At 68.6% G+C, this 48,020-nt stretch carries 42 protein-coding genes and 6 pseudogenes (1 of these 48 only partly in view); 23 read left to right on the forward strand and 25 right to left on the reverse strand.

Features of this window, described 5'->3' with window-relative positions; all coding sequences use genetic code 11:
- On the forward strand, positions 1-587 hold the 3' portion of the coding sequence (locus AB0D04_RS06075; RefSeq protein ID WP_362699841.1) for a cytochrome d ubiquinol oxidase subunit II. Its footprint begins 469 nt before the window's first position; 587 of the gene's 1,056 nt are visible here — the last part of the coding sequence; its start codon lies beyond the left edge, outside the window; the stop codon is at positions 585-587.
- A 90-nt stretch (positions 588-677) separates the two neighbouring features.
- On the opposite strand, the gene AB0D04_RS06080 is transcribed toward AB0D04_RS06075, so the two are convergent.
- The 3 genes from AB0D04_RS06080 to AB0D04_RS06090 are packed head-to-tail and all read right to left on the reverse strand — an operon-like array spanning position 678 to position 4,123.
- Positions 678-1,709 carry an NAD(P)-dependent alcohol dehydrogenase gene (locus AB0D04_RS06080; RefSeq protein WP_362699842.1) on the reverse strand — a complete coding sequence of 344 codons (1,032 nt, stop codon included), beginning with the start codon at positions 1,707-1,709 and terminating at the stop codon, positions 678-680.
- Positions 1,710-1,751: 42 nt separating this feature from the next.
- Positions 1,752-3,119 (reverse strand): MFS transporter, encoded by a 1,368-nt coding sequence (locus AB0D04_RS06085; RefSeq protein WP_362699844.1) that lies wholly within the window; start codon positions 3,117-3,119, stop codon positions 1,752-1,754.
- Positions 3,116-4,123 (reverse strand): zinc-dependent alcohol dehydrogenase family protein, encoded by a 1,008-nt coding sequence (locus tag AB0D04_RS06090; RefSeq protein ID WP_362699846.1) that lies wholly within the window; start codon positions 4,121-4,123, stop codon positions 3,116-3,118. The genes AB0D04_RS06085 and AB0D04_RS06090 overlap by 4 nt, the downstream gene beginning before the upstream one ends.
- Before the next feature lie 156 nt (positions 4,124-4,279).
- Between AB0D04_RS06090 and AB0D04_RS06095 the strand changes: the two genes are divergently transcribed.
- The 3 genes from AB0D04_RS06095 (at position 4,280) to AB0D04_RS06105 (ending at position 9,047) form a co-directional block, all read left to right on the forward strand.
- Positions 4,280-5,290, forward strand: coding sequence for a LacI family DNA-binding transcriptional regulator (locus tag AB0D04_RS06095; protein ID WP_362699848.1), 1,011 nt, complete (start codon positions 4,280-4,282; stop codon positions 5,288-5,290).
- Between the two features lie 79 nt (positions 5,291-5,369).
- Positions 5,370-6,311, forward strand: coding sequence for a carbohydrate kinase (locus AB0D04_RS06100; RefSeq protein ID WP_362699850.1), 942 nt, complete (start codon positions 5,370-5,372; stop codon positions 6,309-6,311).
- Between the two features lie 549 nt (positions 6,312-6,860).
- The gene (locus tag AB0D04_RS06105; protein WP_362699852.1) at positions 6,861-9,047 is read left to right on the forward strand and encodes a SpoIIE family protein phosphatase; all 2,187 of its coding nucleotides are present in this window, start codon (positions 6,861-6,863) and stop codon (positions 9,045-9,047) included.
- A 203-nt stretch (positions 9,048-9,250) separates the two neighbouring features.
- Here the strand turns inward: AB0D04_RS06105 and AB0D04_RS06110 are convergent, their stop codons facing one another.
- Complete coding sequence (locus AB0D04_RS06110) at positions 9,251-9,544, reverse strand: transposase (RefSeq protein WP_362699926.1); 294 nt, start codon at positions 9,542-9,544, stop codon at positions 9,251-9,253.
- Between AB0D04_RS06110 and AB0D04_RS06115 the strand changes: the two are divergent.
- Positions 9,522-9,635 (forward strand): annotated as a pseudogene (locus tag AB0D04_RS06115) (IS5/IS1182 family transposase); the annotation flags it as partial. The gene AB0D04_RS06110 and the pseudogene AB0D04_RS06115 overlap by 23 nt on opposite strands.
- A 43-nt stretch (positions 9,636-9,678) precedes the next feature.
- Here AB0D04_RS06115 and AB0D04_RS06120 read toward each other — a convergent pair.
- Positions 9,679-10,188, reverse strand: a complete 510-nt coding sequence (locus AB0D04_RS06120; protein WP_362699854.1) for a hypothetical protein — start codon at positions 10,186-10,188, stop codon at positions 9,679-9,681.
- A gap of 113 nt (positions 10,189-10,301) precedes the next feature.
- Positions 10,302-10,691 carry a VOC family protein gene (locus AB0D04_RS06125; protein WP_362699856.1) on the reverse strand — a complete coding sequence of 130 codons (390 nt, stop codon included), beginning with the start codon at positions 10,689-10,691 and terminating at the stop codon, positions 10,302-10,304.
- 104 nt (positions 10,692-10,795) lie between these two features.
- Here AB0D04_RS06125 and AB0D04_RS06130 point away from each other — a divergent pair, with 104 nt between their 5' ends.
- Both AB0D04_RS06130 and AB0D04_RS06135 read left to right on the forward strand, forming a co-directional pair.
- Positions 10,796-11,857: an AsnC family transcriptional regulator gene (locus AB0D04_RS06130; RefSeq protein ID WP_362699858.1), complete on the forward strand. Its 1,062-nt coding sequence runs from the start codon at positions 10,796-10,798 to the stop codon at positions 11,855-11,857.
- A 340-nt stretch (positions 11,858-12,197) separates the two neighbouring features.
- Positions 12,198-13,052 carry an arylamine N-acetyltransferase gene (locus AB0D04_RS06135; protein ID WP_362699860.1) on the forward strand — a complete coding sequence of 285 codons (855 nt, stop codon included), beginning with the start codon at positions 12,198-12,200 and terminating at the stop codon, positions 13,050-13,052.
- Positions 13,053-13,299: 247 nt separating this feature from the next.
- Here AB0D04_RS06135 and AB0D04_RS06140 read toward each other — a convergent pair whose 3' ends face one another.
- The gene (locus tag AB0D04_RS06140) at positions 13,300-13,917 is read right to left on the reverse strand and encodes a TetR-like C-terminal domain-containing protein (protein ID WP_362699862.1); all 618 of its coding nucleotides are present in this window, start codon (positions 13,915-13,917) and stop codon (positions 13,300-13,302) included.
- A 70-nt stretch (positions 13,918-13,987) separates the two neighbouring features.
- Between AB0D04_RS06140 and AB0D04_RS06145 the strand changes: the two genes are divergently transcribed.
- Positions 13,988-15,328, forward strand: a complete 1,341-nt coding sequence (locus AB0D04_RS06145) for an alpha/beta fold hydrolase (RefSeq protein WP_362699864.1) — start codon at positions 13,988-13,990, stop codon at positions 15,326-15,328.
- Between the two features lie 152 nt (positions 15,329-15,480).
- On the opposite strand, the gene AB0D04_RS06150 is transcribed toward AB0D04_RS06145, so the two are convergent.
- From AB0D04_RS06150 to AB0D04_RS06160, 3 genes are read right to left on the reverse strand one after another with little or no spacing between them, the layout of a single operon-like run.
- A complete protein-coding gene (locus AB0D04_RS06150) occupies positions 15,481-16,425 on the reverse strand; it encodes a DMT family transporter (protein ID WP_362699866.1) in 945 nt (314 codons plus the stop codon).
- The gene (locus tag AB0D04_RS06155) at positions 16,425-17,957 is read right to left on the reverse strand and encodes an acyl-CoA dehydrogenase family protein (protein WP_362699868.1); all 1,533 of its coding nucleotides are present in this window, start codon (positions 17,955-17,957) and stop codon (positions 16,425-16,427) included. Before AB0D04_RS06155 ends, AB0D04_RS06150 begins: the two co-directional genes overlap by 1 nt.
- Positions 17,958-17,997: 40 nt before the next feature.
- Positions 17,998-18,378: a thioesterase family protein gene (locus tag AB0D04_RS06160; RefSeq protein WP_362699869.1), complete on the reverse strand. Its 381-nt coding sequence runs from the start codon at positions 18,376-18,378 to the stop codon at positions 17,998-18,000.
- A gap of 645 nt (positions 18,379-19,023) precedes the next feature.
- On the opposite strand from AB0D04_RS06160, the gene AB0D04_RS06165 reads away from it, so the two are divergent.
- Entirely contained in the window at positions 19,024-19,398 is a 375-nt protein-coding gene (locus AB0D04_RS06165) for a VOC family protein (protein WP_362699916.1), read from the forward strand.
- Positions 19,399-19,555: 157 nt separating this feature from the next.
- Here AB0D04_RS06165 and AB0D04_RS06170 read toward each other — a convergent pair whose 3' ends face one another.
- Positions 19,556-19,855 (reverse strand): transcriptional regulator, encoded by a 300-nt coding sequence (locus tag AB0D04_RS06170; protein WP_362699918.1) that lies wholly within the window; start codon positions 19,853-19,855, stop codon positions 19,556-19,558.
- Entirely contained in the window at positions 19,852-20,121 is a 270-nt protein-coding gene (locus AB0D04_RS06175) for a hypothetical protein (protein WP_362699871.1), read from the reverse strand. The genes AB0D04_RS06170 and AB0D04_RS06175 overlap by 4 nt, the downstream gene beginning before the upstream one ends.
- Positions 20,122-20,592: 471 nt before the next feature.
- Between AB0D04_RS06175 and AB0D04_RS06180 the strand changes: the two genes are divergently transcribed.
- Positions 20,593-20,907 carry a hypothetical protein gene (locus AB0D04_RS06180; RefSeq protein ID WP_362699873.1) on the forward strand — a complete coding sequence of 105 codons (315 nt, stop codon included), beginning with the start codon at positions 20,593-20,595 and terminating at the stop codon, positions 20,905-20,907.
- A gap of 56 nt (positions 20,908-20,963) precedes the next feature.
- Positions 20,964-21,828 (forward strand): IS5 family transposase gene (locus tag AB0D04_RS06185; protein ID WP_362699875.1). Its coding sequence is split into 2 segments (ribosomal slippage): positions 20,964-21,299 and positions 21,301-21,828, totalling 864 coding nucleotides; the frame shifts between segments, so codons are not numbered across the junction.
- 16 nt (positions 21,829-21,844) lie between these two features.
- Here AB0D04_RS06185 and AB0D04_RS06190 read toward each other — a convergent pair.
- Positions 21,845-22,306, reverse strand: coding sequence for a nuclear transport factor 2 family protein (locus AB0D04_RS06190; protein ID WP_362699877.1), 462 nt, complete (start codon positions 22,304-22,306; stop codon positions 21,845-21,847).
- A 109-nt stretch (positions 22,307-22,415) separates the two neighbouring features.
- Between AB0D04_RS06190 and AB0D04_RS06195 the strand changes: the two genes are divergently transcribed.
- The 4 genes from AB0D04_RS06195 (at position 22,416) to AB0D04_RS06210 (ending at position 26,253) form a co-directional block, all read left to right on the forward strand.
- Entirely contained in the window at positions 22,416-23,312 is an 897-nt protein-coding gene (locus AB0D04_RS06195; RefSeq protein ID WP_362699878.1) for an IS982 family transposase, read from the forward strand.
- Positions 23,309-24,448 carry a hypothetical protein gene (locus AB0D04_RS06200; protein ID WP_362699880.1) on the forward strand — a complete coding sequence of 380 codons (1,140 nt, stop codon included), beginning with the start codon at positions 23,309-23,311 and terminating at the stop codon, positions 24,446-24,448. Before AB0D04_RS06195 ends, AB0D04_RS06200 begins: the two co-directional genes overlap by 4 nt.
- Complete coding sequence (locus AB0D04_RS06205; protein WP_362699882.1) at positions 24,397-25,323, forward strand: SDR family oxidoreductase; 927 nt, start codon at positions 24,397-24,399, stop codon at positions 25,321-25,323. The genes AB0D04_RS06200 and AB0D04_RS06205 overlap by 52 nt, the downstream gene beginning before the upstream one ends.
- 630 nt (positions 25,324-25,953) lie before the next feature.
- On the forward strand, positions 25,954-26,253 hold the full coding sequence (locus AB0D04_RS06210; protein ID WP_362699884.1) for a hypothetical protein: 300 nt from the start codon (positions 25,954-25,956) through the stop codon (positions 26,251-26,253).
- A gap of 389 nt (positions 26,254-26,642) precedes the next feature.
- Here the strand turns inward: AB0D04_RS06210 and AB0D04_RS06215 are convergent, their stop codons facing one another.
- A complete protein-coding gene (locus tag AB0D04_RS06215) occupies positions 26,643-27,548 on the reverse strand; it encodes an alpha/beta hydrolase (protein ID WP_362699886.1) in 906 nt (301 codons plus the stop codon).
- 1,099 nt (positions 27,549-28,647) lie between these two features.
- Positions 28,648-29,202: a hypothetical protein gene (locus AB0D04_RS06220; RefSeq protein WP_362699888.1), complete on the reverse strand. Its 555-nt coding sequence runs from the start codon at positions 29,200-29,202 to the stop codon at positions 28,648-28,650.
- Between the two features lie 299 nt (positions 29,203-29,501).
- On the opposite strand from AB0D04_RS06220, the pseudogene AB0D04_RS06225 reads away from it, so the two are divergent.
- Positions 29,502-29,835: pseudogene (locus AB0D04_RS06225) on the forward strand (DDE-type integrase/transposase/recombinase); the annotation flags it as partial.
- Between the two features lie 401 nt (positions 29,836-30,236).
- Here AB0D04_RS06225 and AB0D04_RS06230 read toward each other — a convergent pair.
- From AB0D04_RS06230 to AB0D04_RS06250, 5 genes are all read right to left on the reverse strand, one after another.
- A complete protein-coding gene (locus AB0D04_RS06230; RefSeq protein WP_362699889.1) occupies positions 30,237-30,695 on the reverse strand; it encodes a hypothetical protein in 459 nt (152 codons plus the stop codon).
- Between the two features lie 66 nt (positions 30,696-30,761).
- Positions 30,762-31,046 (reverse strand): aldehyde dehydrogenase family protein, encoded by a 285-nt coding sequence (locus AB0D04_RS06235; protein ID WP_362699920.1) that lies wholly within the window; start codon positions 31,044-31,046, stop codon positions 30,762-30,764.
- Positions 31,047-31,052: 6 nt separating this feature from the next.
- Positions 31,053-31,226, reverse strand: coding sequence for a hypothetical protein (locus AB0D04_RS06240; protein ID WP_362699891.1), 174 nt, complete (start codon positions 31,224-31,226; stop codon positions 31,053-31,055).
- Positions 31,227-31,433: 207 nt separating this feature from the next.
- Entirely contained in the window at positions 31,434-33,623 is a 2,190-nt protein-coding gene (gene katG, locus AB0D04_RS06245) for a catalase/peroxidase HPI (protein ID WP_362699893.1), read from the reverse strand.
- A 285-nt stretch (positions 33,624-33,908) separates the two neighbouring features.
- Positions 33,909-34,364: a LysR substrate-binding domain-containing protein gene (locus AB0D04_RS06250; protein ID WP_362699928.1), complete on the reverse strand. Its 456-nt coding sequence runs from the start codon at positions 34,362-34,364 to the stop codon at positions 33,909-33,911.
- A gap of 147 nt (positions 34,365-34,511) precedes the next feature.
- Here AB0D04_RS06250 and AB0D04_RS06255 point away from each other — a divergent pair.
- Both AB0D04_RS06255 and AB0D04_RS06260 read left to right on the forward strand, forming a co-directional pair.
- Positions 34,512-34,666 (forward strand): annotated as a pseudogene (locus AB0D04_RS06255) (IS5/IS1182 family transposase); the annotation flags it as partial.
- Positions 34,667-35,030: 364 nt separating this feature from the next.
- Positions 35,031-36,749, forward strand: coding sequence for a PKD domain-containing protein (locus AB0D04_RS06260; protein WP_362699895.1), 1,719 nt, complete (start codon positions 35,031-35,033; stop codon positions 36,747-36,749).
- A gap of 81 nt (positions 36,750-36,830) precedes the next feature.
- On the opposite strand, the pseudogene AB0D04_RS06265 reads toward AB0D04_RS06260, so the two are convergent.
- Positions 36,831-36,999, reverse strand: a pseudogene (locus AB0D04_RS06265) (cysteine hydrolase); the annotation flags it as partial.
- Positions 37,000-37,344: 345 nt separating this feature from the next.
- Between AB0D04_RS06265 and AB0D04_RS06270 the strand changes: the two are divergent.
- Both AB0D04_RS06270 and AB0D04_RS06275 read left to right on the forward strand, forming a co-directional pair.
- Positions 37,345-40,185 (forward strand): SpoIIE family protein phosphatase, encoded by a 2,841-nt coding sequence (locus tag AB0D04_RS06270; protein ID WP_362699897.1) that lies wholly within the window; start codon positions 37,345-37,347, stop codon positions 40,183-40,185.
- A gap of 582 nt (positions 40,186-40,767) precedes the next feature.
- Positions 40,768-41,757, forward strand: a complete 990-nt coding sequence (locus tag AB0D04_RS06275) for an extracellular solute-binding protein (RefSeq protein WP_362699922.1) — start codon at positions 40,768-40,770, stop codon at positions 41,755-41,757.
- 196 nt (positions 41,758-41,953) lie between these two features.
- Here the strand turns inward: AB0D04_RS06275 and AB0D04_RS06280 are convergent, their stop codons facing one another.
- The gene (locus AB0D04_RS06280; RefSeq protein WP_362699899.1) at positions 41,954-42,898 is read right to left on the reverse strand and encodes an AraC family transcriptional regulator; all 945 of its coding nucleotides are present in this window, start codon (positions 42,896-42,898) and stop codon (positions 41,954-41,956) included.
- Between the two features lie 45 nt (positions 42,899-42,943).
- On the opposite strand from AB0D04_RS06280, the gene AB0D04_RS06285 reads away from it, so the two are divergent.
- Entirely contained in the window at positions 42,944-43,816 is an 873-nt protein-coding gene (locus AB0D04_RS06285; protein ID WP_362699901.1) for an SDR family oxidoreductase, read from the forward strand.
- Between the two features lie 339 nt (positions 43,817-44,155).
- Here the strand turns inward: AB0D04_RS06285 and AB0D04_RS06290 are convergent, their stop codons facing one another.
- Positions 44,156-45,358 (reverse strand): epoxide hydrolase family protein, encoded by a 1,203-nt coding sequence (locus AB0D04_RS06290; RefSeq protein WP_362699902.1) that lies wholly within the window; start codon positions 45,356-45,358, stop codon positions 44,156-44,158.
- A gap of 589 nt (positions 45,359-45,947) precedes the next feature.
- On the opposite strand from AB0D04_RS06290, the pseudogene AB0D04_RS06295 reads away from it, so the two are divergent.
- Positions 45,948-46,333, forward strand: a pseudogene (locus AB0D04_RS06295) (alpha-amylase family glycosyl hydrolase); the annotation flags it as partial.
- Between the two features lie 3 nt (positions 46,334-46,336).
- On the opposite strand, the pseudogene AB0D04_RS06300 reads toward AB0D04_RS06295, so the two are convergent.
- Positions 46,337-46,519, reverse strand: a pseudogene (locus tag AB0D04_RS06300) (hypothetical protein); the annotation flags it as partial.
- 296 nt (positions 46,520-46,815) lie between these two features.
- Between AB0D04_RS06300 and AB0D04_RS06305 the strand changes: the two are divergent.
- Entirely contained in the window at positions 46,816-47,634 is an 819-nt protein-coding gene (locus tag AB0D04_RS06305) for a hypothetical protein (protein ID WP_362699904.1), read from the forward strand.
- 160 nt (positions 47,635-47,794) lie between these two features.
- Here AB0D04_RS06305 and AB0D04_RS06310 read toward each other — a convergent pair whose 3' ends face one another.
- Positions 47,795-47,932: a hypothetical protein gene (locus AB0D04_RS06310; protein WP_362699906.1), complete on the reverse strand. Its 138-nt coding sequence runs from the start codon at positions 47,930-47,932 to the stop codon at positions 47,795-47,797.
- Positions 47,933-48,020: the final 88 nt, after the last annotated feature.

Consider the following 48,020-nt stretch of genomic DNA (forward strand, 5'->3'; position numbering starts at 1 on the left):
ACCCGACCTCCCTCCTCTTCGGACTGATCGCCATCGTGATGACGGCATTCCTGGGCGCCGTGTTCCTGGCCGCCGACGCCGTCCGCTTCGACGCCCCCGACCTGGTCGGCTACTTCCGGCGGCGGGCCCTGGCGGCCGTCGTCGCGCTCACCGTGCTGGCGGCGGTCATGCTGACCGCCACCCGGAGCGACGCGCCACACGTCTGGCACGGACTCACCCATGGCGCCGGCCTTGGCCTCGTCATCCTGGCCGGGGTCTGTTCCGTCGCCACCGCCTGGCTGCTGCTGCGCCGGTCCGGTGCCTGGGCCCGGGTCACCGCCGTCGGCGTGGTCGCGGCGGCCGTCATCGCCTGGGGAACTGCCCAACGCCCCTATCTCATCCCCACGTCCCTGACCGTGGCCGAGGGCGCCGCCGCCCCCGGCAGCCTGCGGTGGCTCGGCCTGGTCACCCTCGTCGCCGTGGTGCTCATCTGCCCGGCGGTGGTGTTCCTGTACTGGCTGGACACCCACGGCGAACTCGAACCGCTCTCCGACGCCGACCTGCACGGCACCGAACCGGCCGACGACAACCCGACCGGTCACCACTGACCGCGAGCACCACCGGGCATCGGTCACAGGTCACAGGTCAGGGATCAGGGATCACCGACCCGCACGAGCCGCACCGGCCTCCCCCTGCCGTTACTTCTGGGGGTGGACGACGCTCTTGATCGCGGTGCGGTCGCGGGCGCCCGCGGTGAGGGCCTGTTCGGCGTCGGCGAGGCCGTAGCCGTGGGTGACCAGGGGGTCGAGCCGGACGCGGCCGGAGGCGGCCAGGGCGATGGCGGTGGGCCAGGTGTTGGCGTAACGGAAGGTGCCGGTGACCTCCAGCTCGTAGTTCTGGACCTTGGCAAGCGGCAGCGGTACCTCATCGCCGCCCATGCCGACCAGGACGACGCGGCCTGCCCTGGCCATGGTCCGGATCGCCTCATTGATGACGGCCGGGACGCCGCTGCACTCGAGGAGGACGGTCGGGGCGTGGCCGAGGTCCGCCAGCGGGGTACGGGAGACATCGACGGCGGTGGCGCCGAGTTCCCGTGCGAGTTCCAGGCGGTGCGGGACGATGTCGGTGACCAGCACCTCGGAGGCGCCGAAGGCCCGGGCCGTCTGGGCGGCGACCAGGCCGATGGGACCCGCGCCGGTGATCAGGACCCGGTCACCCGGGACGACGCGGGCCTTGCGGCAGGACCACACGCCCACGGAGAGGGGTTCGAGCAGCGCGGCGGCCTCGTCGCTGAGCGTGTCGGGAACCGCGTGCGCGAACTCCTCGTGTACCGCCGCGTATTCGCAGAAGACGCCGTCCACCGGCGGGGTGGCGTAGAAGACCATGTCGGGGCAGAGGTTGTAGCGGCCCAGGCGGCATTCGATGCACGTACCGCAGGGGGTGCCGGGCTCGATGGAGACCCGCCGGCCGACCTGGTGGCGGGTGGCGCCGGGTCCGCGGGCGACCACGGTGCCGGACGGCTCGTGCCCGAGAATCATCGGTTCCTTGACGACGAAGTCCCCGATGCGGCCGTGCCGGTAGTAGTGCACGTCGGAGCCGCAGGTACCGACCGCGTCGATACGGACCAGGACCTGGCGCCCGCCGGGGACCGGCACCGGACGCTCCTCGATCACAAGCCGCTCGGGGCCGTGCAGGACGGCGGCACGCATGGTGGCGGGAATCCGGTTCATGAGGGGCTTCGGCCTTTCGGTCGGTGGCGGCGGGGCAGAGGTTCAGGCGGAGGGTTGCACGGCGGGCTGCTCAGCGGTGTGCAGCGCCTCGGCTGCGGCGTTTTCCTTCGGCATGCCGTCCCCGGGGGAGGTGACGAACATGCAGAGCACTGCGTTGAGCAGGAGCAGCCCGGCATAGATCCACATCAGGCCCTGGAAGCCCCAGGCGCCGTAGGAGAGGGTGCCGATCAGCGGGCCGACGGCGACGCTCAGGCCGGCGCCCAGGGTGTACACGCCCATGACCTGTCCCCGGCGTTCGGGGGCCTGGGCGACCATCATCGCCGGGAGCGGCACATAGCCCGCCAGGCCGGCTCCGTAGACGGCGACCGCGAGTGCGGCGACCAGGAAGTTGTAGCCGGCTGCCGCGGGCAGGTAGTAGCAGACCAGGCAGCCGACGGCACCGAGCACACCACCGAAGACCGCGCAGGTTTTGCGGCCGCTCCAGTTGTCACCGAGCACGCCGAAGACGAGGAGGGCACCCAGGTTCGTGACCATCATGATCACGAGCAGGGTGTTCCATTCGCCGTCGCTGAAGCCGAGGTCCCGTACGAAGAACGGCATGAAGACCCACATGCCGAACGAGGGCGTGGTGTTGATCAGCCGGATGATCAGGCTGATGCCGAGCTTCGGTTTCTCGAAGAGGATCTTGAAGGTGCCCGCCAGCTCCGAGCGGGAGTCGCGGCCGGGCGCCAGGCCCGTGAAACCTGTTCGCTCGCGTACCAGGAGCAGGACGATGAGGGAGCCCGCCGTGATCACGACCACCGAAAGCCACAGCGTGGAGTAGAAGCCGATCACCGGCATGGCCGCGGCGAACAGGAACGAGCCGACGATGGGGTAGCCCGAGCTGTAGAAGAACCAGAACCAGCCGACGGCCTTGCTCTGATGGTCCTTGGGCGCCACCGCCATGATCCACGACAGGAATCCGTACGCGAACATCGGATAGCCGAAGCCGCGGATCCCGTAGGTGGTCATGACGAGTGCATAGTTGTGCGACGGGATGGCCACCGCAAGCATCAGGATGTGGAAGACGACCCATATCCCCGCGCCCATCGCCATCACCCGGCGCGGGCCCCAGCGGTCCGACAGCACGCCGGCGCCCAGGAACGAGGCGATCGCGGCGGTGACGCCGTAGACGGTGATGATCGTGCCCGCGCCGGTCTCGCCGAAGCCCAGGCCGCTCGCGAAGTACTTCGAGAGATAGCTGGTCTCGATGCCGTCGCCGATCATGAAGAACAGCAGGCCGGCATAGCCCCAGAAGAGCGGCCTGGGGATGCCGATCTTGTCCAGCGGATGCCGGCGGGGCTCCGGAGCCGGACCACCGGAAGCCTGTGGTTCCTGCGGTGCCTGTGAGGTCTGCGTGAACGGGCTCATGCCGATGCCCCCTCTGTCGGCGCGACATGGATCTTGCGACCGGTGCCGGCCTTGAAGGCGGCCACGGCCTCGTCGAAACCGTCGAGCGGGAAGACGTCGCTGACCAGCGGGTCCAGGTCGAGGCCCGAGGCGAGCAGGTCGATGGCGGGCTGAAAGCTGTTGTGCACGGCCATCGAGCCGATGATGTCGATCTCGCTGTTGTATACGGCGAACGGCGAGAAGGAAGCCCTGCGGGCCGGGTCACTCACGCCGAACTGCAGGAAGGTGCCGCCCTTACGGGTCCGGCCGAGCCCGTCCTCGATCGCGGCGATCACCCCGGTCGCGTCGATGACGACCTCGAAGCCCTGCGGACGGTCGAAGGCATCGGCGTCCGCCGCCACCGCATCGGCCCCGAAGGACTTGGCGAAGGTGAGCCGGTCCTCGTTGAGGTCGACGACGGACACGGAGGCCGCGCCCGCGGTCCGTACCAGGGCGGACATCATCAGGCCCATCGTGCCCGCGCCGTAGATCAGGTAGTGCTCGCCGGGCCGGCGCGACAGCCGGTTCAGACCGTGCACCGCGCAGGAGAGCGGCTCCACCAGGCCCGCGGCCGCGTCGGTCAGCGCATCGGGCAGTACGTAGGCGCAGCGCGCGGGCACCGCGACCAGTTCGGCGAAGCCGCCTGCCTGGGTGACGCCGACCGCGCGGTAGTCCGCGCAGAGGTTGCCGCGCCCGATGCGGCAGTAATGGCAGGCGCCGCACGGCATGTTGGGGTCGACGGCGACACGGGTTCCGACCCGCGGTCCGGTCACTCCCGGGCCCAGTGCGACGACCCGGCCGGTCAGCTCGTGCCCGGGGATCAACGGGTATGTCGCCGAGGGAAGTTCGCCGCCGAGGAGGTGCATATCCGTGCCGCACAGGCCGCACGAGGACACTTCGACGATCAGCTCACCCGGTTCCGGTGTGGGATCGGGCATATCGGCCACCGTGACCTGACCGGGACCGCTCACTACGACTGCACGCATCGGCTCACTTCCTCGTGGACTGCCGGGACACTAACCACGACGTAAACGGTTGCGCAAGCGTTTACGTCGTATGAACATTGCGATAGGTTCGCCATCGGAACGTGCGCGGCAGCGACCGGCGCACACGTCAGAGCAGGCACGGGAGGCGCGGCAACGATGGCGACGATGACCGATGTGGCCCGGCGCGCGGGCGTCTCCGTGGCCACCGTCTCGCACGTCCTCAACGGCACCCGCCCGGTGCGTCCCGCCACGCGCGACGCCGTCCGCGCCGCCATCGAGGAGCTCGACTACACGCACAACACCCTGGCCCGCTCCCTGGTGACCTCGCGCACGAAGTCGATAGGGCTGGCGGTCTCCGCGATCAGCAATCCGTACTTCACGGAGATCTTCCAGGGCGTCGAGGCGGGCACGCTCGACAACGGCTACAGCCTGCTGATCGCCGATCCGCACGACACGCCCGAGCATGAGCTCCGGGCGGTCAAGCTGCTGCACGAGCGGCGCGTCGACGGCATGATCATCGCCCCCTCCGCGGAGCCGGGCGCGATGCTCGACTACCTCCGGCGCACCGAGGCGCCCGCCGTCTTCCTGGACCGTCTTGTCAGCGACGCGTACGACCACCCGTACGACCAGGTCAGCGCGGAGAACGAGACATCCATGGCGCAACTCGTCACCCATCTCGCGGAGTTGGGCCATACCCGGATCGCCCTGATCGCGGGTCTGTCCGGGCTCAGCACCACCACCGAGCGGATCGCCGGCTACCGCGAAGGCCTTGAGCAGGCAGGACTCCCCTACGCTCCCCCACTCGTCGTCGGCGGCAGCTCGCAGGCCGAGGGCGCCGAGCAGGCCACCCGGCGCCTGCTGGCCCTCGACGGGCGGCCCACCGCCCTGGTCACCGCGAACAACGCGATGACCATCGGCGCCCTCCAGGCACTGCGCACCGCGCGTCTGGCCGTACCGGACGACATGGCACTCGCCTGTTTCGACGACTTTTCCTGGGCGGACCTCTTCGAGCCACGACTGACGGCGATCGCCCAGCCGAGCCGTGACATCGGCGCGGCCGCCGTGCGGTTGCTGCTCGACCGGCTCGCCGATCCGGACCGTGCGCCACGCACCCTCCGCCTGCCCTGCGCCTTCGTGCACCGCGGCTCCTGCGGCTGCACCACCTGACCCTTCCGCCTGCCCTTCCGCATCAGAACAAGGCACCAGCGCCGTGCCGTGATGGACACGTCCCGAAAGGCCCGGATTCATGATCGTCATCGCCGGCGAAGCCCTGATCGACCTCGTCCCCGCGGGGCCCACCGTCGGCGACGAGCTGCCGGCGCTGCTGCCCAAGCGAGGCGGCGGCCCCTACAACACAGCCATCGCACTGGGCCGCCTCGGCTCCCCCGCCGCCTTCTGCTCCCGCCTGTCCACGGACCACTTCGGCGCGGCACTGCTGCGCGGCCTGACGGCGGACGGCGTGGACACCTCCCTCGTCCAGCGGGGCCCGGAGCCGACCACGCTTGCGGTCGCCCACGTCGGCACCGACGGCTCCGCGGCATACAGCTTCCATGCCGAGGGCGCCGCGGACCGTCTCTTCCAGCTCCCGGACGCACTCCCCGAGCCGACCCGGGCGGTCTCCTTCGGCACCTGCTCGCTCGTACTGGAACCCGGAGCCAGTACCTACGAAACGCTGCTGCGCCGCGAATCCGCGCGCGGCGTCTTCACCGCCCTCGACCCGAACATCAGGGCAGGACTGATCACCGACCCACACGCCTACCGGGCCCGCTTCCGCTCCTGGCTCCCGTACGTCTCCCTGCTCAAACTGTCCGAGGAGGACGCGGCCTGGCTCGCGCAGTCGGACGACCTCGTAGCTGCCGCCAGGGAGTGGCTCGCGGCCGGCCCCTACGCCGTGGTACTCACCCGGGGCGGCGCGGGACTGACCGTACTGACCCGGGACGGCCTCGAACTCTCCGTCCCCGGCCAACGCGTGGAGGTCGTGGACACCATCGGCGCGGGCGACACCGTGAACGCGGCACTCTTGCACCGGCTCGATGCCCACGGTGCGCTCACCGCGGCACCCGACGTCGACGCGGAGCAATGGCGCGACATCCTCACCTACGCGACGCATGCGGCCGCGATCACCTGCGCGCGGCCAGGGGCACAGCCGCCGTACGCATCGGAACTCACCCTCTGGGCGGCTGCCTGACAGCCACGCGTGCGACACGAGGTGGGTTCCTCGGCACCTCGCAACGGCCGCGCTGTTGTATCGGAAACCCACGGCGGTGACCGTCATGACCTGCACGACGGGACAACGCTCGTCGTCGCCGGAGTGGCTCCAGGCGTGCAGAACGGTCACAGGTTTCTTCCGGCAAGCGACCGGCGTAGCGGGGAGTGCGTCCAGGCGCCGGTGGCCGTGCCTCGTCGGCCGTACCAGAGAACTGGTGAACGGTCAGGCGGCCACGGTGGCGGGGAGGAGCCTGTGACTGTGGCCTGCGGGAAGCCTTCACTGCTCTGGAGGCGGAGGCGGAGGCGGCTGCCGGCGCGAGCCGGCCTGAGCCACATCGCCCAGTTGCGAACCCGGAACGAGCAGCCACACGGGATAACAGCTGTTCACCAGGCTTGGCAGCACCTCGGCCTTCCCGCCGCAATATGGCCGGTGGGCGAATGCCGCGGCACCCGGCCGCTTCACCGTCGTACCGTGCCTGACATCGCGTAGGCCGTCACCTCACACGGGCGTATTGTGCGGATATGAGCGATGTTCGGGGAGGGTGAGAGTGTGCAGGGCGCCGCCGGGTTCGGGCCTGCCGCGGGCTGTGGCCCGGAGCTGCTGGACCCCGCCCTGGCCCAGACCGTACGGGAGACCGGGGCCTCTGTGGGCTCGGTGTATCTGCTGTCGCCGGACACACCGGTACTGCGGCTGGCGGTACTGGCCGGGCTTCCCCGGGAGATCGCCGCACCCTGGGCCCGAGTGCCGCTGGGGGATGCCATTCCGGTGGCCGAAGCCGTGCGTGAGCGGCGCCTGGTGTGGGTCGGCAGTCAGGCAGAGTTGACCCGCCGCTACCCGAGGGCCGCGCTCGTGTTGCCCTACCACTTGGCGCTGGCTGCCGCACCGATCACGACCGGCGCCACTGCGTGGGGCGCGCTGGTGCTGCTGTGGCCCGGTTCACGACCGGCGCAGCTCAGCGCGCACGAGCGCGACGTGGTCGCCACCGCCTGCGACCGCATGGGTGCCCTCCTCCAGCATGCCCCCGACAGCGGCAACCCCGTACCGCCCGGGAGCGAGCCGCACGTGCCGGCCCCGCCGCGTACCCCTGCGATTGAGCCGGTCGAGGCGCTGGCCGCGGTGAACTTCGTCGACCGCCTCCCGGAGGGCTGTTGCGCGCTGGACCTGGAGGGCCGGATCACCTTCCTCAGCGCCACCGCAGCCGACCTGGTCGGTGGCAGCGTCCCGGACCTGCTCGGAGCACTGCTGTGGGAGGCGCTGCCCTGGCTGGACGAGCCGGTCTTCGAAGACCGGTACCGGGCCGCGGTGATCAGCCGCCAGGCCACATCCTTCACCACCCTGCGTCCACCGGACCGAGGGCTGGACTTCCGGCTCTACCCGGACGCCTCCGGCATCAGCGTCCGCATCACCCCCGCTGACCACACCATGTCTGCGGAGGGGCCAGGGCCGGGACGCAGGGAAAGCACCACCATGCCGACTCGGGCAGGCTCGCTGTACGACCTGATGCACCTGGCCGCCACGCTCACCGAGGCTGTCAGCGTGCGGGACGTGGTCGAACTGGCCGCCGACCAGATCATGCCTTCCTTCGGCGCCCAGGGCTTCGTCGTATCCGTGACCGAGGCCGATCGGCTGCGTGTCGTCGGCTACCGCGGCTACCGGCCCGAGGTCATCAACCGTCTCGACCTCCCGCCCTTCAGGGACCCAGGAGCGCCTACCGTGCGCGCTCTGACCACCGGAGTCCCCCTCTTCTTCGCCTCCCCCCACGAAATGGCACAGCTCAACCCCGACATCCCGCGGCTGACCAACAGGGCGGCCTGGGCCTTCCTGCCACTGATCGTCTCCGGCCGCCCGGTCGGCTGCTGCGTGCTCTCGTACGACCGGCCCCACCCCTTCACCCCCGACGAACGCGCCATCCTGACTTCTCTTGCCGGACTGATCGCCCAGGCCCTCGACCGCGCCCGCCTGTACGACGCCAAACACCAGCTTGCCCACGGCCTGCAGACCGGCCTGCTCCCCGCCACCCTCCCGACCATGCCCGGACTGGAGGTGGCCGCCCGCTACCTGCCCGCGGCACACGGCATGGACATCGGCGGCGACTTCTACGACCTCATCCGCCTCGACGACACCACCGTCGCCGCCGCCATCGGCGACGTCCAGGGCCACAACGTGAAGGCCGCCGCGCTCATGGGACAGGTACGCACCGCCGTCCACGCCACCGCCGGTGCACCCCCCGGCGAAGTCCTTGCCCGCACCAACCGCCTGCTCACCGACCTCGACACCGGGCTGTTCACGAGCTGCCTCTACGCCCACCTCGACCTCGCGCACCACCGCGTCCGCCTGGCCACCGCAGGCCACCCACCTCCGCTCCTGCGCCACCCCGACGGACACACCGAGATCCTTCGCGTCCTGCCCGGGCTCCTGCTCGGCATCGACCCCGACGCCGAGTACCCCACCACCGAGATCCCCCTGCCGCCGGGCGCCGTGCTGGCCCTGTACACCGACGGGCTCGTCGAGGCACCCGGTGTCGACCTCGATGACGCCACCGCCGACCTCGCCGATCGCCTCGCACGCGCGCCACACCAGCCCATGGACACCCTCGCCGACGCCCTCGTCAGCCACGACCCTCAAACCGATCCCCGCAGCGACGACATCGCCCTGTTCCTGCTCCACCCGCAACCAGTCGGCTCTTCCTGCACTCCGGTCATCGACCAGGCATAACACGCTGCGTCGTGGTCTCGGTTCTGGTCAAGGTCCACCTCGCCGGCGACGCCTGCGCCCGGCCCTTGGCGATCACAGTCACCGCTGGACAGGCCGGCGAGGCGCCCGCGTTCACCGCCGTAACGGCCGCACTCCGAGTGCCTCACACCCCGCCCGGCTCCCCTAACACCAGGCCCGAGACAGCGATCCCGGATCGGACGCGCTCATCGCGCGCGATCCGCTTCCATCTGCCCGAACGGCACATCCACTGGGTCGTCCCCCTCGATGCGACGCACCCCGTCGACCCAACGCCGCCGCGGGTCAACCGGCGGCCGGCCCGGCCCCGCCCCGACCGGCAGCAGCGGTTCGAGCACCGCCCACTGAGCGTCGGTCAGACCAAAGCGGGCGCCGTCCTGGCAGCTGGCCGGGGTGTGGGCGAAGCTGGTCACCGCGCTGCAGGCACGGGCGGATGCCCGCGGGGCGATCACATGGGAGGTCTCGGTCGACTCCACGGTCACCCAGGCGCACGACAACGCCGCCGGCGCCCGGCGGGATCGCCCCGCCCAGGGCGAGCCAGACGATCACGCGCCCGGGCGCTCGCGCGGCGGATGGAGCCCGGTCTCACTCGGGTCCGGATCACGGATCGCCGAGGTCATCGGCCTTGCCCCGACGACGGTCGCGGCGGCAGGGAACTGAGCGACGGCTCCGCAGAGGTCCCCGCAACCGCCCGGCCGTGGCGGACCAGCACGGTGACGGTGGCCGCGAGGAAGACGCACTGCATGGCCGTCCGGGGGCCGAGCTGGTCCCACCAGGGCACATCGCCGCCGGCGGCGTACACGTTTGCGGGGTACATCACGACCAGCATCGCGCTGAGCACGGCGGCCGAGCCCCGGGCGGTCCGCGACCACAGCAGCCCGAGCGCACAGGCGAGTTCGGCGATGCCGGTCAGTGTGACGAGCAGGCCCGGGGCCGGCAGGGCGGGCGGCACCATGGCGACGAGCTCCTCGCGCATCCCGACGAAGTGCGCGCCCGCAGTGAGCGTGAACATGGCCGCCAGGCCGCCCCGCAGGGCGGCGGTCGGCCGACGGAGCCGTACGGCCCCGAGCGCCCCGGCGAGCAGCAGCAGGCCTGTGACGGCGACGAGTGCGACGAGCGGTTCCATGTTCGGATCTTCCTGCCGTGACGGATGTGGTGAGGGATGTTGTGAGGGATGTTGTGAGGGATCTCTTGGGAATGCGGGGACGGGCGGGCCGGGTGCTTCTCCGCGCCTGCCGGTCAGGCGGAGTCGCCGGCCACGGCCGCGGCCGACCTGCGGACGGTGTCCGGGTCGATGCGCTGGATCTGCACGACGACCCCGTCCGGGTCGGTGACCCGGATGCTGCGGCCGAAGTTCTCCTCGACGAGCTCGTACGGATAGCCGTTGCGTTCGAGCCGCTGCGCGACCTCCTCCAGCGGCTTGTCCGTCGCGAAGCCCAGTTCGGTGGTGCCGGGTGGCCGACCCTGCGAGACGGCGGCGGCGTGGACGCCGACGGCGCCCGCGGCGGCAGTCAGCCGGACCCAGACGGCCGCGCCGGGCTCCTGCCGGACGGCGAGCCCCAGCCCGGCGTAGAAGTCCCGGGACGCCTCGACGTCGGCCACGTACCTGATGGGAAGGACGGTCAACATGGTCTGCCTTTCTGTGGTGGTCGCCGCCAGCGTCCTGCCCGGCGCTCCCGTGCGCGCTGTAAAGTCGCCGGGATGGACACGATCAGACATTGGGAGGGGATCTGGTGACGCAATCCGTCACGCTCGACGCGCTGGACCGTCGTCTGATCCATGCCCTCCAGATCGACGGGCGCGCCTCGTTCAGCAGGATCGCCACCGTGCTCGGGGCCCCGGAGCGCACCGTCGCGCGCCGCTACCACCGGCTGCGGTCGGCCCTGGTGGTCCGGGTGGTCGGGCTCGTCGACAGTCGGCGGATCGGCATGCTCGACTGGTTCGTCCGCATCGACTGCACGCCGGACGCCACCGACGCGCTGACCGCCGCCCTCGCTCAGCGGGACGACACCTCGTGGATCGCCCCGCTGGCCGGCGGGACGCGGCTGACCTGCATGGTCCGCACCCCTGGCGCGGGATCGGACGGCGGACGACCGCTCTTCGACCACCTGCTCCGGACCCCGGGCATGCGAGACGTCGAGGCGGGCTGCGTGCTGCGCCCGGTCGCCGGGGTCGGTGGCTGGGCAGGCCGGACGAGCGCACTGGACGCGTCCGAGCAGGCGGCCCTCCTCGGCCCCACGCCGGAGTCACCGGACGGCCCGGAAGTCCTTGCCGAGGCATCGGGCTGGGGCGAGGCGGAGGCGCGACTGGCGGGCGAACTTGCCCTGGACGGCCGGGCGGACGTGGCGCAGCTGGCGGCCGTCACCGGGTGGTCGGCCTCGACCGTGCGCCGACGCGTCGCCGGGCTGCGGGCCGCCGGCGTGCTGCACTTCGAGGTGGACGTGAGCCCGTCCCACTTCGGCTTCCCGGTGGAGGCGCTGCTGTGGCTGGAGGTGGCGCCGGCCGCGCTGGGCGAGGTAACGGAGGCGCTGTCACGGCACGCCGCGGTCGCCTTCGCCGCCGTCACGACAGGCCGGGCGTCGGTCTTCGCCATGGTCCAGTGCCGTGACACCGGCGCCCTGTACGACTACCTGGCCGGCGAGTTGGCCGCCCTGCCGGGCATCGGTCGGGTGGAGACCGCCCTCGTCCAGCGCCGCACCAAGCGAGCGGGGCCGCTCCTGCTGCCGACGATGGCGGAACGCGCTCAACGATTCCCACCACGACCGCCGGCCTACCGAGTCAGCCACATGAGATGACGTCCAAGAACATCGGACTCACTCATCCAGGCCTGTTGCGAAAGTGGAGCTCTGCTGGCCTGTAGGCAACGTGACTGTCACGCCGCTTCATCGTGAAGGAGCGTATGTGGCCAACGAAGGCCCCGGCCGGGGATGGTCGGGCCCTCGTTCCGGCGGCAGTTCATCGGCTGGTGCCGGCAGCCGCTACTCGTCATCGATCCTGAGTGACGAGGCACGGCTTAGGACCGGAGTCCGAGGACCAAAGGCCGAGTGCCGGGACGGAATAGCGCCGCGGGAAAGATCGCTCCAAACGTCGTACGTTTTCCGACAATTGACGTGATGACACGAGGAGACCTTCCGCATGTGGAACGGCGACGCACTCGACCTCGACGCCTATCTGGCGCACCTCGGATATGAGGGGGACCACTCCCCCTCCCTTGCGACGCTGCGTGCGCTGCACCGGGCGCATGTGCTCTCCGTGCGCTGGGAGAATCTGGAGGCGGTGCTGCGCAAGAACCGCCCGCTCGACCTCGCGTCACTCCGGTCCAAGCTGATCGACAACCCGCGCGGCGGGACCTGCTACGAACACGTCACCCTCTACGCGGCGGCCCTGGAACGCCTCGGCTTCCGCTTCTTCGTGATCCAGGGCCGGGTGCAGATGGGCGAGACCAAGGTCAGGGCCGAGTCGCACGCCATGGTGGTCGTGGAGCTGGAAGGGAGGCGCTGGCTGAGCGACATCGGGTTCGGGGCCGGCCCGCTGGAGCCCATCGAATTGACCGAGGCGACGGACGCGACGGACGGCGTGTGGGCGTACCGGCTGCGGCGCGAGGACGTCACGCCCGGCGTCGATGGCTGGGCGCTCTACCAGCCCACGCGAGAGGGCGCCGGCCAGGTCGACAACACCGGCGACGGCTGGATGATCCGGTACACCTTCACGCTCAACCCGCAGTACCCCGCCGACCTCCGGGTGTCGAACCACTTCGGTGCCAGCAGCCCGCACTCGCCCTTCAGCGACCGCGTCTTCGTGCAGCGCGTGCACGCGGACCGGTTGCACCTCCTGGACAACCGTCTGCTCACCACCGTCAGGCCGGGGGAGCCGGGACCGCCGGAGACCCGTGAGCTGGAGCCGAACGAGGTGCCGAAGGTACTGGCCGACGTCTTCGGGATCGAGCTGTCGGCGGAGGATGTCGAGCTGTTGCTGCCCAAGCTGGTCTGAGCAGGTCCGGGTCCGCTCCGGGAGCGAGCCGGACGCGTTCATGCGGCCTCGACGGCAGTTGGGGAACGACCACTCACCACACAGGGAAGGATCTCCACATCGCCCAGGCCCTCCGCACCGGCCGTCCCTGCCGCCAGGGTGCTCCGCACTGCCGGGGCCGAGCGGGCGCGGAAACTCGGCGCCGGGCACGGCCGCCGGGGCTCCGCTCCGCAGGACGGCAGGGAGCGGAAGTTGGTCGCGGCCGCCGTCACGGCGCGGAGTCGGTATGCCGAAGGCTGCGGAACACCGCGGGGGTCGCCCAGCCGCGCAGCGCGGCGTGAATCGTCGAGGGGAACGCGGTCTCGGCCGTGGCGGCGTCGAAGGCTCCGGCCAGTTCGAGAGTGACGAGCCCGTGCAAGGTCACCCACAGCGAGACGGCGATCATCGTCGCCTCCCCTGCGAGGACGGAGTCCGCCACGGCGCGGTCGATCGCTGCGAGGAGCGGCCGGACGGGGTCGCGGGTGCCGACCGCGCCTGACGGGTCGAAGGACTGCACGCCACCGAACAGCACCGTGTAGAGGTGGCGGTGTTCGGTTCCCCATCGCCGGTACGCGGCGGCCAGCGCGTAAAGATCGGCGAGCGCGTCGTCGGAGGTCGCAACCGCCGACACGTCCTGGAACAGGCCCGCGACCGCCCTGTCGCGCACCTCGCCGACCAGCCCGTCCTTACCGCCGAACAGCGTGTACACCGCCGCCGTCGACGTCCCGGCGGCAGCGGCCAGGGCGCGGACCGTGACCGACTCCTGCGGAACGGTGGCGAGCATCTCGGTCGCACATGCCACAAGCCGCTCTTTGACGGCGGCGTCATTCGTTTTCGGCCTACCCACGAAGACCAGCCTACCCACTCTGATAACGTCGTTTTGAAACGCTGTTTTGAAACTGTGTGGGGAGACTGTCATGCCATCACCCGTCATACGGCCTGTCCGCTTAGCTGGTCGCCTGCTGTGGGCTGCGGCCGCCGTCGTGGGACTGGTCGCCATCTTTCTGGCGCTGATCGTCGTCACGGACGGGGCGGGCTCGGGGCTCGCCGCGTGGGTGGCGACCCTCGGGGTCGCGATCGTGGCCGCACTGTGGCGGGGTCGGCGCCGTGCCTGGCGGGCGCGGCTCGTGCCGTTCCTGCCCGTGGTCGTCGCGGCGGCGTTGACGGCGTCGGTCTGCATCCCGACCGTGCCCACAGCGCGACGGCATCCATCTGCCCTGCCGTTCGTGGCCACGCAGCACTGGAGCCTGGCCACGGGCAGCCGGGTCGCGGTGTACCACTACCCGCCCGCGAACACCGGCACCCGGCACCCCGTTCCGCTCGTGTACCTCAACGGCGGGCCGGTGCGCGGTATCTCGGTGCTCGACCACCGGTTCCTGCAACTCCTGGCGCGGCAGGGCTACGACGTCTACGCCTACGAGCAGGCCGGCGGCGGACGGAGCGATCTGCTTCCCATGGACCAGTACACAATCTCCAGGTCGGTCCGTGACCTCGGCGCCTTCGTCGACCGGCTGGGCAGGGGCGGGGGCGGGGTCGACGTACTGGGATTCTCCTCGGGCGCGGTCGTGCTCACCCGGGCCCTGGCCGACCCGCGCGTCGCCGCACACGTCCACCGGGCGGTCCTCGCCGAGCCCGGCCCGATGGACGGCCCCACCGCGCGGATCACCGGGCACAAGGGCCGACCGTCCGCGCGCGGCATCGCACCGGCCAAGACCGGACCGCGCTCAACGCGCATCCCGCGCTACGCCGTCGCGTTCGGCCTCATGCAGCTCGGGCTCCTCAGCCCCAACAGCGGGCTGGTGGGACAGGCCGAGGGTGACAACGCCTTCGCCGCCGCCGATCTCGGCAGCGACACCGCATCCGCCTACTGCGCGCGGGATGCGCACCGCATTCCCGTCGAGGACACCGCGCGGAACTTCTCCTTCAGTCCCGCCGCCAGCCTCCGCGTCCAGAAGACGACCAAGGACTCACCCTCCATCGCCCCACAACTGATGCGCTCCCGGACGCCCGCGATGCTGATGATCGCCGAGTGCTCCTCCCAGGTCCGGCAATGGGCAACCGCCGCCCTCGCCGCCGACCCCGCCATCCAGCGCACCCAGTACATGCCCGGAGTCGGACATCACATGTGGAACGGCCTCAACGACAACAACCAACGGGCCGCCGCCACCATCACCGCGTTCCTCCAGGACAAACCCGCGCCCTTGCCGGACTACCCCGCCCGCGATGACATCCCCGCCTTCCTCCGCGACCACAAGTGACGAGAACCTGCGGCCCGACGGCGGCATCGGCTCTCACCGTCTGGGAGGACTTTGACCTGGCCGCGCCCCCGCCGCGGCCAGGTCACCCTCCATCCCCACGCGACGGGGACTGGAAGCGGAGCCTCAGCCACCGCGCCAGTCCCCGACTCTCCTCAGGGGCGGTCTGTCGCGGGCACGGAGTTGTCGACCGGCACCGCAGGTGCGTGTTCGGCGCGGGGTGCTCTGCTACTGCGGTTGAAGACGATGATCGAGATCACGATGACCGCGAACCCGATGATCTCCGACACGGTCGGGCGCTGGCCCAGTATGGGCCAGGCGATCAGCCCCGCGGCGATCGGTACACCGTAGAAGTACGACGCCACCCGGTCCGCGCTCTCCGAACGCATCAAGACGAACAGCAAGCTGAGTGCACCGATCGACACGCCGACCGACATCCACACTTCCGACAGCAGCAGCTCCGGTGTCCACCGGATGACGCCCCTCTCGAAGATCAGTGCGCCGACGAGCATGACGACGGCCGACGAGCCAGACTGAACGAATCCATTGATCAACAGGTGTGCGCCGGAGTTCTTCAGCTGGTAGTAGAACTGTCCGGTGGACAGTCCTACCAATCCAAGGAAGCCAAAGGCGATGTTGGTCGGGGTGAGCCCGGATGACGACTCCAGACCCCGGTACACCGTGATGGCGACACCGACCACCCCGCCAATCAGGGCCAGCACTGACAGCAGCCGGACCTTTCTCGCGGTCACGACGGAGACCATCAGCCACACCAGAATCGGTTGCAGCGCGATGATCAGTGCGGAAACCGCGGGGGTCATGCCGAGGTAGAGCGCGTAGAACACCCCGGCGGAGAACACACCCTGTAGCAGGATGCCGCTGAGGATGAGGTGGACATAGCCCGAGCGTGGCCAGCCCACCCTCAAGCAGACGATGAGGGCGAACAAGATAACTGCGGTCGCGCCGAACCGGATCGCCAGGTAGTAGAAAGGCTCCACATAGGGCAAGCCATATCGACCGCCCACAAAACCTGATCCGTAGATGACGACGAACACCAACGCGATGAGCGAAACCTTGAGATTCTTCTTCTCGCCGGCCACTAGTGCATGCCGACCTTGGAGTCGACCGTGAGCATGGCGGCGGGCGGACGAATGGCAGCCGACGCTGCCTGGGTGCCGGCGAGTCGGCCGGCCAACTCGTACTCGTTGACCAGCGCGACGATCTCGTTCTTCAGTACCGCGATCGCCTTTGGGTAGTCGGCATCGTCCACGGCGAGCCGCGTGCCGGGCGTGGCCGATCGGGACGACTTCTCCAGCGTGCTGATTCCGTATATTCGGGACAGGATGCGCCCCAGGATCACGATCTTGTCCTGGGACGGCGCGCCGGCGAAGTGGCTGAGGTTGATGTCGGTGAGGTGGAAGAACGCGTCTTCCAGATAGGCGAACCGGCCGATGAACTCCAGCGGCGATCGCAGCCCGGACTGCTGGAACTGACGCAGGAACAGATTCGCCAGATGCTGGCACAGCAGGTCATTTGTTCCGTCGAAAACGGTGTAGACGCGCGCGTCGAGCAGGGCATAGGCAGCGATGTTGTCCGGCGCATCCAACCGGTACCCTTCCCCGCCACACAGTTGCTGGTAGTCGATAGCCGATTCCAGCATGAATTCGGAAGCCAGCACCTTGGTCGCCAGCGAGGCGAACATGCTGTTTTCCAGGTCTGTGTAGTAGTTCTCCGCCAGCATCAGCTGTCGGTACAGCGCGTTGCACACAACGTAGTTCTGCTTGATGCGATTGACTTTGTACCGCACGTGGTCGATGTCGTGCAGCGTGCCGTCACCGATCTTCCTTGTGCTGACCTGACGCAGGGCCTCTGTGTTCAACCGACGCAGGAAACCACTGGCCATGGCAGCTTTGCTGAACCGGGACGCGCACAGGATCTCGGCGGCGTCACCCAGGCGCTCCCTGCTCTTGGTGAGCCTGTAGTGGCGGGGCACGCGCAGATCCAGGGTATTCAGTCCGTATCCGAGGTTCTTCAGCCCCAGGCTGTCGTAGACCTCGGTCGTCACGAACCCGCCGTCTGATCGTTTGTGGGCGAAGTAGGCGAACTCCTTGCGCTCTGGATGCCTGGCGCAGATGATCCACCAGTCCGCCTGCTCACTGAACGCCTGCCAGTGCTTGGTTCCGGTGATCCGGTACGCGTCACCCTCGTCGTGGTAAGTCGTCTGCATGCGCGCGAGGTTCGAACCGCTGCCCGGTTCGGTGAAGGCGAGACCGCCGATGACGGGGTTGTTGACGAAGTCGTCGAAGACCTCTTCCTTCAGTGCGTCATCACCGCTGGCCGCCACATTGCGAAGGAAGAGGACGGTCACGATCATCGTATACATGCCGAGCGGCAGATTGCGCTCGGACATGATTTCAATGACCTCGCACATCTCCTGGTGGCTTTCCCGGCCTCCGTACTCGCGCGGAATGGCTGGTAAGTAGATGCCTAAGTCGACCAGCCTCCGCAGGCTTTCCCTGGAGAGCGGCTCCTGCGGAAGTCGGGCGCTGTCGAACTCGTCGATACTGCGCTGAAAATTGTCGAGGAACTCGGACGAGTCAAGGTCGACCAAGGAGTTGCGCGAGATACTCAAGACAAGAGTCCAATCTCAGTTCGGCACATCGGTTCTGGTGCTACAGCGCGCTCAGTTCGGCTCGTAGGTGGTCCGGGATGCTGGTGGTGGTTTCCCTTTCGTAGTCGAAATGGACCATGATGCAGGTGCCGCGAGCGACCTCGGCGCCATTCTGCGTGGCGATCTGCTCGATAGCGATCGAGGTGTTGCCGATCTTCGCCACCTTTGTCTCGACGATGACGTCGATGGACGCGAAGATCTGTCGGGTGAAGTCGATCTCGTACCGGCGCAGGATGAGCGCGAGGTCGCGCATGTTCGCTTCTTTGCTGAACAGTCGGAAAATTGGCAACCGACCATGCTCGAACCAGACCGGCACTGCAGAGTTTGTGACATGGCCGAGCACATCGACTTCGGAGAACCGCGGCGAAATCGTCACCTTCACGTTCTGCCCCTTAATCACTCAATTGTTCGAGTTTTTGACAGTCTCTCATCGCTGACCTTCCGTCGGGCGAAACACCAAGACCCAGTGGGGTGTGACGTGTGACACGAAGGTCTGCCACTGCGCCACGAGGCTGCCCGTCGCGGCACAACAGGCCGTATCAAATGCGCCGCCCCACGCTGGGCGGTACTGGCGGACGAAGTCAACTGGTTTCGGGGAGCCTCAACCAGCGCCACCACGCGCGGAGTTGGAAACTCCTACGGGAGGAGATCAGCGACCGCGGACGCTGCGGGTTGTGGCACTGCCCGAAGCTGGACCGTACGGGTCGGAGACAGAGCGTCGGGTGATCCCCCTGCAGCGCGCGGCGAACGTCGCTTACGGAATGGACGGCGAAGTGTGCTCGCGCAGAACGAACATGCTCTGCCAACAAGCAGCAGATCACTGTCCTGTTGTCGCGGAAAGCAAGATCAAGTAAGGTCCCCAACGTGAACACCGGACCGGCGCTACGCCACACACAGATTGGCCACCCGGTGGAGGGCTGATCGCACAGTGGGTGCGGAGAAGGCACCCCAGTTCGGCACGCGGACCTCCCAGTGCTCGTGCACCACGAGTCCATTTGTCGTGCCGAACAACAGCGAGGTCAACCACATGACAGTCACGTTCAACCACACCATCATCGCCGCCAAGGACCGCAGCGATTCGGCTCGTTTCTTCCGCGAGCTGTTGGAACTTTCGGAAGCACCGTCCTGGGGCCCGTTCACCAACATCCAGCTCCCCGATGGCGTACTGCTTCAGTTCGCCGAGCCGCCGGTGGAGATCCAGATGCAGCATTACGCGTTCCTGATCGATGACGAGCTGTTCGATCGGGCGTACCGGCGACTGCATGATCGCGGCATCGAGCACTGGGCCGATCCGCAGATGCGGCGCTCGGGCGAGATCAACAACGAACACGGCGGTCGAGGGGTGTACTTCAAGGACCCCGCCGGTCACGCGATTGAGCTGATCACCCGCCCGTACCTGTAACTGAGCGAGTGCCTGGTCGGGCACCTGAAACACGGCGCCCGACCAGGCAACCGACTGGCGAAACCCACTGCTGCCCCAGGGCACTACGGTGATCGTGCAACTGGCGGTCCGCCGCTGCGTGTCGGCGACGTCATCGCCTCCAGATCAGTGAGCCGACTCAGAGGTCACGCGCCACCGCCACGATCCGCTCCAGGGCCAAGGCATGCCGAGGAAACGCCTGACGCCCGCGTGTGGTGAGGCGGAGGTGGGTGTGCCGCCCCGTGCGGCTCCGCGTCTTGCGGACCTCGACACAGCCGGCGTCCGCCAACGCGGCGGCCTGCTGGGACAAGGCCGAGTCGCTTGTGCCCACCGTGTCCCGCACGAAGCCGAAATCCACCCAGCCGGCCGGAGCCAGCAGCGCGACGACGGAGAGCCGGGCCGGCACGTGCAGGAACTCATCGAAGTCGGGATCCCTCAGCCGTGGCCGTCCCTCCGCGCAATCGCCGTGACGGCCGGGCGCACTACGTACTCGGCCGCCAGCGCCGCCAGGGCGGAGACTGCCGCGGCGAGCGTGCACGGCGCCGACAGGTCGAGCAAACGGGCGACGATCACTGCCGCCCAGAAGACCGTGACCAGCACGATTCCCCATGCCGCGTAGAACGCCGCCTCCACGCCGATCAATTTGCGGCCGACGCAGCACCCCGAGAACCGGGCGGCGTCCGTGCCGAAGAACAGAGACGGCACGGACGCGAGTTGACCGCGGCGACGGCGTAGGCGGCGCGTCCGGCACGCCGCCTGCCTCCGGATCGTGTCCCAACAGTCCATGACGGCGGGGCACTTGGTGTTTGTGGCATGAGCGCCACCGGCGGTAGTCGGCCGACGGAACCTGGGAACGTCTGCTCCACCAGTTCCAGGCCGAAGTCGACGCCGCGGGTGAGGCCGACTGGGACTTCGCGCTGGACTCCACGATCGTGCGCGCGCATCAGCACACGGCGGCGAACCGTCAAGCCATCACAGGCCAACACACAGTCGTGCCGCCCGATGTCGCCGGGTATGGCCGAGCCTCCGGCGCACTTCGGCACTTACCGGCATCCGCAGCAAGACGAGCTGATGGGGTACCCGCTCCACGGAGGAACGGCACCGGCGGAGGTGAGCAGGATGCATGTCCTATGATGCCTCGGGGCGCGACACCCTTCAGATACAAAGAGCTGAGCGATGACACAGACTCCCGAGCCGCCGCGCATACCACCAATCGCCCACCCCGCGCCGCAGACACCCAAGTCCGTCACCATCACGTTCCCCGTCATCCGGGGGAAACTGGCCGCGTTCTTGTACCTGACGACGCTGGTCCTGATGGGCGCGATCGCATGTGCTCAGATCGTCCAGGCTGTCACCGCACGGGACAGTTACAAGATGTACCGGAACCAGATGTGTTCCGGCACCACGTACGGGGCTGAGGACTACACCTCGGACGAGCGGGAGTCATTCGAGGACATGTGTGGTCACCCGCCCCGGCCGTCCAAGGACTAGCTGGACTTGTCCGGCCGATCATGCGACTACTCCATGCCCGGGTCGTTGATGTGGGCATGGGGCGAGGTGATCTGAGTGATGCCGAGTGGGAACGGCTGCGGCCGTTCCTGCCGGTCAGCAACAGGCGTTGTGGCCGTTGGCGAGACCACCGGCAGGTGATTGACGGAATTCTGCACCGGGTGCGGACCGGAGTGCAGTGGCGTGACCTGCCCGAACGTTTCGGGCCGTGGCAGACGGTCCAGGAACGGCACCGGCTGTGGTCGTCCGACGGAACGTGGGAACAACTGCTGCAACAGGTCCAGGCCGCGGCCGATGCCGCGGGTGAAATCGACTGGGACATCTCGGTGGACTCCGCCATCGTCCGCACGCCGCGTGGCAGAGCCTGCACGCGCGCCTGGTGGAGGTGGTGCTGGAGGTGAGGGCCTGGGCCGATCGCGCGGTGGGTTCACGAGCACATTCCACCTGAGCGCGGACGGCCGCTGCCAGCCTCCGTTCCTGATCGTCACACCGGGACAGCGGGCGGACTGCTCCCAGTTCAAGCCCGTCCTGGAGAAGATCCGCGTCCCGAAACCCGGGCCGGGCAGGCCACGCAAGAAACCCGACAGCCTCGCCGCGGACAAGGCATACAGCAACGGCCCGTGCCGCCAGTACCTGCGGCGACGCGGCATCCGGCACACCATCCCGGAGAAAACCGACAGCCAGGCCGCCCGCCTCCGCAAAGGCCCACGCGGTGGACAGCCACCCGGCTTCGACGAAGAGCGCTACAAGAAACGCAACACCGTCGAACGAACGATCAACCGGCTCAGGCAGTCCCGCGCGGTGGCCACCAGATACGACAAGCGCGGCTACGTCTTCCTCGGCACGGCCACCGCAGCAACACTCGTCATCTGGCTCCGCACCGGACAAGTCCTAGACGAATGAGTCCGATGTCAGAGGCTCAGGAGCGGTCGCTGAGGCTTGCGGCCACGGCGGTCAGTCGGCCCATCGCGTGAGCTACGCCGAGCCCGTCCATGTAGTCGCGGACATGCACGATCTGGCTGTTCCGGACCCTGATCACGAGGAGGCCCGGGAAGCTGAAGGGCCGGCCGGTCGTGGTCATGGTCCCGGAGACGACCTGCTCGACGACGATCACCTCCGGGTCGGTGTTCTCATGCACGACGACTTCGCGGATCTCCTGCGGTTGCGCCGGGCTTGCGTCCCAGGCCGCTCGATAGCCCGCGCGGACCTCTTCGCGTCCCTGGTAGCACTCAGGCATGCCAGGGAAGAGGAAAGGAAACTCGTGCACGGCGTCGACCGCGTACAGATCGGCCAGGTCGTCCGCGGACTTGTCGAGCATCGCACGCTGGTAGCGGGCCAAGACCTCACGAGGGCCGAGGTTGGCCGAGATTGTGTCCGGCATGGCGGTTGGACTCCGTTCAGTCAACGCGTGGACGAGTTCATTCGAGCGCTGGGCCGGAACTTCAGGACTTTGGGCCCGCGGACCAGACGAGGGCCTCCAAGATCCGGTTGTGACGCCCGACTTGGAGACCCACTTGACCGCACTCTATGTGAAGATCGACGACGAGATCGGAGGAACGCGATGGATGGGACGCCCGCCCCTGCTCAACGACTCCGAACTCGTCTGCCTGGCGGTGGCCCAGGCCCCGCTCGGCTACCACTCCGAGGCGCGGTGGCTACGGTCCGCCCGCAAGCGCCTGGCCGGCCTGTTCCCGTACCTGCCGCAGCAGTCGGGGTACAACAAGCGCCTGCGGGCGGCTCTGCCACGGGTCAAGCGCATGATCCGGGAGCTGGCCATGGACAGCGACTTCTGGACGGACACCGTGTGGATCACCGACTCCACCCCGGTGCCGTGCGGCATGTCACGCCCGACCGTCCAGCGCTCCGACCTGGCGGGCTGGGCCGGCTACGGCTACTGCGCCTCCCCCTCCCGGTTCTTCTGGGGCCTGCGCCTGTACCTGGTCTGCACACCGACCGGCATGCCGATCATGTGGGCGCTTGCCAACCCGAAGATCGGCGAGCGCGAGGTCCTGGCCGCGATGCTCGAAGTCGACGCGGACCTGGTCTCCGCGCGCGAGGGCATCCTGCTCATCTCGGACAAGGGTTTCGCCTCGAAGGCGTTCGAGAAGGACCTCGCCCAGCTCGGCATCGAGCCGCTGCGACCGTCGTTCAAGCGTGAGAAGAAGCGCTACGGCGAGCCGATGCTCAAGAAGGTCCGCCAGCTGATCGAGTCGGTCAACGACACCCTCAAAGGTCAGCTCGACCTGGAACAACTCGGCGGACGGACCTTCGAGGGCGTCGCGATCCGGGTCGCCCAGCGCGTCCTCGCGTTGGCCGCCGGTATCTGGCACAACAACAAGATCGGTGCACCTGTCACCCGCTCGCTCATCGCGTATGACCAGCGGTGACGGCATGGGCGCAGTGGTTCCTGTCGCACGCGCTGTGCGGGACGCGGGATCTCGTGGAGGGCGAGGCGCTCACCAAGGCGTCGCTGGACGGCTTCCGGGCGCTCGGCGAGCGCTGGGGCGAGGCGGCCGCGCCGGCCGACCGGTCCGTACAGCGGCTGCTGCGGGGCGACCTGGCCGGTACGGAGAAGGACGCGGGGCGCAGCGCGGAGCTCTTCAGGGAAGTCGGGGAAGTCGGGGAAGTCGGGGACGCCTGCGGGCAGTTGTGGTCGGTGTACCCGCTGTCGTCGGTCGCCGAGATCCACGGCGACTACGCGCGGGCGGCCCGGCTGCGGCAGGACGGGCTGGACACCGCCGAGGAGTTCGGCCTCTCCACCCAGGCCGCGGACCTGCTGTCCGGACTCGGGCGGACGGCACTGCTCACCGGTGACCTCGGCAGGGCGCGGGAGTACCACGAGCGGTCCCGGCGCCTCGCCGCCGAACTCGGCTTCCGTGCGGGCGAGATCAACGCGGAGCTGGGGCTCGGTCTCGGCGCGCGCCGCGAGGGGCTTTTCGACGAGGCCGCGGCCCGGATGCGTACGGTCCTGGAATGGCACCGCCAGGTCGGTCTCGACGGGGCGAACGCACTGATCCTGGCGGAGCTCGGGTTCATCGCGGAGCTCCGCGGTGACGCGCAGGGTGCGCCGGCCCACCATGAGGAGGGCTACGCAACGGCCCTGGCGACCGGCGACCCCCGAGCGGTCGCCCTCGCCCTTGAGGGTCTCGCCGCTGCCCACGCCCTCGCGGGCCGCCCCGGGATCGCGGCGCTCCTCCTCGGCGCCGCCTCCGCCGCCCGCGCCGCCACGGGCGCACCGCTCCCGGCCGCGGAACGCCCGGACGTCAACCCGCACCACCGCCGCGGCGACGGCCGCGCTGGGAGAGGCGGCATTCGCGGACTCCTTCACGAAGGGCGAGTCGCTGTCGCCGGAGGCGGCACAGGCGCGGGCGTCGCGGACTCATCACGTGGTGGTGGGACAGCCCATTACCGGCTGACACACCGCGCGGAGCGCCTCGTACCGCTTCGCGGGAGGTCTGCGATAGTCGAGAGATGGTGTGGTTGCCAGACCCTGACGCGTTGCGCGGGAAGGTTGCTGTCGTAGCGGGCGCGACACGGGGCGCAGGACGTGGCTTCGCTGCCGCGCTGGGCGAAGCAGGTGCGACCGTGATCTGCACAGGACGCAGTAGCGTGACGGGCCCGGGAGGGTCCGACTACGACCGACCGGAAACGATCGAGGAGACGGCGGAGCTGGTCACCCGACTCGGCGGCACCGGAATCGCATTCCAGGTCGATCATCTCGATTCCGATCAGGTTCACCGCCTGGCCGAGCGCATTCGCGGCGAACACGGCCATATCGACATCCTGATCAACGACATCTGGGGCGCGGAACGCCTCAAAGGCGGGCCGGCGGACTGGAACACGCCGATCTGGAAGCACCGCCTCGATGACGGCCTGCGCATTCTCCGGCTGGGCCTCGACACCCACCTGATCACCTCCCATCACCTCCTCCCCCTGCTGATCGAGGAGCCAGGCGGACTGCTCGTCGAAGTGACCGACGGCACAACGGAATTCAATGCGTCGTCGTACCGGATCTCGGTGTTCTACGACCTGGTGAAGACCGCGGTGAACCGGCTGGCGTTTTCGCAAGGGCATGAACTACGGCCGTTCGGAGCCACCGCGGTCGCCCTCACGCCCGGTTGGCTTCGTTCGGAGATGATGCTGGACAACTTCGGTGTCCGCGAGGAGAACTGGCGCGAGGCGCTGAATCCCCACCGGGACGACGGCTTGCCGTCCGCACCGGCAGGGTTCGCCCAGTCGGAGTCACCACGCTATGTCGGCCGGGCGGCGGCAGCCTTGGCCGCGGACCCTGAACGGCACCGATGGAACCAGCGGTCGGTCAGCTCCGCTCAGATGGCGGGGGAATACGGATTCACCGACATCGACGGCAGACAGCCAGACAGCTGGCGCATCCCATGAGGGCACACGCGAGACCTCGGACGGAGCCGAGGTACACCGTGCGACTGAACTGCCGCCATACGGGTCAGCTACCGGCGGACGGCCGGACCGGTCAGCAGCGGCCGATACGAGCGCCGGCCGATGCAGCGTGTCCTCCTCCGCGGGCAGACGGGTGAACAGAACATCCGCGCCCTCGCGGGCGAACGCCCAGGTAGCAGGTAGGCGCCCGAGTCAACCATGCGAATTTCATGAACCGGCACCTGGGTTTCACGCCCCGCTTGCATCGCTTCTCCCGCCGAAGACCCCTGCATACCTGCCGTCCACTCGCCCATGTGGCGGGAAGTCGGCAGAGGGTCGGTAACATCTGTGTCCATGCCAACAACGGGGACCTTGACCCTCGACAGCCGTCCGCTGCGGCCCAGCATCGGAGGACATGTTGTCGGAGCTATCGCCATCCTGGCGGCTCTCATCACCATCGGCATTTCCCTGTCTCAGGGCGCCGTCGCGATGGGGTTCGCTGGGTCGAGCGGCACGATGACGGTCAGCGAGTGTCATGGAGGTAGCGGGGGGCGCGGCTCGCCATACTGCTACGGGGTCTTCCGTCCGGACGTCGCCACAGGGAGTGCCCGAGCGAGCGATCCCAGTGCCAGGGTGGACACTCGGGAGGCAGCTCCGGGTGACACCCTTCAGGTCCGCTACGGCGGCGGACAATATGTGGTCGCGGGCTTCGGGTCGGCTTCGGGAAGTATCGCGCTGGCCTTCTTCGGGCTGTTCATCGGCGCAGGTGCGTTGCCCGTAGCGGCCAGTGGTATCTCTCCGCGAAGAGGGACACCGCTCCAAAACATCTTTGAGGCACTCCGCTGGAAATGGATCGCTCGCCTCACGAAGTGGCTGGCAGCGACGTCCCTGGTGGGGATTGCCGTTTTCGCCTATCTGGCCTGGATATTCTGACGTAGCGCCTGGATCGTATCGGTCGGTTGGAACTCCCCTGCGCAGGCACCATGTGGTGCTCTCAGCTCATCAGCCACCTGTGGCGACGGCGTATACAGAGCGAGCGGCCTTTACGCGCGATCGGCGGACCCAGGGGTTCTCTGGGTATGGCTGTGAGCTTGTCGCCGTTGGACGGCTCAAAGACTTGGCCGCCCGGAGCCCCGCGACGACTCAACCGCTCATTGTGATACGGGACTCGACCGCTGTGGAGAACAACATCGGCGAGGTCGTCTGCGGGATCGATGTACGACGGCGCACTGGCGAAGGTGACCGCGTCCGGCCGTCGAAAGGGGGGCAGCCGACTGGCCGCCCCCCTCAACGTGCTGGACAGGTGGTTTGTGCCTCCTGGGTCAGACGGTCAGTTGATCGAGGATGCCGGCCACCTCCGCCGGCTTGAGCAGAAACCCGACGTGGCTGGTGGCCAGAGTGTGCACGTCGTACGGATTGTCGGGCGTCAGGGCGTCGGCTTCGGCGATCAGGCGGTCCTGCATGGCAACGGGAAGCGACCGGTCGTCGGTGAGACGGATGTAGGTGCGGGCGATGGTGCCCCAGGTGTCGGCATGGACGCATGCGTCGGACATCATCACCGCCAGGGACTCGTCCGGCTGCAGGATGTTGAGGAAGGCCCGGAACTGTTCATCGGTGGCGTCCGCCATCATCGACGCCTTGAGTGCGGCCAGCATGACCGGGTCGGCGGTGCGGTAGTTGGCCCGGCCGACGCCGAGTTCGTCGGGGTCGCCGACGTTCAGCGCGGCCAGCGGGGCCAGCGGGGCCAGCAGGTTGTCGCCGAACTCGGGCTCCTGCATGTATGCGATGGGGTTGGAGCGTTGGACGCACGACCAGCCGGAGATGTAGACGAGTCGGCTCACCAGATCAGGGATCGTGTTGCCCACCCCGGTGATGGTGGTTCCGCCGAGGCTGGATCCCACCAGGACCACCGGCCCGTGCTCGGCCACCCGTCGCACGACGTCGACGACCATGTCGATGTTGTCCTGCAGCGTGACCCCGGCCAGTTTGGACGGTTCGGCCGCCCACGCGTCGAGGTCCTGCGGGGCCTGGTAGGCGGCGGGGTACTGCGCGTCGAAGCCGTGCCCCGGCAGGTCCACGGCGAAGCTGCGATGCCCGAGCAGCGCCAGCTCGCGCTGGACGGGAGCCCACATCAACGAACTGGTGCACACGCCGTGCACGAGCACGAACGTCGCATTCGCGTCGCGGGCCTGGCGCGGACGGGAGGAGTTGCTGGAAACAGATGTCATTCGGGTCAGTCCAATGTCCAGTGGGCGGCGCGGCGGGCATGCCTGATGGGCCGATGCCGACGCGGTGCGCCGCCGAAGCTTGACGGGAGAAACGGGCGCGCCTGTCACCAGGCGCCACGCGATTCAGGGCCGGGCTCACGCAAACCGATGGCAGCGGTCAACCGGCGCACACCAGCCAGCAAGGGCGGCAGGCGAGGTGGAAGCGCTCACCGGCAGCGGTGCGCGTTGACGTCATGGCCGAGCGACACCCACAGGGCAATGCCGTGAGACCACCACGGTCTCCTGCGGGTTCCTCGACCGGCACCGGTCGCTGAGCGACTGCGGCGCAGACGTCTTAGGCGGTCCGAAGACGGACGAACATGTAGGACATGACGAGGACCGTACCCGATCACGGGTCCCCTACCGAAACCCCATTCCTTTCCCCGCGGGGAGGACTGACCTCAGACAAGGGCGATCGCGGCCAGAACTTAAAAACATCATGCGTCCCCAGCCCAGGTGATGGGCGACCGCCCGCATGCCCATGCCCCGGTCGAGACATTCGTGAACCAGGGCGTGATGGGCACGGCGCCGATCGGCCATCCGCCCGGTCGTGGAAGCGATTTGCGACCTGTTGGGCCTGGGGCGCCATGACGCGGCGAAGGAGGGTGTGGTGGCTCGTCACGATGCCCATGTGGGCCGCGAGCCGGGCTCCGGCCCGGCCTGCCGGCGTGAGCCCGAGCACGCCCATCGCCAAGCGCAAGCGTTCAGTGGTCTGGCCATGCCGTCGGGTCAGGCCCGGTGGCTGCTCGACGAACGTGCGCTGAGGGCAAGCCGTGTTCGCGCGGACGAACCGGCGCAACCACAGCGATATGACGGTCCGTTGGCCGGCGCAGGGAGCCCCACAGGAGAGCGCGGGCAGGAGCCGTGAACCCGGCTCGACCAGTCACCGCACACCGGGCAGCAAGCGCCGAGGGCGGTGCATCGCGCCTCGACGCGTGTCGCCTCCCCACCCGCCCCGGCGGACTCGACCGCGACGTTCGCGGCAGAGAGGGACAGCAGTGACTCCTGCGGTCGCGCGGGCTTCCAGGAAGTTGCTCGGTATGACGAGCCCGCCCCGGCGCTACCGGACCCGCGCCCTACGCCACTCCACTTCGTCGGCGGTCATCGGGGCGTTGATGCTGTACACGTCGCCCACCCGTAGATTGTCCGGTGTGCTGTACTCGCCGTAGGTGCCGATGACGGAGACGGCCACCTGAGAGTCGGGCTGCCAGAACGTCCGGTAGTACGGTGCGTTCGCCGGGTCTTGCGGGATCTCCAGCAGGGGGATGCCACGCCGCTCCAGCAGGCGCTGTAGCTTCTCGAACCGAAGCCTGGGGGTGAACCGCCCGTAACGGGCGCGGAGCGTCTCGTTGACGAGTGTACGGTCCCGGTACGCGAGCCTGTGTACCTGCAAGGTGAAGTGGCGGCCCGACCAGGGGTGGTCGACGGCAGCGCGGTCCCAGAAGAACTCGGCCAGGCCGTAGTCACGGAACATGCTCCGGTCGCCAAAGTTGTTCTCACCGAAGCCCGCCCCCAAGACATCGGTGACGTGGTCGGGAGAGTCTGTCGGGCGAAGGCCGAGCACGGTTCCGGTGGCGACGACGTCGACGTAGAACGCCAGAGAAAATGGGGTCAACTGCTGTTCCTTGATGCGGTGCGGTCCAATGTGGTGAGCTGCCCCCGGGGGACTCCGTCAATTGTCGTTCAGCGTGTGCGGACCACAGTTGTTGAGCCGGAGCTGGATGCTCATATGACCCGGTAAAAACAGGGGGCGCCGCGGGGATCCTGCTGGTGGCCGGCGCGGCCGTTGTGGACGCAGTCGCTGTACTGCCGGCGACGCCCGGCACGGTTCCTGCCAGAGGATGCGACACAGGGGGATGCAATTCCACCCGGGCGGGAGGAGGAGCGAGTATCCGATCGGTGCGACTGGCCTTCGGCTTCGACCACCTGCACTCCGCCATCGACGACCACTCCCGCCTGGCCTACACCGAGATCCACCCCGACGAGAAGGCCGCCACCTGCGCGGGCTCCCTCACCCGCGCCGCCGCGTTCTTCCACACCCACGGCATCACCCGCATCGAACGGGTCCTGACCGACAGACCGACAGACCGACAACACCTGGGCCTACCGCAAAGACCTGACCTGGAAACAAGCCCTCGCCGACCTCGGCGCGACCGGCAAACTCACCCGCCCATACCGGCCCCAGACCAACGGGAAAGCCGAACGCCTCCACCGCACCCTGCTCGGCAAATGGGCCTACCAACGGCCCGGGCGGTCGTGCGCGAAGCCATATGACCAAGGCAGCGCCGATGAATCTCAGACTGCGTAGGAGCAGCAGAACGGCGACCGAGAGCCCGAGCATGCCAAGGCAGTTCACCCAGAACTCCTGCTTGAGGAAGCGTGCGCGGTAGTGGGCGTACGAGGCGGCCAGGAAGTAGGCGATGACCGCTGCGTTGGTGGCGAAGCCGATGCCGTCGTACTTCAGGCCGGCGACCAGCCCCGCCGTTGCCAGGAACTTGATGGCAATCAGCGTCCACCACCAGTCACGGGGGAAGCCGACCCCGTCAAGACAGCCCTGGATGAAGCCAGGTGGGCGGATGGACATCAGCGCGTCGCCGAACAGGACGAGCGCCAGCACTGCCGTGGGCCACCATATTTGGGGCGTCTCTGTCATTCTTGTTCTCCTGATTGACTGATGACGAACGTGACGGCGTCACGTAGTTGGGCAGTCGCAACTTCCTCTTCGAGGGCGCCGTTCGCCACGGTCATGAGGAGCCCTAGGTAGGAGAAGTAGACGAGTCGCGCGCCGGTCCCGGCATCGTCCGTGCTGAGCCCGGTTCGAGACAGGACCTCCTGCAGCTCTGCGATCAGGGCCAGGGCCAGGGCCTGGAAGATCTCCGACTCATGACTGCCACGCACGATGATCGCGGCGTACTCGCGCGAGAGCGCCCGATTCCGGGCGAAGTAGGCGACGAACGGCTCGAACAGCGCCATGACTTCGTTGACGGCGTCAGCGGAAGCGCAAAGTGGTCTGCCGGTGTCGTGATCGCTACTGCGCGCCTTGTGTACGGCATCGATCCAACCGTCGAAGATCGACACGAGCAGCGCGCCCTTGTCCCCGACAGCCATCACGGTCCCCGTGCTGACCCCTGCGTCGGAAGCGATCTGCCGGATGGTCGTCGGGGAAGAGGGAATTCATGGTGAATGACACCCGCAAGGAACTTGCCGAGCCGGACTACGCTCGAGTGTGGGAACCCAGCTCTCCCGCCCGGGCAGGCGCGCACCGCTGTCGGGAGTGAGGTCGGCGCGGACGGCGCCCGCGTAGAAGCGGACGAGGTCGACGCACTGCTCCACCTCGCCCCGGGCCTCGGATGCCGGTTTCCCCGTTCCGGCCTGTTCGGCGCGTACGTACTCGTCAGCGGCCTCCTCGACGGTGGCCGCGAGGTTCAACAGCCTGCGGGACCGCTCCCCTGTGGTCAGGCCGGCTCACTCCGGGGCAGCGGCTTGCGCCGCGGTGACCGCATCGTCGACACGGGACGCGGCCGCGGCCACGACGGCGGTTCGACCGCGGCCGGTCCTGGGGTCCTTGAGGCCGGCTCCTTTTCCGGGGAGGGCGTTGTTTCCGTCGGTGTCGGTGTCGAAGGACGGGGTCTGCGTCATGCCCGTCGCGTTACCCCGCCCGGATTCCCGCACTCGAAGCCTTTCGGCTCTGTCCGAAACCGGCCGCCGAATGTCCGAGGGTGGCGAGCGGAGTATCCGGGCGACGCCGCACGCCGTCTTCACGGCGGAGTCGCCGCCCGTCACCACCCAGGCCTGATACCGCGGATGTCCCGGTCGGCCGGTGAGTGGCCGACCGGGACATCGGGCTCAGGCCAGGTCGAACCGATCGAGGTTCATCACCTTGTCCCACGCCGCCACGAAGTCACGCACGAACTTCTCTTCCGCATCCTCGGACGCGTAGACCTCCGAGACGGCTCGGAGCTGGGAGTGCGAACCGAAGATGAGGTCGACGGCGGTGGCCGTCCACTTGGCCTCGCCGGTGGCGCGATCCCGGCCTTCGAATACGTTCTCAGCCGAGGCCGACGCCTTCCACTCCGTGCCCATGTCGAGCAGGTTGATGAAGAAGTCGTTGGTCAAGGTCTCCGGCCGGTGGGTGAAGGCGCCGTGTGGGGATCGCTCGAAGCCGGTGTTCAGGGCCCGCATGCCGCCGATGAGAACCGTCATCTCGGGAGCGGTCAGGGTCAACAGGTTGGCGCGGTCCAGCAGGAGAGTCTCCGGCGACAGCTTCTCTCCCGCCCGGAGGTAGTTGCGGAACGCATCTGCCCTGGGTTCGAGCACGGCGAACGACTCCACGTCGGTCTGCTCCTGCGAGGCGTCCGTACGCCCCGGCGCGAACGGGACGGTGATGTCGTGCCCGGCGTTCTTCGCGGCGAGCTCAACGGCCGCGCACCCGCCCAGGACGATCAGGTCAGCGAGCGAAACCTTCGTTCCGCCGGTCTGTGAGAGGTTGAAGTCCCGCTGGATCTGCTCGAGGGTCTGCAACGCCTCGGCCACCTCGGGCAGGTCGTTGACCTGCCAGTCCTTTTGCGGAGCGAGTCGAATCCGTGCCCCGTTGGCCCCGCCACGTTTGTCGGTGCCGCGGAAGCTTGCCGCCGACGCCCAAGCGGTGGTGACCAGCTGGGAGACGGACAGCCCCGAGGCGAGGATCCTGCCCTTGAGGGCGGCGATGTCCCCGTCCGCGACCAGTTCATGATCGGCCTCAGGGACGGGGTCCTGCCATAGCTGCGGCTCGGCAATCCACGGGCCGAGGTAACGCGAGACGGGTCCCATGTCGCGGTGCAGCAGCTTGTACCACGCCTTGGCGAACGCTACCGCGAGCTTGTCCGGGTTCTCGTGGAAGCTCTTCGTGATCGGCGCATAGATCGGATCCAGCTTCAGCGCGAGGTCCGTCGTCAGCATCATGGGTGCGTGCCGCTTCGACGGATCATGGGCATCGGGCACCGTGTCCTTGGCCGACGGATCTGCGGGAGTCCACTGCTTCGCACCGGCGGGGCTCGTCGTCAGCTCCCAGTCGTACCTGAACAGGTGGTCGAGGTAGCCGTGGTCCCACTTCGTCGGCTCGGAGGTCCATGCGCCCTCAAGCCCACTTGTGAGCGCGTCGGCGCCCTTGCCGCTGCCGTAGGTGTTCCGCCAGCCGAGGCCTTGCTGCTCGAGGGTGCCGGCCTCGGGTTCCGGGCCGATGTACGCGGGATCGACTGCACCATGGCACTTGCCGAACGTGTGGCCGCCGACGATGAGCGCAACCGTCTCCTCGTCATTCATCGCCATACGCCCGAAGGTCTCGCGGATGTCCCTGGCGGCAGCCATCGGATCCGGGTCACCGTTGGGCCCCTCCGGATTGACGTAGATCAGTCCCATCTGCACGGCGCCGAAAGGCCCGGTGAGTTCCCTGTCGCCGGTGTAGCGCTCATCTCCGAGCCAGGTGTCCTCGGGCCCCCAGAAGATTTCCTCGGGTTCCCAGATGTCCTCTCGCCCGAATCCGAACCCGAACGTCTTGAACCCCATCGATTCCATGGCACAGTTACCGGCGAAGACCAGAAGGTCGGCCCAGGAGATTTTCCGGCCGTACTTCTGTTTGACCGGCCAGAGCAAACGGCGCGCCTTGTCGAGGCTCGCATTGTCCGGCCAACTGTTGAGGGGGGCAAAGCGCTGAGCGCCGGCGCCGCCACCGCCCCGGCCATCGGCGATGCGGTACGTTCCCGCGGCATGCCAACTCATCCGGATGAAGAGCGGCCCGTAGTGACCGTAGTCGGCCGGCCACCAGTCCTGCGACGTCGTCATCACCTCGAAGACGTCCTGCTTCAGCGCGTCGACATCGAGGGTCGCGAACTCTTCTGCGTAGCTGAAGTCCTCGTCCATCGGATTGGACCGGGACGAGTGCTGGTGAAGAATCTGAAGGTCCAGCTGATTCGGCCACCAGTCCCGGTTCGTCCTGGGCTGGGTCGGCGTGGGGGCCGGGGCGGAGATTGCTGGGTTCTCGCTTTCGCTGCCGGACACGTCCGTCCTTCTTCCTGTCTCGGTTTCCGTCTGCTGGCTGCTTGCTCTTGACGTGGGTTTGCCTTGCTGGTGTCGAGCACTGCGACCCGCGCTCGTAGCGCGCCATGGCGCCCGCCGGCCGGAAACGCCTGACCAGACCCGCAGCAGTCAACGCGGGCTAGCGGCCAGCGAGAACCTTCCCTCATGCACGACGCCGACGATCGAGCCTGGGTCGGCGTCCGTATGGTCGCGCACCGCAGACCGCACCGCTACGAGAACACGCAGGGCATCCCCGCGTAACAAGACTCAAAGCCCAAAAACGACGCGGTCACCCTCGGCGGCACCGTCTCCGGCGAGCACGGCTTCGGCCTGCTCAAGCGGCGCGGCCTGACGCTTGATATCGCCCTCGACAGCCGCGACAAGAGGGAATTCGATGCCCTCACCGTGAGCTGTCGCGGAGAGGGCGGGTTCGAACTCTTCTACCTGATGGTCGCTGTAAGTCACCGGGGCACCGTTGAGGCGGGGGTCGCAGGCCCAGAAGTCACGCCATACGTTCGGAATCTTCGGTGACCAGCCGATGAAAGGACGGTCGGAGAGCTGGGCCAGTGTCAGCGGCCCGTGACTGGCGACAGCGTCAGCAGCGGACATGCAGGCCATATGCGGGCCGGCGGCCAGGGTGCGGGTCTGGATGCCGGGCCGCGTGAAAACCCGCGCCAAGAAGTCCCTGCGCCACATTTCTCTGGTGGCGGCAGTGACCGGCACCCTCGTCCTGGGTCTCTCGGCCACTCCAGCCGCAGCCAGCGGAACCGGCTGCCGGCCCGTCGACGGGCCGAACAACTTCAACAGAGCCTGCCTGGACGCCACCGGCACAGGAGTTCGCCGCTTTCCGCCCCCAAGCAGCCGCTCGACTGCTCCGACCAGGCGATCGCCGACGCGGACCTGCGCGGCCACCACCATCGCACTGCCAGGACGAGTGGATCCAGCTCGGCGTCTCCACCACACTCGAGCAAGCCGCGCTGGAGACCGACGATCGGATCATCGGCCTCGTACTCGACCAGATCGCCGACTCGAACCCCGACTCGAACCCCAGTGGCGGCCGCCGTCCAGGATCGGGCTTCGCCAGCCGCCGGCTGGTCGTTCTGCGGCCTACTGCCTTGCGATGCCGACCGTAACTGCTGGTAAGTGATCAGTTTCACTCGGTATGGGACCCCGTCCGCAGTCCGCGCCAGTCTCCAGGCTGCCATCATCCCTATCGGTGTGGGATCCAGTTGATTCCGCATGGACCGAAATGACAGTGACAACAGGGGTGTTGGCGTGAAATTAGCGTGGTCGCGGTGGGTTGCGCCAAGGCGGGCGAGAACCGGCGCGGGTTCCGTTCCGAGCGGGCCGGGGGTGTCCCGTCGCTCGTTGGCGGCGAGGTGCTTCGCGGTGGTCGGCGCGACCGTCGCGCTCCTGAGTCAGCCGCTCGGCGGACTCCCTGCCGCGGCGCAGACCAGTGCCTTGCCCGGTTCGGCGTTCCCGCTCGTTCTCGACGTGGACTTGACTCCGAATCCGGTGTGCAGCGGAGCCGTGCGCGGCCGGGTGGAGATCTACGATCCCGCCGCGGCGAAGGCCGGAGCCACCGTGGAGTGGCGGGTACGCGCTGGTGAGGAGCAGCTGGCCGGCGGGCGCCTCAACATGGCCGCCAATGTCGGCACGGCGAAGTTCAGCATCCCCTTCGACCGGGTGCCCGCAGCCGAGACCGCCCTGCAGGTCGACGCCCGCATCGCCGGCTCGACTGGCGGCCATGCTCCCGGCCACTACGGCAAAGTCTGGCGGGACACCATCCGCCGGGGGTGCGACCCCGTTCGGGTGGCGTCCGTCGGTGACTCCGTAGTCTGGGGGCAGGGCCTGGACCACCACCAGAAGTTCCCTTATCTGACGGGTGAGTCGCTCGGTCGTGAGACCGGCCGGGGCCATCAGCACATGGACTATTCGATCTCCGGAGCGGTGCTCGACGCGCCCGAGCTGCCCGCGGGCAACGATGACGCGGCCTGTCTGCACACGACGGAAAAGCAGGACCCGGACGGCGACGGGGAGATGGAGTTCGGCGAGGTCACCCAGCAAATGCCGGATGTCTTCTGCCAGTTGGAAAAGGCGGGCGCCCAGGCGCGGGCGGGCGGCTACGGTCTCGATCTGGTCGTGATCAACGGGTGCATCAACGACCTCGATCCCTTCTTCGGCATCGGCGTCGGCATCACCCCCGGCTCGGAGAACCTGCCCGAAGCGGTGAAGCGCGAGTGCTCCGGCGTCGGCGCGGCAGCGGAGAACCCGGCCAAGGACGTGCCCTACTTCAGCGGTGCGAAGGTCGGATACGGCGGACGCGGGATGCAGGCGGCGATCGTGAAGGCCCATTCCCTGCCGGGGCGGCCGAAGGTGATCGTGGCCGACTTCTACTACGCGCTGAGCCGCAGCAGTTCTCCGATCCCGGTGAAGAGCTGTTCGCGCCCGGGAGTCGCCGGGGCTCGGCTGGCCTCCTGCAAGGGCGCCCTCGGCGGCGTGGCCGAGCGTTACGAGCAGTACACACAACTGGCCAATGCTGCCTACCATCAGGCGGCAGCCGCCGCCAACAAGGCGTCCACGGACGGTCCGTACGCGGTTGCGGCCGACGGACTGTTCACCGTGGACAACGCCCTTCTCACCCGGGACTCCAAGGTCTGGAACACTCCGGTGACCGACCCGGCGTTCCCGCTGCGCACGCGGGCCTGCCCCGAGCTCAGCGCGACTCCGCTGCAGTGCCTGAGTGCGGCCGTCGCCCACCCCGACATCGAGGGCGCCCGGCAGTACGCCGACGCTTTTCTCCTCAACCCGAGTGTGCGCAAGTGGTTCCACCTCCCCCGGCAGGGACCCCGGGCGCAGCTGAACGTCCCGGAGAACGCACACGTCGGCAGTGAGGTGCGCATGTCGGTGACGGTCGACGGAAAGCCGCCCGCCGCCGGGTATCGCTACCACTGGTACTTCGGCGACGGTACGCAGCGGGAAGCCGGCAAAGCGACCGTCATCCATGCCTACGACCGTAAGGGGCCGTGGCTGCCACGGGTCGTGATGACCGGTATGGATGGGAGAAGGGTCCTGGTCGAGGCCTCCCGGGCCATCACCGCGGACTGAAGAATCCGGCCAGGAGGGCGGCTCGCAGGCGCGGGCCGCCCTGTGCCGGAACGGTACGGGCCCTCAGGCAAGAGGATGCCGCTACTGCGGTGCGATGGCTGTGAGCCAGTCCTCGACAGCGACGACATCCGCCCACTGCGGAACCAGCTTTCCCATGAGAACCCGGTGCACTTCGGGGTCGGTATCCCACGTCGAGGTCGCTGCCCGAGAACGCGCTTCCCCGCCTCTTGGTGACCACGATGTCCCGTTGGACGTCCATCACAAGGAGGGCGCTGTTGGCCATGCTCACTGTCCCTTCGACAGAGGAAACAAGAGCAAGTCCGGGGGCTCAACCGAGCTGCGGTGAGGGATTTCGAGGCTCCCCCCGAGCGCGGGTGTGGTCGAAGGCCCCGTGCCGTCGCACCGCCGTGCTGCGGCACCATTCGAGTGGTCACCGCCTTCGTCTTGACCCTGGCGGTCCCGCGCCCGGCCCCTGGCACGCCGTGGGGCGGCGAGGGCCGGTGCAGCCGTAGCCTGGCGGCCTCTCGCCGGTACATGGGGCAGCTGCCGTAGCACGCCTTGCCAGCACCTGGGCAAAGCAGGATAAATGTGAACCATGAGCGGAAATCCGGGCCGTTTCCGGCGTTGGCTGAGCCACGCGCCCGGCCGTTCCGCTTTTCCGGGCCCGACCCTTGCCGGGAGCGGCACCGGTGACCGGCAGGACGAACGCTCCGCGGGGGCCGGAGGTCCGCAGCGCATACGGCGCTCGTCGACCACGCGCAGCGTCGCCCGGGAGGTCTTCCTCCTTCAGCTGGTGCTCGTGGTGCTGCTCGTCGCGGCGGCAGTGGTGGCCATCCTCGTCCAGACCCGGCGGGACACCATGACCGACGCCCGGCACCGGACTATCGCCGCCGCTGAGTCCTTCGCGCACTCCTGGGGGCTCCAGCAGGCGCTGAACAGCGACAATCCGACCGCGAAGCTCCAGCCGCTCGCCGAGGCCGCCCGGAAGGCCTCCGGCGTCGACGCCCTCATCGTGTACAAGCTCGACGGGATCACCCTCACCCACAGCGACCCGCGGCAGATCGGCAAGCACGTCATCGGCCCGTATGCCGACGCCGCCCGTGGCAAGCCCTTCACCAGGACCTTCGAGGGCGCGCTGGGCCTCTCCGTGATCTCTGCGGCCCCCGTCAAGGACTCCTCGGGCAAGGTCGTCGCCATCGTCGCCGCACCGGTCACGGTCGAGAAGGTACAGAAATCGGTCAACCAGCAGCTGCCGATCTTCGTGGGCACCGCAGTCGGGGCACTGGCGCTCGCCGGAGGCGGCGCGGGGCTGGTGAGCCGTCGGCTGCGCCGGCAGACCCACGGTCTGGGACCGGCCGAGATGACCCGGATGTACGAGCATCACGACGCGGTCCTGCACGCGGTGCGGGAGGGCGTCCTCATCGTCGGCCGCAACGGTCGGCTGCTGCTGGCCAACGACGAGGCACGGCGGCTGCTGGACCTGCCGGCGGACGCGGAGGGACGCCGTGTCGGCGACCTGGGGCTGGACCGCCGCACGGCCGAACTCCTGGCGTCGGACCGGATCGCCACCGACGAGGTGCACCTGGCCCAGGACCGGCTACTGGCCCTCAACAAGCGGTCCGCCGGCCGCCACGGAGCCCACCAGGGAAGCGTGGTGACCCTGCGCGACACCACCGAACTGAGGTGGCTGTCAGGGCGCGCCGAGGTGGCGCGGGAGCGGTTGAGACTCCTCTACGACGCCGGGGTACGGATCGGCTCCACGCTGAATGTCGAGCGCACTGCCGAGGACCTGGCGCAGGTGGCGGTCCCCCGGTTCGCCGACATCGTCACCGTCGAGCTGCTGGACCCGGTCCTGAAAGGCGAGGAGCCGGCCGCGGCGGGTACCGAGCTGCGCCGGACGGCCATCGCCGGCCTGGCGGGGGACCATCCGCTCTACCCCGTCGGCGAACTGATCCGGTTCGTTCCGGGCACCCCCATGGCGGCGAGTGTGGATCAGGGCCGCTCCATCGTGGAGCCGGACCTGGCCGGCTCTTCCGGCTGGCGGTCCCAGGACCCGGAACGTGCCCGACGCATCCTGGACCTGGGGGTGCATTCATTGGCGGCCGTACCGCTGCGCGCCCGGGGAGTGGTGCTGGGGCTGGTGGACTTCTGGCGGTCGGGGAGCTCCCCTCCGTTCGACGACGAGGACCTGTCCTTCGCCGAGGAACTGGCGGGGCGGGCCGCGGTGGGGATCGACAACGCCCGGCGCTACACCCGTGAACGCACGATGGCGATGACACTCCAGCGCAGCCTGATGCCCCGCGGCCTGCCCGACCAGGACGCCCTGGAGGTGGCGCACCGCTACCTCGCCGCCCAGGCGGGAGTGGGCGGGGACTGGTTCGACGTCATCCCACTGCCCGGCGCCCGGGTGGCTCTGGTCATCGGCGACGTGGTCGGACACGGCCTGCACGCGGCGGCCACCATGGGGCGGCTGCGCGTCGCCGTGCACAACTTCTCGGCCCTGGACCTCTCCCCCGACGAACTGCTGCGCCACCTGGATGAGCTGGTGACCCACATCGACGTCCCGGGCGAGGACGCCGAGGAGGGACCTGCGATCACCGGCGCCACCTGTCTGTACGTCATTTATGACTCCGTCTCCGGGCGGGTCACCGCGGCCACGGCCGGCCATCCACCGCCGGCCGTGGCCCACCCCGACGGGAGGGTGGAATTCCTGCACCCTCCGGTCTCCCCGCCGCTGGGTCTGGGCACCGGCCTGCCCTTCGAGACCATTGAGCTGTCGCTGCCGGAGGGCTCCCGGCTGGTGCTCTACACCGACGGGCTGGTCGAGAACCGCAGCCGCGACCTGGACGCGGGGCTGGAAGCACTGCGTGCGGCCCTCGCCGGACCGGAACGTACGCCGGAGGACACCTGCGCCACCGTCATGCAATCGATGCTGCCCGCCAGGTCCGCCGACGACGTCGCGCTGCTGGTGGCCCGGACCCGGCGGCTGGACCCGGCACATGTCGCCGAGTGGGACGTGCCCCGCGACCCGGCGGCGGTGGGCCCGGTCCGCAACGACTGCGTCCGGCAGTTGGCGGACTGGGGTCTGCAGCACATCGCCTACGGCACCGAGCTCATCCTCAGCGAACTGATCACCAACGCCATCCGCTACGGCGCCGAGCCCATCCACGTACGGCTCCTGCACACCCGCACCCTGATCTGTGAGGTCTCCGACGGCAGCAGCACCTCCCCGCACATCCGCCAGGCGAAGGACACCGACGAAGAAGGCCGCGGCCTCTTCCTCGTCGCGCAGTTCGCCGAACACTGGGGAACCCGCTACTCCCCCAGAGGCAAGACGATCTGGGCCGCTCAGGCGATCGGCCCCGACGCCCTGGCCTCACAAGAGGAGTCCGGAGACGACCTGCTCAGCCATTGGGAGCACCTCGGGGAGTGGTGAGGCCGTGGCGTGGCGCCCGGGAACGGGCGTGCCCTCCGTACGGGCGTGGCCTCCGTACGGGCGTGGCCCCCACTGGCCGCTATGACCTGGCCCGAACTCCGTCCTGACGGAGGCTCGCGAGAGGGCGGAGTACGCTGGTTTGGACCATTGCCGCAGAGAAAAGCCTCGGGTGGTGGAACGTCGCGGCGAGGTGGCGTCAGGACCGCCCGCGTACCAAGGCGTCGGCGGCTTCGCGGGAGTGCCGAGCACGCCCGCTCGGCCGGCCCGCGAGGCTCCGTCGGCGTTCCACCCCACCTCCAGGCGTGCGCCTTCCTTGGCGGTGGGGCCGCTGTACGGGCCATGCGACCGCGCCGTGACATGACTTGCCCTGGTCCGCGTCCGCCACCCGCTCGGCGTACCGCTCCCCCACCTGGCACTGCTGGAGGCGTTGTGGCTACACATCATCGGGTCCGCGCAGGCGCCCTCCTCTGCTGTCTCGGTCTTGCGGCGCTCGGTCTCGGTGCCTGCCAGGAAGGGAGAACCACCCGGCCGGTCGCACCCTCCCGGGCCGGGTCCGCTGCGGAGGCGGGCGGGACAGCCGCACTGATCAAGGCGGCGAAGCGGGAGGGGAAGCTCAACACGATCGCGCTGCCGCGCCAGTGGGCCAACTACGGCGGGCTGATCGACGGCTTCGAGAAGAAGTACGGCATCAAGGTCGTCATCGACAATCCGTACGGCCACAGCCAGCAGGAGATCGATGCGGTGAAGCGCTACCGTGGCCAGGAGCGCGCCCCCGATGTGCTCGACCTCGGGGATTCCTTCGCCCAGTCGGCGGCGCGGCAGAACCTGCTGTCCCCCTACCGGGTCGCGCAGTTCGACCAGATCCCGCCGGAGCAGAAGGACGCCAAGGCCCGCTGGTACAACAACTACGGCGGCTATGTCTCCATCGGCTGCGACGCCGCCCGCGTCCGGACCTGCCCCAATTCCTTCGCAGATCTGCTCCGGCCGGAGTACAAGGGCCTGGTCTCGATCCACGGCGAACCCACGACCGCGGGATCGGCCTTCGCCGCCGTGTACGCGGCGGCACTCGCCAACGGGGGGTCGTTCGACGACATCCAGCCGGGCATCGACTTCTTCGCCCGGCTCGACAAGATCGGCAACTACAACCGGGCCGACCCCAACCCGGCCGCCATCGCCAAGGGCAAGACACCGATCAGCATCGAGTGGGACTACCTCAACCTGCAGCACATCGACCAGCTCCGCGGGACGAGGGTGGACTGGAAGGTCTCCATCCCGTTCGACGGCAGCTTCTCGCAGTACTACGCACAGGCGATCAACAGGGACGCCCCTCACCCGGCCGCGGCGCGACTGTGGGAGGAGTACCTCTTCAGTCCGGAAGGCCAGAACCTCCGCCTTGTGGACTACGCCCGCCCGGTGCTGATGGCCGCCATGGCGAAGAACGGCACCCTCAACAAGGCCCTGGCCTCACGACTGCCGACGGTCGAGGGCACACCGCAGTTCCCGACCGAGGCCCAGCTGAACAAGGCGCTGCAGACCGTCCGTGAGCACTGGGCCAAGGCCGTCGGCGGCTGATCCTGTCCCGTCGAAGTGCATCTGGCAGGTAGAGGTTGGTCGACCTGCTGGGGTGTCAGGTCGATGGAGACAGCCGAGGGGTGGTGTTCTCCAACGGCCTGGCTTGTGCGGAAGTCTCGTTCGTGATGGAGGCAGGACCGCCGGCAGAGGAAGTCCTGTGTTCCGAGGTTGGTGCAGTTGCGGGCGAAGCGTCGGCTCAGTTCGGCTGTCGCCGCCAGGCCGAGGGGCTGGTTCCGCGGGCACGCTTGAACGCCACGCTGAAGGCGAACGCGTCCGCGTACCCGACCTCGCGGGCCACGGCTGCGACGGTTGCCTCCCTGTCACGGAGCAAGTCCGCCGCCAGGATCATCCGCCACCCGGTGAGGTACGTGAGCGGAGGCTCGCCGACCAGGCTGGTGAAGCGTGCGGCGAAGGCGGCGCGAGACATGCCGGCCTTGGCTGCCAGTTCGGCAACCGTCCATCGGTGGGCGGGCTCCTCGTGCAGGTGGCGCAGCGCGTCGCCGATGGCGGGCGCGGCCAGCGCCCCGTACCAGGAGGGGAGCGCCGTCTGCGGCTCGGCGCACCATGCCCGCAGCGCCAGCACGAGGACGAGATCCAGTAGTTGGTGCAGGACGGCGTCCTGGCCGGGTTCCTCGTGGGCGACCTCGGTGGTGAGCATGTCCAGCGCCGCACGGGTCCGCGGCCCGGCGGGCACGATCGCCAGCGGCGGGAGTATGTCCAGCAGTCGGTCGCCGACGTCGCCGCGGAATGCGTAGGCACCGCGGAGCATGGTCGTGGCTCCGGGCAGACCGTCGCCGTAGGTGCGGGGGGCCAGGCTGTGGTGGGCACGCACCCCCTCTTCGCCCCCTTCAATGACGTGTTTCTTTCCCCCCTGGACCACGACCTGGGGTGGGGTGGACGGGTGGTTCGCGATCGTGTAGCGGCCGGTCTTGGTGATGAGGGCGATGTCACCCGAGGTCAGGAGCACCGGCGAGGCGTCGGAGTCGTGGAGCCGCACCGATGCGGGGCCGCCGAGCGTGGCCACGATCGTGAGCGGTGGAGCGTCAGCAAAGGTCATGGACCAGGGCGAGCGCTGGATCAACTGTCTGATCAGCGCGTGCCTGGCACGGGCCCGGCGCAGCAGATCGCTCAGAACGTCCATGCCGACGACGCTAGACGATCGCAAAGGTATCTTTGACGTTCTCCCATGGATCGTCTTCTCTCCCTGGAGTTCTCTGGAGGCATGGAGAAGATCCTCATCTTGGGCGGAACCGGCAAGACCGGTCGCCGCATCGTCCGGCGCCTGAAAGCCGCCGGCCAGCCGGTCCGTACGGCGTCCCGCACCAGCGGCGACACCCCCTTCGACCTGGACGACCCGACGACCTGGGCGCGGGCCATCGACGGCGTTGCCGCCGTCTACGTCGTGGAGCCGAATCTGCGCGCGGGCGTGGACCGCCAGGCGCGCATGCCGAGGTTCATGGCCGAGGCGGTCGCCGCAGGCGTGCGGCGACTGGTGCTGCTGTCGGCTCACGGCGTCGGTCATGCCGACGACAGTCACCCCCTCAAGGCCGCCGAGCAGGCCGTGCGCGGCTGCGGCATCGACTGGACCATCCTGCGACCGGACTGGTTCTCGCAGAACTTCAGCGAATCCTCCTGGCTGCCGGGGATCCTTGAGGGGACCCTGTCCCTGCCCACCGGTGACGGGCGCACTCCGTTCGTCGACGCGGAGGACATCGCTGAGGTCGCCACGGCGTCGCTGACCGAAGACCGGCACAGCGGCCAGATCTACCAGCTGACCGGCCCGCGGGCGATCAGCTTCGGTGAGGCGGCCGACCTCATCAGCAAGGCCACCGGGCGCACGATCCGTCACCTCGATGTCGCCCCCGAGGACTTCGTCGAGCGCTGGGTCGCCGACGGCGTCCCGGCCGATGTCGCGCGACTGCTCACCAACCTCCTCGTGGCCGTCCGCGACGGCCGGGGCTCCGCGGTCTCCGACGGCGTGGAACGAGCCCTCGGTCGGCCGGCCCGGCGGTTCGAGGACTACGTCGCGGAGACCGCCGCCGCGGGTCACTGGAACTGACCGGACCACCCCAAGGCCGACGATCATTCCCCACAGCACCGACCGCGGGTACGCCGGTGGTCGGTGCCAGGAACCGGAGCTTGGCTGTTGGGCCGTAACGAAGCAAACGCCGCCGCTCAGCACCCGCCAGGACGTGAACCCGACAGCACGAACGAGGACGAGTGGGAATCCGACAGCTTCAATGCGACGGGACAGATCCGCCTTCGCCGAGATAACTGGCCGCCAGTGGCCACTGATGCCTTGATCTATGAGCCGTCTCCGTCGGTGACGGTCGGCGTGCGCTGAGCGGGGCCTGGAGAGCTGACGCTCACGGATCACCCCCGGTGGACCCGCCAGCAGTCACTCGGGGGCAGTCTCGCGGAGTTTCCGGAAGAACGCTTTAACATCGGCGACCAGCAAGTCCGGCTGCTCCATTGCCGGGAAGTGCCCGCCCCGGTCGTACTCCGTCCACTGCACGATGTTGTTCGTCCGGTCCGCGATGTGCCTCAGCGGGATGAAGTTGTCCCGGGGGAAGTCGGCCAGCGCGGTCGGCGTTGTCGATGGGGCGGGCGGTGTGCCCCAGTAGTCGGTGTGTGCGCGCTCGTAGTAAATGCGGGCGGACGATCCGGCCGTGCCGGTCAGCCAGTACAGCATCACGTTGGTCAGCATCACGTCGCGGTCGACGGCGTCTTCCGGGCGGTCCCGGGAGTCGGTCCACTCCTTGAACTTCTCCACGATCCAGGCCAGTTGACCCACCGGCGAGTCGGTCAGACCGTACGCCAGCGTCTGCGGCCGGGTGGACTGGATGTCCGCGTAACCCTGACGCTCACGGCTCCACTCCTGGAAGCGTTCCCAGGAGGCCAGCGTGCGCTTGCGCTCGTACGGGGTCAGCGCGTCCCACTCGTCCGCATCGGGTTCCTGCGTAGCACCCGAGTTGGGCAGCAGGTTCAGGTGTACGCCGATGACCCGGGCGGGCTGCGTTCGGCCGATCTCTCGCGAGATGCCCGCTCCCCAGTCACCGCCCTGCACCCCGTACTGCCGGTAGCCGAGGCGCTCCATCAGCTCGGCGAACGCGGCGGCCACCCGCTCGAGCTCCCAGCCCTGCTCCCGTGTCGGGCCGGACAGTCCGAAGCCGGGGATGCTTGGCAACACGAGGTGGCACGCGTCGGCCGGGTCGCCGCCATGTGCTCGTGGGTCGGTGAGCGGGCCGACGACCTCGGTGAATTCGACGATCGAGCCCGGCCAGCCGTGCGTCATGATCAACGGGGTCGCGTCCGGTTCCGGTGACCGGATATGAGCGAAGTGGAGGTTTGCCCCGTCGATCGTGGTGGTGAACTGCGGCCACTCGTTCAGCCCGGCTTCCGCAGCACGCCAGTCGTACTCATGCCGCCAGTAGTGCACGAGCTCCTTGAGGTAATCCCGGGGGACCCCGTAGGCCCAGCCGACTCCGTGCAGTTCATCCGGCCAGCGAGTGCGATCCAGACGCTCGTGCAGATCTTCCAGCTCGTCTTGCGGGATGCTGATGCGGAATGGATGAATGCCCTCGTCAGATGAATTCGTCATGCCAGCGCATGCTACGTCCAACTGTCCACGGGCAGATTCACCGGCCCGCCTCCACGTTGGTCACTCTGCGTGGAAACGGAATCGCCCGTCCGTGGGGAAATTGAAGGGGACGCCGGCAGGTGAGCTCATAACCGCCCGGAATGAGACGGGTTCAAGGCAGGGGTCAGCTTCCTGACAGCGCCGTGCACAACAAGTCCGTCAGTGCAGCGGCGGCGAAATCGGCACCATCATCGAGCAGGTCAGCACCATGACCAAGCAGGTGCAGAGCGACCCTTTTGATCGACCCGCACCCCGAAGTGCCGAAAGTTCAGGTGGACTTCGTCCAACTCGTACCAGGCTGGTCGCCCGTATGCCGAACAGCGCCGCCGGATCCAGCAGCGCTTCCTGGCGCTCCGGCCATGTCGGGTGAGCCCGCCACAGGGACACAAAACGCCGCCATGCACGGCGGAGACCGAAGCCCGTGGCCACCGGGACGGCTGCGCCCAGGTCAGCCGCGCGTCGCGCGATGAGTCCCCCGCTCACCCAACCCCTCCCTCGTCCTCCGGCCCGCGGTTGGCGGCCCAGTGCGGATCGCGTACGGACGCCGCGGGCCTCCGCCGAGGCGAAGGCGACCGCGGGCAGCAAGGCGCCCGCTGCCGCGGCGGGCAAGCCGATCGGCACCGACGCGCGCAGGACCCGATCTACTTCGTGCTCACCGCCCGTTTCCACGACGGCGGCAGCGCGAAAAACGACCGCGGCGGCAGCGAGCACACGTCGTCCGGCAACGCCGCCCACAACGACCCATGTTCCGCGGCGACTTCAAAGGCCTGGTCGACAAGCTCGACTACGTCAAGGGAATGAACGGGATTCTCCGCGATCTGGATCACTCCGGTCGTCCTCAACCGCTCCGACTACGACTACGACTACGACTACGACCGCGACGGGTACCACGGCTGGGACTTCCACAAGGTCGATGCCCGCCTGGAGTCGGCCGGGGTCGGTGGGCTTGCCCCGGTTGAGGCAGGTGTTGCCGGATGGTTCGGCGTTCGACCGCAGGTCGCCGTTGTAGGAGGACTTCCCCGGCTTGGGCTCGACGGCCAGGCCGTCGTACTCGAAGCCGTCGCCCGTCTCGTCGTAGTACCAGCTCCACTGGGAGTCGCGTACTCCGAACACCTTGGGAGACAGCTACTCCGCCAAGAAGCTCGGCTTCTCCCGCCTCTGGCAGAGCGGAACTGCGTTGTGGCGTGCTCCTGCACGCCATCGTGTCAAGGGATGGGCCACAAATACTCACGATGGATACACCTGGCGCCTCATCGACCGGTGGGCTGAACACGGCGTCAGTGCGCGGCGTATTACGGGCTACTTGCGCCCGGGCAACGACCGGCGGTCGCTCAGACCGCGTGAAGCGTCGATGCACGGGCCCTCCGAACGAGACCTCGGCGATCCCTTACGGGACCGCCGGAAGGGAACGAAGGACCGTGACAGCCCCGCGCACCACTCGCCTCGCCGCCCTCCTCGCTCTGCCCGTCACCCTGGCTCTCTCGGCTGCCGCCACCGCTCCGGCCGTCGCCGCGGAGAGAGCGTTCCAGATCAATCTGGACCAGCTGAACAATTCGGGGGGCAAGGGCACAGCGATGCTCAGTCTCAACGGGAACCAACTGACCGTGAAAATCGAGTCGGAGGGACTCGTCCCAGGCCAGCCGCACGCGCAGCACCTCCACGGCTCCACCGACGGCCATGACTTCCAGTGCCCGGACGCGAGCGACGACACGGACGGCGACGGGATCCTCAACAACACCGAAGCCACGCACAGGTACGGCGACATCAACATCTCTCTCACCACCCAGGGCGGCACGACTCCTGACAGCGGCCTCGCCGTCGACCGCATGCCCATGGCCGACGCGGCGGGCAAGCTCTCCTACGAGCGCACCCTCACCGTCTCCCAGGATGTGGTCGACCACATCAAGGACCTGCACATCGTGCAGCACGGCATCGACCCGAACGGCAACAAGAAGTACGACTTCGAGGGCGCGGGCAAGAGCGAACTCGACCCCAAGCTCCCCCAGGAGGCCACGGCTCCGGCCGACTGCGGGATCGTCGAGGGCGCGGCGGTCGGCTCCATTCCGGTGGGTGGGGTGGAAACGGGTGGCGGAACGGCCGACGGCAGCGAGATCCCCACCGCGCTGGCGGGCGCCTGCGGCCTCGCCGCCGTGGCGGCGGCCGGAACGCTGGTCCTGCGCCGCAGGATACGGGCTGCGGCAGCCTCCGCCGAGCCGACCGGAAGGGACGCCGCGTGAAGGCCCGCAGGAAGCGCGTCGCCGCATGCTGCGCCGCGGTGGGGGCGGTGGTGCTGCTCGGCGGCTGCGGGGGCGCGAATGCGGCGTCCCAGTCGGCTCCCGCCGAACGGCAGCCCGCGCAGGGAGGCCAGGCTGCCCGCGGAACGGGAACCGGGAAAGGTCAAGGGGGTGAGCGGAAGACGGGGGATGCGCAGAAGGTGGCTCCGCAGCGGATCTCCATCCCCGCGCTCAACGTCTCCTCCACACTGGAGTCGCTGGGGCGGAAGAAGGACGGCACGATGGAAACCCCCGCAACCATGCCGAGCGGTCCTTTCCGCCCTGCTCACACCCAGGTTGAGGGGTGGCGGGGGCAAGGGTCGGATCCCGGCTAGAAGTTGGCTGAAAAC

Source organism: Streptomyces sp. NPDC048483 (assembly GCF_040651455.1).
GTDB lineage: Bacteria > Actinomycetota > Actinomycetes > Streptomycetales > Streptomycetaceae > Streptomyces.

Bases quoted from the DNA above. Each gene is read 5' to 3' on its own strand.
- AB0D04_RS06165 (WP_362699916.1), top strand. From the start codon at position 19,024: ATGACAGTCACGTTCAACCACACCATCATCGCCGCCAAGGACCGCAGC.
- AB0D04_RS06135 (WP_362699860.1), top strand. From the start codon at position 12,198: ATGTGGAACGGCGACGCACTCGACCTCGACGCCTATCTGGCGCACCTC.
- AB0D04_RS06105 (WP_362699852.1), top strand. From the start codon at position 6,861: ATGTTCGGGGAGGGTGAGAGTGTGCAGGGCGCCGCCGGGTTCGGGCCT.
- AB0D04_RS06240 (WP_362699891.1), bottom strand. From the start codon at position 31,226: ATGACGCAGACCCCGTCCTTCGACACCGACACCGACGGAAACAACGCC.
- AB0D04_RS06145 (WP_362699864.1), top strand. From the start codon at position 13,988: ATGCCATCACCCGTCATACGGCCTGTCCGCTTAGCTGGTCGCCTGCTG.
- AB0D04_RS06230 (WP_362699889.1), bottom strand. From the start codon at position 30,695: ATGGCTGTCGGGGACAAGGGCGCGCTGCTCGTGTCGATCTTCGACGGT.
- AB0D04_RS06180 (WP_362699873.1), top strand. From the start codon at position 20,593: ATGACACAGACTCCCGAGCCGCCGCGCATACCACCAATCGCCCACCCC.
- AB0D04_RS06125 (WP_362699856.1), bottom strand. From the start codon at position 10,691: ATGTTGACCGTCCTTCCCATCAGGTACGTGGCCGACGTCGAGGCGTCC.
- AB0D04_RS06190 (WP_362699877.1), bottom strand. From the start codon at position 22,306: ATGCCGGACACAATCTCGGCCAACCTCGGCCCTCGTGAGGTCTTGGCC.
- AB0D04_RS06285 (WP_362699901.1), top strand. From the start codon at position 42,944: ATGGATCGTCTTCTCTCCCTGGAGTTCTCTGGAGGCATGGAGAAGATC.
- AB0D04_RS06280 (WP_362699899.1), bottom strand. From the start codon at position 42,898: ATGGACGTTCTGAGCGATCTGCTGCGCCGGGCCCGTGCCAGGCACGCG.
- AB0D04_RS06205 (WP_362699882.1), top strand. From the start codon at position 24,397: ATGGTGTGGTTGCCAGACCCTGACGCGTTGCGCGGGAAGGTTGCTGTC.
- AB0D04_RS06080 (WP_362699842.1), bottom strand. From the start codon at position 1,709: ATGAACCGGATTCCCGCCACCATGCGTGCCGCCGTCCTGCACGGCCCC.
- AB0D04_RS06090 (WP_362699846.1), bottom strand. From the start codon at position 4,123: ATGCGTGCAGTCGTAGTGAGCGGTCCCGGTCAGGTCACGGTGGCCGAT.
- AB0D04_RS06085 (WP_362699844.1), bottom strand. From the start codon at position 3,119: ATGAGCCCGTTCACGCAGACCTCACAGGCACCGCAGGAACCACAGGCT.
- AB0D04_RS06100 (WP_362699850.1), top strand. From the start codon at position 5,370: ATGATCGTCATCGCCGGCGAAGCCCTGATCGACCTCGTCCCCGCGGGG.
- AB0D04_RS06290 (WP_362699902.1), bottom strand. From the start codon at position 45,358: ATGACGAATTCATCTGACGAGGGCATTCATCCATTCCGCATCAGCATC.
- AB0D04_RS06215 (WP_362699886.1), bottom strand. From the start codon at position 27,548: ATGACATCTGTTTCCAGCAACTCCTCCCGTCCGCGCCAGGCCCGCGAC.
- AB0D04_RS06095 (WP_362699848.1), top strand. From the start codon at position 4,280: ATGGCGACGATGACCGATGTGGCCCGGCGCGCGGGCGTCTCCGTGGCC.
- AB0D04_RS06270 (WP_362699897.1), top strand. From the start codon at position 37,345: ATGAGCGGAAATCCGGGCCGTTTCCGGCGTTGGCTGAGCCACGCGCCC.
- AB0D04_RS06310 (WP_362699906.1), bottom strand. From the start codon at position 47,932: ATGGTTGCGGGGGTTTCCATCGTGCCGTCCTTCTTCCGCCCCAGCGAC.
- AB0D04_RS06120 (WP_362699854.1), bottom strand. From the start codon at position 10,188: ATGGAACCGCTCGTCGCACTCGTCGCCGTCACAGGCCTGCTGCTGCTC.